The 57671-nt window shown below is 30.3% G+C and carries 47 protein-coding genes, 6 tRNA genes and 2 other annotated features (1 of these 55 running past the window's edge); of the genes, 12 read left to right on the top strand and 41 right to left on the bottom strand.

Translation table 11 applies throughout. The features are described from left to right. Positions 1-1342, bottom strand: partial view of an FGGY-family carbohydrate kinase gene (locus ACX6CF_RS14335; protein WP_458786025.1) — the 5' portion only. Its footprint begins 188 nt before the window's first position; 1342 of the gene's 1530 nt are visible here — the first part of the coding sequence; it begins with the start codon at positions 1340-1342; the stop codon falls past the left edge of the window. A gap of 390 nt (positions 1343-1732) precedes the next feature. Between ACX6CF_RS14335 and ACX6CF_RS14330 the strand changes: the two genes are divergently transcribed. The 5 genes from ACX6CF_RS14330 to ACX6CF_RS14310 all read left to right on the top strand — a co-directional run bounded on the left by ACX6CF_RS14330 (position 1733) and on the right by ACX6CF_RS14310 (position 2229). Further along, positions 1733-1804, top strand: a tRNA-Asn gene (locus tag ACX6CF_RS14330). Between the two features lie 43 nt (positions 1805-1847). Then, a tRNA-Pro gene (locus tag ACX6CF_RS14325) sits at positions 1848-1922 on the top strand. A gap of 6 nt (positions 1923-1928) precedes the next feature. Then, positions 1929-2002, top strand: a tRNA-Arg gene (locus ACX6CF_RS14320). A 49-nt stretch (positions 2003-2051) separates the two neighbouring features. Continuing rightward, positions 2052-2125: transfer RNA gene (locus ACX6CF_RS14315), tRNA-Lys, on the top strand. A gap of 19 nt (positions 2126-2144) precedes the next feature. Next, positions 2145-2229 (top strand) — tRNA-Leu (locus ACX6CF_RS14310). Between the two features lie 538 nt (positions 2230-2767). On the opposite strand, the gene ACX6CF_RS14305 is transcribed toward ACX6CF_RS14310, so the two are convergent. Together ACX6CF_RS14305 and ACX6CF_RS14300 are read right to left on the bottom strand one after the other, a co-directional pair. After that, a complete protein-coding gene (locus ACX6CF_RS14305) occupies positions 2768-3484 on the bottom strand; it encodes a hypothetical protein (protein ID WP_458786024.1) in 717 nt (238 codons plus the stop codon). 393 nt (positions 3485-3877) lie between these two features. After that, complete coding sequence (locus tag ACX6CF_RS14300) at positions 3878-4348, bottom strand: peptidoglycan-binding domain-containing protein (RefSeq protein WP_458786023.1); 471 nt, start codon at positions 4346-4348, stop codon at positions 3878-3880. A gap of 877 nt (positions 4349-5225) precedes the next feature. Between ACX6CF_RS14300 and ACX6CF_RS14295 the strand changes: the two genes are divergently transcribed. Together ACX6CF_RS14295 and ACX6CF_RS14290 are read left to right on the top strand one after the other, a co-directional pair. Next, positions 5226-5786 carry a DUF2726 domain-containing protein gene (locus ACX6CF_RS14295; protein WP_458786022.1) on the top strand — a complete coding sequence of 187 codons (561 nt, stop codon included), beginning with the start codon at positions 5226-5228 and terminating at the stop codon, positions 5784-5786. Positions 5787-5984: 198 nt separating this feature from the next. Next, positions 5985-7754 (top strand): hypothetical protein, encoded by a 1770-nt coding sequence (locus tag ACX6CF_RS14290; protein ID WP_458786021.1) that lies wholly within the window; start codon positions 5985-5987, stop codon positions 7752-7754. Between the two features lie 78 nt (positions 7755-7832). On the opposite strand, the gene ACX6CF_RS14285 is transcribed toward ACX6CF_RS14290, so the two are convergent. The 3 genes from ACX6CF_RS14285 to ACX6CF_RS14275 form a co-directional block, all read right to left on the bottom strand. Continuing rightward, a complete protein-coding gene (locus ACX6CF_RS14285) occupies positions 7833-8462 on the bottom strand; it encodes a hypothetical protein (RefSeq protein ID WP_458786020.1) in 630 nt (209 codons plus the stop codon). A 230-nt stretch (positions 8463-8692) separates the two neighbouring features. Then, positions 8693-9022, bottom strand: a complete 330-nt coding sequence (locus ACX6CF_RS14280) for an SH3 domain-containing protein (protein WP_458786019.1) — start codon at positions 9020-9022, stop codon at positions 8693-8695. Positions 9023-9111: 89 nt separating this feature from the next. Next, positions 9112-9606: a peptidoglycan-binding domain-containing protein gene (locus ACX6CF_RS14275; RefSeq protein WP_458786018.1), complete on the bottom strand. Its 495-nt coding sequence runs from the start codon at positions 9604-9606 to the stop codon at positions 9112-9114. A 300-nt stretch (positions 9607-9906) separates the two neighbouring features. On the opposite strand from ACX6CF_RS14275, the gene ACX6CF_RS14270 reads away from it, so the two are divergent. From ACX6CF_RS14270 to ACX6CF_RS14260, 3 genes are all read left to right on the top strand, one after another. Then, positions 9907-10464, top strand: a complete 558-nt coding sequence (locus ACX6CF_RS14270; RefSeq protein WP_458786017.1) for a NisI/SpaI family lantibiotic immunity lipoprotein — start codon at positions 9907-9909, stop codon at positions 10462-10464. A gap of 71 nt (positions 10465-10535) precedes the next feature. Continuing rightward, positions 10536-11195, top strand: coding sequence for a response regulator transcription factor (locus ACX6CF_RS14265; protein ID WP_458786016.1), 660 nt, complete (start codon positions 10536-10538; stop codon positions 11193-11195). Next, positions 11186-12553: a sensor histidine kinase gene (locus ACX6CF_RS14260; protein WP_458786015.1), complete on the top strand. Its 1368-nt coding sequence runs from the start codon at positions 11186-11188 to the stop codon at positions 12551-12553. The genes ACX6CF_RS14265 and ACX6CF_RS14260 overlap by 10 nt, the downstream gene beginning before the upstream one ends. Positions 12554-12630: 77 nt before the next feature. Here ACX6CF_RS14260 and ACX6CF_RS14255 read toward each other — a convergent pair whose 3' ends face one another. The 11 genes from ACX6CF_RS14255 to ACX6CF_RS14205 form a co-directional block, all read right to left on the bottom strand. Continuing rightward, entirely contained in the window at positions 12631-13320 is a 690-nt protein-coding gene (locus ACX6CF_RS14255) for a hypothetical protein (RefSeq protein ID WP_458786014.1), read from the bottom strand. 30 nt (positions 13321-13350) lie between these two features. After that, on the bottom strand, positions 13351-14103 hold the full coding sequence (locus tag ACX6CF_RS14250) for an AAA family ATPase (protein ID WP_458786013.1): 753 nt from the start codon (positions 14101-14103) through the stop codon (positions 13351-13353). A 51-nt stretch (positions 14104-14154) separates the two neighbouring features. Then, the gene (locus tag ACX6CF_RS14245; RefSeq protein ID WP_458786012.1) at positions 14155-15135 is read right to left on the bottom strand and encodes a ribose-phosphate diphosphokinase; all 981 of its coding nucleotides are present in this window, start codon (positions 15133-15135) and stop codon (positions 14155-14157) included. A 42-nt stretch (positions 15136-15177) separates the two neighbouring features. Next, positions 15178-16251 (bottom strand): threonine aldolase family protein, encoded by a 1074-nt coding sequence (locus ACX6CF_RS14240; protein WP_458786011.1) that lies wholly within the window; start codon positions 16249-16251, stop codon positions 15178-15180. Positions 16252-16254: 3 nt separating this feature from the next. Then, a complete protein-coding gene (locus ACX6CF_RS14235; protein ID WP_458786010.1) occupies positions 16255-16977 on the bottom strand; it encodes an N-acetylmuramoyl-L-alanine amidase family protein in 723 nt (240 codons plus the stop codon). Between the two features lie 286 nt (positions 16978-17263). Next, positions 17264-19138 (bottom strand): beta-N-acetylhexosaminidase, encoded by a 1875-nt coding sequence (locus tag ACX6CF_RS14230; RefSeq protein ID WP_458786009.1) that lies wholly within the window; start codon positions 19136-19138, stop codon positions 17264-17266. Between the two features lie 80 nt (positions 19139-19218). Beyond that, positions 19219-22209: a discoidin domain-containing protein gene (locus ACX6CF_RS14225; RefSeq protein WP_458786008.1), complete on the bottom strand. Its 2991-nt coding sequence runs from the start codon at positions 22207-22209 to the stop codon at positions 19219-19221. A 34-nt stretch (positions 22210-22243) separates the two neighbouring features. Then, complete coding sequence (locus ACX6CF_RS14220) at positions 22244-23800, bottom strand: ABC transporter substrate-binding protein (protein WP_458786007.1); 1557 nt, start codon at positions 23798-23800, stop codon at positions 22244-22246. A gap of 99 nt (positions 23801-23899) precedes the next feature. Then, the gene (locus tag ACX6CF_RS14215) at positions 23900-24781 is read right to left on the bottom strand and encodes a carbohydrate ABC transporter permease (protein WP_458786006.1); all 882 of its coding nucleotides are present in this window, start codon (positions 24779-24781) and stop codon (positions 23900-23902) included. Positions 24782-24793: 12 nt separating this feature from the next. Further along, positions 24794-25714, bottom strand: coding sequence for an ABC transporter permease subunit (locus ACX6CF_RS14210; RefSeq protein ID WP_458786005.1), 921 nt, complete (start codon positions 25712-25714; stop codon positions 24794-24796). A gap of 188 nt (positions 25715-25902) precedes the next feature. Beyond that, positions 25903-28233, bottom strand: coding sequence for an AraC family transcriptional regulator (locus ACX6CF_RS14205; RefSeq protein ID WP_458786004.1), 2331 nt, complete (start codon positions 28231-28233; stop codon positions 25903-25905). 291 nt (positions 28234-28524) lie between these two features. On the opposite strand from ACX6CF_RS14205, the gene ACX6CF_RS14200 reads away from it, so the two are divergent. Continuing rightward, a tRNA-Gly gene (locus ACX6CF_RS14200) sits at positions 28525-28596 on the top strand. Between the two features lie 123 nt (positions 28597-28719). On the opposite strand, the gene ACX6CF_RS14195 is transcribed toward ACX6CF_RS14200, so the two are convergent. From ACX6CF_RS14195 to ACX6CF_RS14140, 12 genes are all read right to left on the bottom strand, one after another. Then, the gene (locus tag ACX6CF_RS14195) at positions 28720-29913 is read right to left on the bottom strand and encodes a M15 family metallopeptidase (protein ID WP_458786003.1); all 1194 of its coding nucleotides are present in this window, start codon (positions 29911-29913) and stop codon (positions 28720-28722) included. 352 nt (positions 29914-30265) lie between these two features. Beyond that, positions 30266-30622, bottom strand: a complete 357-nt coding sequence (gene rplT, locus ACX6CF_RS14190) for a 50S ribosomal protein L20 (RefSeq protein ID WP_458786002.1) — start codon at positions 30620-30622, stop codon at positions 30266-30268. A 27-nt stretch (positions 30623-30649) separates the two neighbouring features. Then, complete coding sequence (gene rpmI / locus ACX6CF_RS14185; RefSeq protein ID WP_458786001.1) at positions 30650-30847, bottom strand: 50S ribosomal protein L35; 198 nt, start codon at positions 30845-30847, stop codon at positions 30650-30652. A gap of 27 nt (positions 30848-30874) precedes the next feature. Continuing rightward, a complete protein-coding gene (gene infC, locus ACX6CF_RS14180; protein WP_458786000.1) occupies positions 30875-31369 on the bottom strand; it encodes a translation initiation factor IF-3 in 495 nt (164 codons plus the stop codon). 58 nt (positions 31370-31427) lie between these two features. Then, positions 31428-31563: a sequence feature (ribosomal protein L20 leader region), on the bottom strand. A 111-nt stretch (positions 31564-31674) separates the two neighbouring features. After that, positions 31675-33597 (bottom strand): threonine--tRNA ligase, encoded by a 1923-nt coding sequence (gene thrS / locus ACX6CF_RS14175; protein ID WP_458785999.1) that lies wholly within the window; start codon positions 33595-33597, stop codon positions 31675-31677. 14 nt (positions 33598-33611) lie between these two features. Then, on the bottom strand, positions 33612-34016 hold the full coding sequence (locus ACX6CF_RS14170) for a bacteriohemerythrin (protein ID WP_458785998.1): 405 nt from the start codon (positions 34014-34016) through the stop codon (positions 33612-33614). A 94-nt stretch (positions 34017-34110) separates the two neighbouring features. Beyond that, positions 34111-34313, bottom strand: a binding site (T-box leader). A gap of 103 nt (positions 34314-34416) precedes the next feature. Next, on the bottom strand, positions 34417-35166 hold the full coding sequence (locus ACX6CF_RS14165; protein WP_458785997.1) for a YdcF family protein: 750 nt from the start codon (positions 35164-35166) through the stop codon (positions 34417-34419). 68 nt (positions 35167-35234) lie between these two features. Continuing rightward, positions 35235-36122 carry an Hsp33 family molecular chaperone HslO gene (gene hslO / locus ACX6CF_RS14160; RefSeq protein ID WP_458785996.1) on the bottom strand — a complete coding sequence of 296 codons (888 nt, stop codon included), beginning with the start codon at positions 36120-36122 and terminating at the stop codon, positions 35235-35237. A 13-nt stretch (positions 36123-36135) separates the two neighbouring features. Further along, positions 36136-36894 (bottom strand): class I SAM-dependent DNA methyltransferase, encoded by a 759-nt coding sequence (locus ACX6CF_RS14155; RefSeq protein WP_458786084.1) that lies wholly within the window; start codon positions 36892-36894, stop codon positions 36136-36138. Positions 36895-37148: 254 nt separating this feature from the next. Then, positions 37149-38021 carry a sugar phosphate isomerase/epimerase family protein gene (locus tag ACX6CF_RS14150; protein WP_458785995.1) on the bottom strand — a complete coding sequence of 291 codons (873 nt, stop codon included), beginning with the start codon at positions 38019-38021 and terminating at the stop codon, positions 37149-37151. A 10-nt stretch (positions 38022-38031) separates the two neighbouring features. Further along, a complete protein-coding gene (locus tag ACX6CF_RS14145; protein WP_458785994.1) occupies positions 38032-38892 on the bottom strand; it encodes a sugar phosphate isomerase/epimerase family protein in 861 nt (286 codons plus the stop codon). A gap of 21 nt (positions 38893-38913) precedes the next feature. Next, a complete protein-coding gene (locus ACX6CF_RS14140; RefSeq protein ID WP_458785993.1) occupies positions 38914-39978 on the bottom strand; it encodes a Gfo/Idh/MocA family protein in 1065 nt (354 codons plus the stop codon). Positions 39979-40156: 178 nt separating this feature from the next. On the opposite strand from ACX6CF_RS14140, the gene ACX6CF_RS14135 reads away from it, so the two are divergent. Next, a complete protein-coding gene (locus ACX6CF_RS14135) occupies positions 40157-41032 on the top strand; it encodes an AraC family transcriptional regulator (RefSeq protein ID WP_458785992.1) in 876 nt (291 codons plus the stop codon). A 77-nt stretch (positions 41033-41109) separates the two neighbouring features. On the opposite strand, the gene ACX6CF_RS14130 is transcribed toward ACX6CF_RS14135, so the two are convergent. From ACX6CF_RS14130 to addB, 12 genes are all read right to left on the bottom strand, one after another. Beyond that, a complete protein-coding gene (locus ACX6CF_RS14130) occupies positions 41110-41304 on the bottom strand; it encodes a small, acid-soluble spore protein, alpha/beta type (RefSeq protein WP_458785991.1) in 195 nt (64 codons plus the stop codon). A 151-nt stretch (positions 41305-41455) separates the two neighbouring features. Continuing rightward, positions 41456-45142: a helicase-exonuclease AddAB subunit AddA gene (gene addA / locus ACX6CF_RS14125; protein WP_458785990.1), complete on the bottom strand. Its 3687-nt coding sequence runs from the start codon at positions 45140-45142 to the stop codon at positions 41456-41458. A 139-nt stretch (positions 45143-45281) separates the two neighbouring features. Further along, positions 45282-45890 (bottom strand): V-type ATP synthase subunit D, encoded by a 609-nt coding sequence (locus tag ACX6CF_RS14120; protein ID WP_458785989.1) that lies wholly within the window; start codon positions 45888-45890, stop codon positions 45282-45284. Between the two features lie 56 nt (positions 45891-45946). Continuing rightward, on the bottom strand, positions 45947-47341 hold the full coding sequence (locus ACX6CF_RS14115) for a V-type ATP synthase subunit B (protein ID WP_458785988.1): 1395 nt from the start codon (positions 47339-47341) through the stop codon (positions 45947-45949). Then, positions 47338-49125 carry a V-type ATP synthase subunit A gene (locus ACX6CF_RS14110; RefSeq protein WP_458785987.1) on the bottom strand — a complete coding sequence of 596 codons (1788 nt, stop codon included), beginning with the start codon at positions 49123-49125 and terminating at the stop codon, positions 47338-47340. The genes ACX6CF_RS14115 and ACX6CF_RS14110 overlap by 4 nt, the downstream gene beginning before the upstream one ends. Before the next feature lie 14 nt (positions 49126-49139). After that, positions 49140-49736 (bottom strand): V-type ATP synthase subunit E, encoded by a 597-nt coding sequence (locus tag ACX6CF_RS14105; RefSeq protein WP_458785986.1) that lies wholly within the window; start codon positions 49734-49736, stop codon positions 49140-49142. 56 nt (positions 49737-49792) lie between these two features. Then, entirely contained in the window at positions 49793-50101 is a 309-nt protein-coding gene (locus tag ACX6CF_RS14100) for a V-type ATP synthase subunit F (RefSeq protein WP_458785985.1), read from the bottom strand. A gap of 104 nt (positions 50102-50205) precedes the next feature. Beyond that, entirely contained in the window at positions 50206-50631 is a 426-nt protein-coding gene (locus tag ACX6CF_RS14095; RefSeq protein ID WP_458785984.1) for an ATP synthase subunit C, read from the bottom strand. A gap of 131 nt (positions 50632-50762) precedes the next feature. Further along, the gene (locus ACX6CF_RS14090) at positions 50763-52691 is read right to left on the bottom strand and encodes a V-type ATP synthase subunit I (protein ID WP_458785983.1); all 1929 of its coding nucleotides are present in this window, start codon (positions 52689-52691) and stop codon (positions 50763-50765) included. Positions 52692-52706: 15 nt separating this feature from the next. After that, positions 52707-53747: a V-type ATPase subunit gene (locus ACX6CF_RS14085; protein ID WP_458785982.1), complete on the bottom strand. Its 1041-nt coding sequence runs from the start codon at positions 53745-53747 to the stop codon at positions 52707-52709. A gap of 4 nt (positions 53748-53751) precedes the next feature. Continuing rightward, on the bottom strand, positions 53752-54063 hold the full coding sequence (locus ACX6CF_RS14080; protein WP_458785981.1) for a hypothetical protein: 312 nt from the start codon (positions 54061-54063) through the stop codon (positions 53752-53754). A gap of 81 nt (positions 54064-54144) precedes the next feature. Then, the gene (gene addB, locus ACX6CF_RS14075; RefSeq protein ID WP_458785980.1) at positions 54145-57558 is read right to left on the bottom strand and encodes a helicase-exonuclease AddAB subunit AddB; all 3414 of its coding nucleotides are present in this window, start codon (positions 57556-57558) and stop codon (positions 54145-54147) included. Positions 57559-57671 lie beyond the last annotated feature (113 nt).

The raw sequence follows: 57671 nt of genomic DNA, 5'->3' as shown, positions 1-57671 counted from the left end.
CAGCTCCTAATCCTGATGTTTCATATGTCTGAACCCTATAAACAGGTTTATTAAATAAATCTGCTGTTATTTGACATATAGCATCACTCTGGGAACCACCGCCAGAAACCATAATCTTTTCTATGTTAATCTTAGATTTCTTCTGTATATATTGTAAACCTTCAAATAATCCGAAACCTATACCTTCTATGATTGCCCTATATATATGTATTCTTGTATGATAATCATCAAAACCTATGATTGATCCTTTACCTTCAGGTCTCTTAGCTCCTGCACCCCAATAAGGTTGGAATACTAAGCCATCACAACCTGGCGGTATATCATTCAATCTTTTGTTTAATAATTCTTCTGGAGCTATGTTCAATTCTTTTGCCTGTGTAACTTCTTTTTGAGCAAACTCTTTTTTAAACCAAGAAATCATCCAATATCCTCTATATATCTGAATTTCTGGGTTGTAGGCTTTTGGTATAACTGCTGGAAATGGACAAATAAATCTAAGAGCTTCGTAATATTTTCTAGAAGTGGTTTGTATAGATGCGTTAGAACCTAATGAAATGCTAGCAGTATAGTTATCAAAACACCCGACTCCTAATGTTTCACAACCTTTGTCGGAACCTCCTGCTATAACTGGAATACCTTCTTTTAATCCAGTTTCATTAGTAGCTTCATCTACTACATAACCTATAACACCTCCTGGTGCTACCAAGTCACACAATTTTTCTCTTTCAATATGAAATATTTGACTCTTCTGTCCCCGTTTACCTTCCCACCTAAAGTGTTTGTAATTAAAAGGAATATGTCCAATCTGAGAAGCAATGCTATCTTTGAATTCATGGGTCAATTTATAGTTTAAAAATCCTGATATTTGTAAATATTTATGAGTTTTCTTCCAATTCTCCGGTTCATAATCTTGTATCCAATGAGCATTACAGTTAAGGCTAAAATTCTTAGCTGTAGTCATCATGCCTACAGTTGCTATAGTTACCTTATGATAAAGAGTCATATTTCTTGGTTTTTCAATCTTTCTCTGGTCCATCCATAGAATAGCTGGTCTTATGATTTCACCATTCTTACCAAGTAAAACACATGAATCTCTTTGTGTAGTTATAACCACTCTGTCAATTTCCAAGAAGATTTCTTCCTTATCTTCTTTAATCTGTCTACAAACCTCACATAAACTATTCCAATATACATTTGGATCTTGTTCAGCCCAACCAGGCTCAACTGAGTAATAAGGGTTAAATTCTTTTTTTACTTTTACCAACAATTTTCCGTTCTTATCAAAGATCAATCCCCTTAAACTCTGTGTACCACAATCAATTGCAAGTACATATTTTCCCATCCATAATTCCTCCCGTATCAATTACTTATTTTTATTTTAACACAGGAATACCAGTAAAACCACTAATAACAATATATATTTTATATGTATCTATAAATGTGAATTTATATTACACCTCCTAATACGATAATAAATATTGACGATGTTCTAACGTCATGTCATATAGTTGTCCGTATGTCGTCCTATTAATTTTATCATTTTTTATAAAATTATTCAAGATTATTATATGTTTCTACTAATAACTTTTAATTCACACTAATAAATCATTTCAGAGTATTTAACCATTTACCTTGCAACACTGATTATTACTGGGTTTCTATAGCGCCTCAAATTTTTTTCTAAAAAAGTATTGACTTTTTGTCAAAATTACTATATAATTCATTTTGCTGTTCCTCGATAGCTCAATGGTAGAGCATTCGGCTGTTAACCGAAGGGTTGTAGGTTCGAGTCCCACTCGGGGAGTTGCTTTTGAAATAGTTTTAAATCGTTTTGTACTATTACAAAACGGGGTGTGGCTCAGCTTGGCTAGAGCGCTTGATTTGGGTTCAAGAGGCCGCAGGTTCGAATCCTGTCACCCCGATTGTATGTGCCTGTAGCTCAGTAGGATAGAGCAGTGGCCTTCTAAGCCACGTGTCCGGGGTTCGAATCCCTGCAGGCACGCTCATTAATTTTATTAATGAGTAATATACAACATATTTTTTTACACTATGGGCCACTAGCTCAGTCGGCTAGAGCACTGGACTTTTAATCCAGGTGTCCCGGGTTCGAGTCCCGGGTGGCTCATTTTTTTCATCTAAAATTAGCAGTTGTGGCGGAATTGGCATACGCGCTAGACTAAGGATCTAGTGTCCTTTTTGGACTTGGGGGTTCGAGTCCCCCCAACTGCATCAACGATTTTATCGCATTTATAAAGGCTATATCATTATGATAATAGCCTTTTTTTGATTACTTTTTACATGGTCTTATACGTTTAAGGCATAAATAAGCCTGTGAATATTTTACATTTTTATGGTTGATAATAGTTGGTCTATTGGCATTAGATGAACATAAAAGCGTCATTAGTTTCTAAACATTTTCTAGTTATAAATGTATGTCTGAATAAATGAGTTGTACCTCTTGTTATCTCAGCTTATCTCATACCAGTATTTAATAATAAGCAAAATTTAATACTAGACTTGGTGGATTTCCTCCCACAACTACACTGTATATGATAGTTTTAAAATATTAAAAATACGGTTTGACACCAAAATTGACACCAATTAAAAATTAAAGTACTATTATAATAATATTTCTGCATTTTATGCAAATTAAAAGAGCCTGTTTTAAGGCTCCTATGTACTAATTAGTGCTTTAGTTAAAGTTGGATAATTTTAGAAAGCCACTGTAGTAGTTTACAAAACATAAATATCCACCTTGATTTACTTATTATTGGACAGTGCCAGTAGCCCATACAGGATTATTATTTTCATCATAAATGACTAGATTGCCATCATTTTGCATTATTAATACATTTGAACCTGTATAGCCACTTTCAATATGAGAACTCCAAATAACTTCATTTTTAGGAACATCAATTATATCTTCAATAAAATTGATTTTTCCAAAAGGAGTTTCACTAACATATGTTATAATTCTAGCTTTTCTAGTATTAGCATTACTTGTTTTTGAAACTATAACCCATTCATATTTTTGTCCTATTATCATATTATCTACTATATGTATATCAGTCAAAACCCTTTCTTTAACAGTATTTGGATTTTCATTTTTATAAACACTGATATAGCTATGAGAAATGTAGTTATCGTATGGATCTATGTTACTTACAATTATTTTTTGACTTATTTCATGGTCACGTATAACTAAATTACCACTATCTTCAAAACTACAACGTACACCTGAACCCATTGTATTGGATGCCCAAAGCGGTTGCAAATCGCTATTATAAACAACAAAATTTCCATCTTGCTGCCAATGCGCTTTATATTGACCATTTTGTGACAAAAGATAATCATTTACTTGAAAGGTTGTATCCGTACCAACACTATCACCTAGATTAGCTGCAAAACTACTAATTTGACATACTAATGATAAAGTTAAAACGCATATTATAGTAGAAAATATTTTTAACTTCTTAATATTCATTTGTTTATCCTCCTTATATTTTATCCTTTTTATTGTAATTGTTAAGAAGATAAATTATTTTAATTTTTTGTTTTATTATTTATAGTATATATTTTTTTATCTCCTTAATTTAAATTATAATTCCGATCGAAATCAAGTAAATTATATCATGATTATTCAGAAATGTATGTCTAATTTTGCCACAAAACTTCTTCATTTTTCGACCACACTCTCAAACAGAGAAATATTATAAAGATAGTACCCAATATATTTGGAAAGTCTTATTGTATGGTATAACAACAGAAAAGGCTAGGGGCTTATCCCTAACCTAAATAATACCTTTACCTACTATATTTATTATTCTGATTAATATTATTACCTTTTGCCATCTTTTATGGGATTACCTTGTTCATCTTAGTTACTAAGAAGATATCTCCAAGTGTTTGGACCAACTATACCATCATTATCTAGCTCATCATATTTTTCTTGAAATTCTATGACTGCGCTTTCTGTTCCTGGACCGAAATCACCATCTTCACTTATACCTAATTGGCATTGAAGCGCTTTTACAGCATTGCTCTTTTCTCCACGTTTTAAGGTTACTATTAATTTTAACCAAGTTGCTGATCCTACTATTCCATCTCTTTTTAGTCCTCTGGCTGTTTGAAATCCTTTGACATTTCGATATGTCTCATCACCAAAATCACCATCAACTTCCATATTCTTGTAACCTTTAGAAACTAATAGGTATTGTAAGGTTTTAACATCCCCCCCTTTACTTCCTGTTTTAAGAACTGGCCATGAAGCGGCATTAATCAACACACTACTTGACAATACCGTGAATATTACTAAGAGTGTACAAATCATTGTTTTCCTTCTTTTCATATCAAATCCTCCTCTTGTATATTAAATAAGTATACTAATTATTTTAATCTTTACTTAATAAAAAGTCTGTCAATTATTAGTACTAAAATACGCAATAAAGGACAAGCTTTTCAACTTATCCTAAAAAATAATATTTTTGTTTATAGTTCAACATTAAGTATGTTCCAGTCAATCCTTACACCATTAAGAAAACAATCTTCAACTATTAAACTCATAGTATTTATATAATCAGTAATAATTAATTCCTCAGGATAGTTTAAAATTTCATAACAATCATTTTTATGTAAATGAAATAAAAAAGAACGCAAAATATCCATATGTTTTTATAACCATCTTCATAATTTTAGTATCTATTTCATTAACATTATTTTGTTCTGATATCTTTAATATGCATCTTAATTCTCCATTTACTATTATTTGACCCATTTATTCTTTATTATATCAATGTACAGTATACCTATCAACATGCACTTTATTACGTTTTGTAAAACAAAAACTTGAAAAAAAGTAGGAATTTGAAACCCTACTTTTTTTAATAGCCACTATTTCAAATTATTTTGATAAAACAATATATATGCTATAATAATAAATGAAATTTTAAACTCGTTTCTTAGAAATCCTAGAACGCTTAACTTGAATATCAAATCTATAGTTAAATTTGATATATAGCGTTTGATAGGGAAGGAGGACAAATTTGAACACTATTATAGAAACACCGAGACACTATAGAGATTTTAATAAACATACAACAAACATTATTTTAGATATCTCAACACTTTTATGTGACACGAAAGACTACGAGGTAAAGATTTTTTAATCTAATAAACGATTTAATATTTCAAATACTAATTACAGAGGGGATTCAGAAGGAGTAATTATGTACTTATTAATATTAATCGCAGTAATATTTGTTATAGTAATAATAGTCAAATCTTTATCAAATGATGAACCCAATAATAATGATACCAGTAACAATAAAGATAATAATACTGTAAATATTGAATCTGACAAAATTAATAAAATAGAATACAATTATAATAAAGCATATAATGGTGTTGATAGCTTACTATCAAAAGCAGAATTTAGCTTTTACAAAATACTTTATAACATATGTGCCGAGTTAGATATTGCTTTATTTACAAAAGTACGTGTTGCAGATATTATTAAAGTTGGAAAAATTGATAATAGGCAAACATATTTTAACAAGATTAAATCCAAACATGTAGACTTTGTATTATGTAATAATCAGGACTTAAAACCTTTAATATGTGTTGAGTTAGATGATAAATCCCATAATAATAAATCTAGATCTGATAGAGATAAATTTATGGATGAAATTATTGAAATCTCAGGTTATAAAAGTTTACATATTAAATGTTCCTATAATTACAATAGACAATTACTAAAAGAAAAGATACAAAATGAATTAACTAATTGATAAAAATAGGGTTAAAGGAATTATCCTTTACCCTATTTTTATTATTGAAGCATTGTAAAATAATGTCGAAAGTGATAAAATATAGATAAATATACTATTTTTCACAAAAAGAATTATCTTTTTTTGTAACTATTCAACATGGAATTTAGGTAAGCAATTTAGACAAAGGAATTATAAAAAAATAGGAAGTCCATCACCATGACTAGAAAACTTGTATCTAAGAAAATATTTATTTTTTTATTTCTTTTTATTAATGCACTAAATCTCATATTGACATTTCCTTCATTTGCAGTAGTAAACACTCAATATGAAAATCAAGCCCAGCTTCTTAAAAAAATCAATGTATTTGTAGGTACCAATCAAGGATTTGAACTTGATAGAACTCCCACCAGATTAGAAGGCGGAATTCTTTTCGTAAGACTATTAGGTGGAAATGATGAAGCTTTAACCCAAAAATATTCCCATCCATTTAAAGATGTTCCTACTTGGGGTGATCCTTATGTAGGATATCTATGGCATCATGGTTTAACTAGAGGGGTTTCATCAACAGAATATGGATCAACTCTACTTATGCAAGGAAAATCCTATCTAACTTTCACTTTAACTGCTTTGGGATATGTAATTAATAAGGATTTCACTTGGACTACAGCAGTAGATAAAAGTTTAGAAATTGGATTAATTGATAATAATCTTTATCAAGAATTATATAATTCTACTTTTTTAAGAGATCACGTGGCTAAACTATCTTATGATGCCCTAAAACAATCTATAAAAGATAATAGTAATACTTTAGCCGATCAATTAATTGATACAGGGGCTATAGATCTTACATTAGCAAATGAAATTGGAATAACTAAAGAAGATACTGATTCAACCACTAATATTCATGTTGTAAATAGCCCTGTTTCCAAATTAACTACTGAAGATATTAAGCTCTTAGGTGCTAATGGATTTACTGGTTCTGAGACTGAAATCGCTGATGCTATAAAGCAGTGGCAAATAAATAACATGATCTATGCTTCGAGTTCTGAAAATTATCCAGACGTTTCTTATTCTATGCGTTGGAATTATGCTTTTCCTAATACCTATACTGTAATGGATATGCTATCTAATATGAAAGATGGTAATAAATACTACGGTATATGCTATCACTACGCAATTATTTATGCTGCTATCGCTGATTATTATGGGTTAAACGTAAGAATTACCAATACCACTGTAAAACCAAGTGATGTATCTACTAATTCTTTTTATGAAGCTACCTCTAAAGGCCTATCATTAAAAGAATTTGAACACTACACTAACTGGATTACTAAAAAAGGCTTATCTATTATAGATTATCCATATGAAGCAGTACGACTAGTTATGGGAGAAACTGCTCTACATTACCGAGCTGAAGTCAATATAAATGAAAGTTGGATTCCTCAAGATGATTATAACCCCGTTACAAAAGGATCTTCTAACTATGACTATATAGTTACTAACTGGAATGAAGGGTATCAAAAAGAAGCTTTTGATGATTATGTAAATCGTTTAAACAATGGAGAAGATCTAAAAGGTGAAGGATTCTCTTCAGCTTATGAAGAATTTCTAGAAGGACGATTAATTAAAATTGAAACTGGCGAAGCAAAAAAATATATAGGAATAACTGATGATGCCAATCAAACTAAAAGAGCATCTAATATCGATGAATTGTTACAAGGCTTAGGTCTAGTTCCTTATTTTGATACTAAAGAAAAAATAATCGACTTTTTCCAACAAGCAGATTGGGTAAAAGAAGAAATTGATGAGGCTTTTGAAGTCAAAGAAAAAATTGAAACTGCTACAGGTCAGCGCTTTTACATAATTTGTGATTTAATGATCTATTCTGAAGTAGAAACTATAGAATATGCAACATACGCCGAACAATACTTAGCCTTCTCAGGTGAAGAAATAAACGAAGATACTTTTAACAACTATATAAAATAGAATAGTAAAATTCTCCCTTTTTGTTAGACAGTAAATAATAAAACTGTTTGTCATGAAGGGAGTCTTTTATTAAATGAATTATTCCCAATACTCTTCTGTATCCTCTAAAGATATATTTATTACTTTATCATTTTTATAATTTATTACTATCTCTACATCATCATTAACTTCAATACTGGTAGCAACGTAATTCAAAATTAAATTATTGAACTGTTTTATACTCATTGATTTTATATGCTTTGTCTTATTTAACAATTCCTTTAAGTCCTTGGTTGCTATCATCCAAGCATGCTGGTCAATATACAGAGTATAATAATCGATATCTAGTTCTTTACCTTCTTCCAAATCAACTTTCAATTTATCAATATGATCTGTCGTTAATTTAATATATGATTCATCATATAAACTTGGATGTAGTTGCTCAAACACAATATACTTATTCCCAAAAACTAATCTTATTAATAAATTAGTTTTCAATTTGATGATACCTTGTATATCGCTATATTGCTTTAATCCTCGTTTCCCATATGTGATTGAGCATTCATACAGTTCATATTCACGCTTTACATTCTGTATGATTTTTCTAATTAGTTTTACTGGCAATGTATAATTAAACTCCTGATATCTATCTCCCAATTGTTTATATAATTCTTTTGTTACGATTCTAAACTCATTATCTCTTTTTATTCCAATGCAGTTTTTATCCATTCTCTCATCAGATTCTTTCTTACTAACTTAATCATCTTTATAATTTCCTATCTATTTTAATTTTAAACTATCTAAGAAATACCATATCATCTGTGTTATTTAATAAGCTAAGTACTTCATGTGTCGTACTTGCTATAAAATAATATAAAATGTATATTAAGTTCTTCCAATCCTAAACTAAAAATAACCTATACTATTATGCATAGGTTACTTTTATAATTATACAGTTTTTAAACCGCTCCAAATGATATAAATCTTTTACTAACATATCCATATTGACCTGTCTCAATTCTGTATACACTAGCCCAATTTCCAGTGAAATAATTTACAACTACTTCTTCACCGAATTCAAAAACGCCTAATGTTGTAGAAGATGCATTTGCTGATGATTTAAACGGTACATTAAACCCTTTTATATACCCAGGTGCAGGAAGACCACTTTGTAGATTCACAATCTCGATTTGATTATCTGTATTAATAGTGGTTTTCGCATAAGTAGCAGTATTAAATGTTAATATCATTCCTATTACTAATGATAATATTAATAATTGTTTTTTCATTTTTAATTTTCTCCTTTTTTTATTAGTAATATAATATTCTTTCATTTTAAAACATTATATCCTTTTTAAAAGTTAATTAATTACTATCATTATCTTCCTAGAAGATGTAACCAAGTTTCTGTACCAATTATACCATCACAAGTGATCTTCTCATTTTCTTGAAATGTTTCAATAACATCTTTTGTCATTGTTCCAAAATCACCATCAACATCTAAGTAATAAAAACCATACTTATCCTTTAGTTGATATTGAACTGCTTTTACCGCATTACTTTTTGTTCCATATTGTAAAGTTACTATTAATTTTAACCAAGTTTGTTCCCCCACTATACCATCACTAACTAGTCCATTTGATGCCTGAAAGTTTTTGACAATTGATTTTGTACCTGAACCAAAAATGCCATCAGCAGATAAGTTATAGCCTTTAGATTTCAAAAGATATTGTAAAGAGGTCACATTAGACCCAGAATCTCCTTTTTTAACAACTGGCCATGTGACTGTTGTTGCATTGACTGTAACACTACTTAATGTCATTACAAAGACAACTAGTAGTAGTGTTAACACTCTTCCCTTCTTTCTTTTCATATACATTTCCTCCTTTTAATTATCAATACATTACATATACTATCACATACACTTAGAAAATATTGTAAATTTCTGTATTCAACCTTATAAAAATATCGCAAAAAAAGACAAGCTATTCTCTAAAAGCTTCTACTACTACTTTATATTTAAATGGTATATATTAAAACCATATTAATTACTCTACTTCACTAAATAAGTTCTTAGCAAATCAATTTGTAGAATCCTTATAAAATCCTTAAATTTATAGTTTATCATTAAAACAGAAACATCAAACAATCAATACAGAAAGGAGAACTTACTATGATTAGTTCAAATAAAAGCAACAAAATAAAATCAATTATTTCTATTACTATTATTACTATGATAACGTGTATATTTTTTACCGGGTGTTCTATTACTGATTATACTCTTAATAAAATCTGTGAGTATGGAAGCAAAGATAAGATTGTATGTACAGTAAATGAAGCTGATGCAACCCAGATTGTTTATGATGAAGTAACCTATCAAGTTTTAAGCGAAACTGTTGATAGATCAGAAATAGGTGGTTGGAGAGGTGTATTCAAAAAGATTACTGTACTAGATGAAAACTACAGCATCATAAACCAAGTTAAAATGAAAGCTACTCCTACCTCACAGATTAAAGATATATTAAAAGATTTGCCTCAAAAAGCAAAATATATAGTTCCCTTTTACAATGTTCTTTCAACTAAGGATACGGATGATGACGAAGCAATTGTTGTCCAACTCTTCAATGGTTTTTATAAGGCTGTGCCTGTAGAATTAAAAAACGAAGATGAAGAAAGAATAACATTCACTGAGGAAACTATTGAAGAAATCACAACTAAATTTGAATGGTAATTGTTTATAATAAAGGTTGATTTTAACATAGTATCAAGCTATACTAATCTTTATGTAAAGGAGTGGAAGAATTGGTAAAAATACTCGCTATTGATGATGAACTTGATATATTAGCACTTATAAAAAATTCCCTTATAAAAGATAATCATATAGTAGTTACTGAAAACTTGGTGGATAATATTGATCCTAATAATCTTTCTGATTACGATATGATATTGCTTGATATTATGATGCCAGGTACAGACGGGTTTACTTTTTGCCAGAATATCCGTAATATTGTTGATTGCCCAATAATCTTTTTAACCGCAAGAACTACGGAATCTGACATAATTAACGGACTTGCCCTTGGAGCAGATGATTATATTACCAAACCATTTGGTACAGGGGAACTAAGGGCTAGAGTTAATGCTCACCTGCGTAGAGAACAGCGTGAAAAACATAGCATACTCTGTGCGTCAGGAATAAGATTTGACCTGTCAGCCAAAGAAGCAACGATTGAAAACCAGAAGATACCGTTCACAAAATCTGAATACAATATTTGCGAATTTTTAGCTAGAAATCGTGGACAAGTATTTTCTAGAGATCAAATATATGAAGCGATTTATGGTTACGAAAGAGAAAGCGATGTTTCAACAATAGCAGAGCACATTAAAAATATACGTGGAAAGTTATCGGTTTATAATTTTGCTCCTATTTCAACTGTTTGGGGGATAGGTTACAAATGGAATTAAAAAAAAGACATCTTCCACTGAACTTTATTTTTTTTAAATATCTTTTTTCTATGGGAATGGTACTTGTTGCAGCTTTTATTATACCCTACATACTTTTTTCCATGGGTACAAAGATGGGATGGTATACTTACGCAAACTCAGCAGAAATTCAAGCTAAAAGTATAGCAAAAGAAATTACCGAGTCAAAAGATTTCAACAACTCTGTAATTCCAACTTCATGTACCTATTCTTATTTAAGCAATGATTTTTCAGTGAAAGAAACCAATATGGAAACAGAACAATTAAATAATTCTATTTTAACTGCAAAAGGAGAATATGTACCTGTATCCCAAGATAATTGTTATCTTGTAATTAAACGCGATGAAGGATATTGTGTTCTCCAATATTATTTACATTCAAGTTACAAAAATCATTGGATGGAACGAAATCTGCCAAACCCTGATAAAATACTAATTATTTTATGCATAACAAACTGCTTGATAGCTTGTTTTATAGTTACAACTCTTTTCGCAAAACGTATAAAAAAGCAGCTTATACCCTTGATGAACGCTACTGAAAAAATCAAGGAACAGGATCTTGATTTTGAACTTGGAGTATCAAATATTAAGGAGTTCAACAACATACTTTTATCATTTTCAGATATGAAAGAAGAACTAAAGAATTCTCTAGAAAATCAATGGAGAATAGAACAGACAAAAAAAGAGCAAACTTCTGCACTTGCTCATGATATAAAAACACCTCTCACAATAATTAGGGGCAATGCTGAATTACTTAATGATACTAATCAAACAAATATTCAAAAAGAATATACTCAGTATATTTTAAAAAATGCTCAACAAATGCACCAATATCTCCAAATGCTTATAGGTCTTACTCAAGCAGAATGTGGATATCAAATACACTTACATAATATCAATACAAAACAGTTTATAAAAGATTGTAAATATCAATCACAAGGACTTGCTTATGCAAAACAGCTAAATATTAATTTCAGTTGCATTGATATACCTGAAACCTTTACTGCTGATTCAGCGTTGCTTCATAGAGCAATTATGAATGTTATATCCAATGCCTCAGATTATTCCCCGAAACAAAGTGAAATTAAAATCTCTGTAGAATGTTTTGATGAATGTATTAGATTTCTCATAACAGATATGGGAAAAGGATTTTCTCCTTCTGATTTAAAACATGCAACAAATCAGTTTTATATGGGTGACACAAGTAGAAATAAAAAAACTCATTATGGTATTGGCTTATATATTACAGAATCAATAGTTAAACTACATAAAGGTACTCTACTAATTTCAAATTCTCCTATTACTTGTGGTGGTGAAGTTACAATTGAAATTCCAGTATAGGGAGTTTTCTTCCTTTAATAAGATTCAAAAATCGTGGCTGCTAATCCTCAATAGATTGCAGCCAAATTCACCCTATCTTAATGCAATTTTTCATATTTAACTATCTTACCATCTTTGTAATAAACTATGTAATAACCTTTTGTCGTCTCAATGGAAATATCAATCAATTCTCCTCGTAATCCTCCATCTCTCCCAATTCTCATAATATTAGTATCGTCTATTTCTAATACATCAACCATTTTATTAATGGTTTGAACTTGTGGTTTGTTATAGATTTCTTCCATATTATTCTGTTTCAATAATATAAAACAAGCAATGAAACTTAGTGCAAATATGGCAAATTCAATGAAATTACGTTTAATACTAGATCTTTGTTTACAATTTGCCATAATTGCAATCACCATAAAAACATTGAAAACATTATAGATTAATACCAATTGGCTGATGTTAATTAGTATAAAAAGATAAATCACAGGAATAACAATCATCATTATCAACCTAACAAATAATTTTGATATAAACCACTCTCTAGATATAGCTGTAAACATTATATGCATTAACAAAAACGAACCTGTAACTATTAAAAAATCTGTAACTGCATCTGTGATAAAATAACTTATTACTGTATACAAACTATATTCAATGAAATATCCACTGTAAAATAATACTTTATATAATTTTTTACCGTTAGTTTTATAACTCCATTCAATATAATATTGTACTAACGTTAAAATAACAATTATTAACAAAATTCCATATATCATCATAATCTTTTCTCCATTATATATTATCTCGTATTAGTCTTTCATAATATATCTTAGCATTCCAACAGGATTATTTATAAAATCCTTCATCACTCTATAATGCTCGGTCTCTTCATAATCTATTTTTTTATAATCATCATCTAGACTATAGATGATAGCATTGGGATAACTCATTATTATTGGTGAGTGGGTTGCTATAATAAATTGTGAATCATCCATAACTAATTCATGTAACTTTCTTAATAAAGCAAGTTGTCTTGTTGGTGAGAGAGCTGCTTCTGGTTCATCTAGTATATAAATTCCTTTACCTCCAAACCTATAAGTAAGTAGTGACATGAATGACTCACCATGAGATTGTTCATGTAGAGATATACCACCATAAGATTCTATTATAGGGGGTCCAAATCCTCCTTCATTATCTAACTGCTCAATATTAGAAGCTACATTATAAAAACTTTCTGCTCTTAGAAAATAACCATCACCAGGTTTTTTCACTCCTTTAGTAAGCCGTAAAGATTCTGACAAGATCGAATGTGTTTCTTGTGTGCTAAAATTAAAGTTTTTACTACCTCCCTCAGGATTAAACCCAAATGCTACAGCAATTGCTTCTAATAATGTTGATTTACCACTACCATTCTCACCAATAATATATGTAACATTGGGATGCAACTCTAATTCATTTAACTCACGCACAGCTTTTAAACAATATGGATATTCCTTGCAATTAATGCCATCTCGCTCTAGTTTAATCTTACGGATATATTGATAAAAACCCTTTTCCAGCATATTATTCACTTCCTATCTATAATAAATGTCTACTAGTAATCTATATTCATACTACTCTTCTATTTGTAAAACTTCTTTTGGCACTTTGTTGAACAGTGGACTAACTGATTCTCTCCTGTGTATCCTTCTTATAGTCTCAGCGAATAGTGGTGCAACTGAAATTATCTTAACTTTTTTACTTTCCATAACATATGGATTGTATACTGAATCAGTAGAAATAAGCTTCTCTATTGGACTATTCTCAAGCTTTGTAACTCCTTCTTCATTCAGAAGAATATGAGATAAGCAAGCAAATATTCTCTTTACTCCACGTTTTTTTAATTCATCAGCTAGGTCAATTAATGTTCCTCCAGAAATACTAAAATCATCAACAATCAATGCATTCTTATTTTTTACATTACCTACTATTTCAATTATCTTAGCATTTTCGTCATGTCCTTCTCGTTCTTTATCACCAATCGCTACTGGTAATTTCAGATACCTTGCAAATTTTCTAGCTTCTTTTGCAAAACCTGAATCTGGTGATACAACTACTAAATCTTCTATTTTTAAAGAATTGATGTATTCACATAATATTGGTAAAGCAAATAAATGATCCACTGGTTTCTTAAAAAATCCCTGTATCTGTGGACTATGCAGATCCATAGTAACAACTCTATCCGCTCCCGCTAATTCAATACATTCTGTACATACTCTACCACGTATTGATACTCTTGGTTCATCTTTCTTATCTCCTTTGGCATAAGAAAAATAAGGCATAATTACTGTCACTGAATTAGCACTTGCTCTTTTGAATGCATCTATCCAAAATAATATTTCAGTAAATTCATCATTAGGTCGCAATCCAATAGACTGTACAAGATATACATCTTTATCTCTAACTGTCTCCTCAACTTTTACATATATATTACCTTCGCTGAATGTAATAACTCGTGACTTTCCTAACTGCGAGTCTAGATAAATACAAATTTTCTCAGCAAACTCTTTACCTGTACTTCCTGCAAATACTTTTATTTCACTTTTTGTATCCAACCTAACCACTCCTTATCCTTATCATTATCATTATCAGCTACCTTACATATTTATATTTAACTCCTGAAAACATTTTTCTAACAAGTCATTTGATATTTCTTCATAAGAATCACCTATACATGTTTCAAACATCCAGGTATTTTCTTTTTCTATCAAATATGGTGTAATCCCTACACCTACCTTATTCATAACCCCTACTAATATTTCTTCAATATTATCAATCTCTTTACTGCAATGTACATGAAACATATTTGATACAGGCATTTTTGGCATGGTATAAACTCCATTAATACTATTAAAATATTTAGCTACTTCTTTGGCATGATTATAATAATCATCCATTTTACTAATTCGCTTATCCAACCAATACTCAGCACTAATAATATACGGATATAAACTTATTAAATCTCCACCATATCTTCTTTTCCATGTCTTCGACTCTTCCATAAATTCCTTAGGACCTGCTAATATAGCACCTGCTACACCGCCGATACTCTTGTAAAATGAAACATATACACTGTCAAAACCAGCACATATCTCTTTTAACTCTTTATGGTAATACGGAGTTATTTCCCATAACCTTGCACCATCCAGATGTGTCCTTATGTTATTTCTCTTACAATAATCCAAAATCTCATTTAGTTCTTCCCAATTTGGAAGTTGTCCACCTATACCTCTTTGAGGTAACTCCACAAGTAATGTTGAGATATCTGTTCCCACCTTCTTTAAATCTTCTATAGTGAACAACCGATTTTCCTTTCCTAATAGTACAGTCTCAATATTATGAAGTTTCTTCAAACCATCTTGCTCATAAATCTCCAAATGGCTTAGTGGATGATATGCTACCCTATATATTTTTTTCTCATCACACCACATGCGAAGTGCAATCTGTTGTGCCATTGTTCCGCTTGGAAAAAAAACAGCTTTCTCTTTACCCAACATTTTGGCTACTTTGTCTTCAAAGTCATTAATTATCGCTCCATTGCCATAAAAATCTATTGGCTTATCTTCATCTACATTTTCCATAGGAATCTGTAATTGCCCGATACTATATTTTCCATTACCATTCAACTTATATCTAGTATTTTTATAAGCTTCAATTAACATTTCACTCATCATTTATCCTCCTAGTTTATTGGCATTTCCTTTCAACTGATATAGAGACAACTCTTTTTGAAGCTTAACAATTCTATCTTCTAACTCTATAACCTGTTCTTTATAATAGTCTAATTCATCTATAGATAGATATGGGAATTCTGTTATCTTCATATTAAAATAATCACATATACCTTTTGTTATTGCTTTAGCATATTTATCATGCCATGGCCTGTCTTTCATTTGTTTAGCTTCTTCCAGATAATCCATGAATCCTAACTCTAATAATACGGTTGGAACTTTGGTCATTTGTATTATATCCCAATTACCTTCTTTAACACTTCTATTGTATAACTTGGTATCATTAATTAGGTTATTATGTATTCTTCTTGCTAATTTTTCCCCTTCAGTACCAAATTTAAAACAATATGTTTCTATTCCCTTGGCATAACTTTGCCACTTACGATTTATACCATTTTTACGTATAGATATCATTATATCCGCATTACTTTCATTACATACTTCTACCCTATCTTTTACACTTTTGTCCTTATAGATGTTATCATTGGTCATAATAACTTTTATTCTATTGAATTCTAGGTATTTAGCTACTCTATACATTATTGGATAATTCTGTTCTGCTTCATGTATAGTACTTCCATCTTCAAATTCAGGAGTTGTTTTATCACATGAATAGAATCCGTGACCTGCGTCAAGACATACAATTCCATTTTTATTGTTTTTCACTACTTACCCTCCCCTTATTAAATTTATCAAATTATTTTTACAAATAATTTGATAATACAAATAAATATATGATTATATAATATATTTTAACATATTATATAAATTAATCTACCTTAACCTAATCAGCATACTTATTTTTGTTACGAAGATTACAATTTCATTATTCATGTTAAATTCTATATCTAATATAAAAAAGGTTACTTTATACAACTATTGTTGTTAAAATAACCTTCCTGTATATACTATACTTTAACAATAAAATTCACATGAACTTCTAGTATAGTTGCTATAATAATGAATAATAGTGATCTTTTAACTTTGATAACTGATTAATGCTATCATTAAGACCTCCTAGCCGGTTTCTTCTAATCCATAATTTCTGATGCTCAACAATAATAACACCAATATCTTCAATCATCTCATTTAATAAACCCTCTTTATTCTCTATTTCCTTTTGACCCATCGCCAATTTGAATTTACCTAATTTACATCCATGTCTAATGAATCTTATAGTATTTTTAAACTCACTATAAATAAGATTAGAATCTTCACATCTCATATTAGTTTTATCAAGCTGCCTTTCTAATTGCTCTATATATTCTTCTATACTTTCAATGTCTTCCTCTTTCATATCATTAATATCTGCAGAAACATTTAAGAACTTGTTTATCTCTATATCAGTAACTAGTATTTTAGATATATAGGTACTGTTAAACATCTTTTTGGTCTCCTTGAGATAATAATTACCCAAATCCATTACAAATTGTCCCATTCTATTATTTTCATCTTCGAATACCATTTGATTCAAATAATCAGCAATATCAACGTCTTTATTTTTTTCAACATCCCAGCTTAACGCCGCTCCATACACAAATCCTGGATAGCTTACACATGGATATTGCCAATGTCCATTACCTCCCCAATCAGTGTTCAAATAACCTATAGCATTATTTTTCTTACCACTTATGGCTGCATTATAGAGATTTTTTTTCATATTATTCATCCTACCTGAAATTGATTCCCAACTACTTGTCCCAGGGCAGACATAATAAGGAATACCTGACTTTTTATATTGCTTGCATCTGATATCAAATGGATGCTCTTCTTCATATCCCCACTCTAAAGTAATAATATCTTTGGGAAGTTCATCTATTAGTTCAGGATACTCATTTATTATATCTCCCCAAAACATCATTTTCTTTCCATGTTTTTGAACTAACTCATTTAATTTCAACAGAAATTCAAGATAGATTTTTCCTCTTCCTTCTTCTTCACATACATTTTTACTGAATCCCCTACCTAACTCACAAGTTTCATCACATCCCACATTTATCCATGAAGATGTAAAATAAGGAAGAAAGTCATCATACATTTTCCCAATCAGCTTCAATGAATTATCATCATTTGGATTCAAGGTACCTGGATCCCTATGTACATTATCTATTGAATTTGTATAACCATCTGGACATTCAGCTAGATGATTAAATTCTTTCCTTTTCAACCAATCAGTCATATGTCCAAAACTATTATGATTTGATACTAATTCAATATGTCTTGCTCTACAATACTCATCAATCTCCATGATTTCTTGCCCTGTAATAGGAGTTTTATCTTTCCAAACCTCTGGAAATGAAGGATAAGCAAAAGAAAATCCTTCTACATATAATTGCAAATGATTAAGCTTTAATTCAGCCATGAAATTAATTAATTCCAACAATTCCTTAATGGTAGGAATTTTGTTCCTGCTAATATCTACCATAATACCTCTTACTTGATAATCGGGTCTATCTTGTATTATTAAACAAGGTAGTGCTCCTCCGTATTGAGATATGATTTGTTTTAGGGTCATTACACCATAAAATGCACCAGCTGGTTTTGAGTAGACTATTTCAATACTATTTGGATTGATTTTTAATATATACTCTTCGCATTTTAGTGATTCTTTTTGGATAAACATGATTCCTGTACTTCTCGTTTTCCTCTTTTCTATAATAATAGGAATATATTTTTTTACTTCTTCATTAACAATTTCTTGAAGTTGTTTAGCAATAAAAAACATTTCTTCTTTATTACTATTATTAATTATGATAAGACTTTCATTAATGTAATAAAACTTTTCCTCTAAAATTTGTAGCTCTTTTGGAACTGGTACCAATAACATAACAATCCTCCATACATTAAATTGAGAAGAAGATAAATAATAATTTATCTTCTCACTCTTACTCTTTTAGTTATATAAGTTTAATTTCCATATACTTGAAACTCAAATATTGAATAACCAAACTCTGTTCCTCTCTTCAAACCATACATTCTTACATATTTAGCATCTATAGGTGTAAAGAATACATCGTCTGTACCACCATCACCTATTGTATTAGAATATACATCTGTCCAGCTTACAGCATCATTAGATACCTGTATCTTATATTCTTTTCCAAAAGCATACTCCCATTTCAATTTGACTCTATCAATATTGTAAATATTTCCCAAGTCAACATTTATCCATTCAGAGTCGTTAAAATTACTAGACCATCTTGTTGTAAGAATGCCATCAACTGCATTACTCGCATGAAATTCTGTTCCTGTTTCAACTGATGAAGAAGTTATAGTTTTATTAAACGCAAGATTCTCTCCTGATGAGGGTATATTTTCATATACTTCAAATTCCCACAAGGAATATCCACAGGTATCAAAATACCTCTGTATACCGTACATCCTTACATATCTTGTATTGACGGAAGTAAAATTAATATCATCATGATCTCCATTACCTGCATTTTGTACATATATATCTGTCCAATTTACTGTATCATCTGATACTTGGATTTTGTATTTTACTCCATAAGCTGCTTCCCATTTTAATACTACGCTATCAATATTGAATTCCTGACCTAAATCTATATATATTGCCTCTGTATCACTATGATTACTTGACCATCTAGTTGACGAATTACCATCCACTGCTTGATTAGCTGTATAGCTTGTTCCTGCTTCAACCGAAGTGACTGCAACATTTTTATGTAATGCAAGATTCTGTCCTGCTATAGGAATATCTTTTACATCAACTTCACACTCTACGTAATAAGACGAATCTATAGTACTTGTTCCTCTTATTGTTGCTATTCCTTCAGATATTGCAGTAACTATTCCATCGGTATCGACTACAGCTACACTAGAATCACTGCTCTGCCAAGTAAATGTTGAATTTTTATTTAATAGACTGCTTATTGTGGTCATCAGTGACAACTGTTTCTTTGTACCTTTTCTTAGTACTAAATGAGAATCACTCAAACTCACTTGTGATGTAGCATTCAGCCATCCACCTTGTGTATCTGTAGTATTGACAATTTGGTTAAACAATGGATAAAATCCAGTAGGAGCACTTGGATAGCTGGTTTCGTTATTCAACCATTGATTATCACCTTTGTTCAGATTCTGCCCAGAACTCCAAACCATATTATTTGATATTGTCGTATTATCAACACCATCATCCATATAAAGAGGATACAACATATGTTTACCTGGATTTGATTTATATACTATATTTTTATTATAAATATTATTATTTCCACAGAACCAAGCATATAATGCTCCTCCATCATCCATTAACATCATATACTCATCCACAATGTTATACTCAATTACATTATTGTCTGAATGATAATACTGTCTAGCACTCTCACGTGTTAAGTCTTCATCTGGTAATTCATCGAATCTCAATTTATACTGGGCTTCACAGTTTCCATAAGTATCAAAACAAGAATAACTGTTTGTGTGGCGCTTATTTATTTCTTTATAATTAGCACCAGAAATATTGATTGCAATATAAGGTATGTTATAAATATAATTATACTTTATAGTATTGTTGTTGCTTCCGTATATAGATATTGAGGCTGAGTGGGAATATCCTCCTTCCCCTGTATCGTGTATATAATTTCTTTCTATTACATGATTTTTATTCAAATCAGTTGTTCCTGGACCATAACCGAATATTTGTATTCCTCCACAGCCAAGATTATTCAATTCATTACCAATAATAGATATTCTTTGGGCATAGTTATTCAAAGTAATAGCGTATGTTCCTGACTTAGATATTACATTTCCTTCAATTATACAGTCTCTTGCACCTTGAAGAACCAATGCAGCATCAGGATTTTCACAATTTCGTTTCAACCATTCATCTGGCCATTGATCTTCTGGCATACGATCCGTATACATCAATGTTAATCCTCTTAACTCAATATGATGAACTTGATTTTGCCACTGCTGCTGTTCTTCATCTCCTTGAAATCTTATTAATTCATAAAGAACGGGTGCAATAGCTTCTTTTCCATTCATCGTACCATCTTCAGGCCAATAATATATTTTACCGTCTTGACTGTTTATACACCATTCACCTGGCTCATCTAGAAATGGAATCGCATTTAATAGATTACAATAGCCTGCATCCTGATATGGATCCAAAGTATCTATCCAAGGTAAATAGGGATTTTTACTATGTGCACGAACTGTATTATTCACAGTATCAATATCTTTAATTACTGCAATTGTATTCCAATACCTTACAGGTAATAGGTTCATTTCTACATCCCCATTATTAGGTAGATTCTCAAGACTTACATCATCTCGAAACTTATACAATTGCCCTCCCGGTTCTGCTGGACCATATTCATTTTGGTTATTGTAAAACTTGTACCAATTTGACCAAATGTCAGTATTGTATTTTCTTGCAACTTGTTTGCTCTCCCCATTTACATATAAATAATGAGTTCTCCAATTTTGTTGAACATCCGCTACCCATAGATTACCTGCTGCTTCATTGGTTATACCTGGTACTTGAGTAGTTAATTTCGTCCATCCATTTATTTCTCTTCCACCAGTAATGACTGGTTTTTCTCCTGGGTAAGCCTCATAGATAATAGGCGATCCAGCTTCTCCTGAATCCTGTGGAGTCAATGTGAATGTATTTGTAAGATTATATTCTCCTTGTCTAAGATATACTTTGATTCCTCCAACTGGTAATCCACTGCTATTTTTCAATTCTCTGATAGCATCTCTAGCTTTTTCCAAAGAGGCAAAAGGCTGTGTTTCAGTTCCTGAATTCAAATCATTTCCATCTGGTGATACATAAAATATTTTTTGCACCTCTCCTTGTACATCTAAAAAATTGAAAAGACTGATAGAACAAATAAAAACACCCAATAATAAACCTAATATTTTCTTACTAAACATCATAAAACCTCCCTTTAGATTGAATTAAACCTATTTACTTAGTTTTCTTCCATTCATCAATTTGTCTTTGTAGTTCTATGACAATTATCTCACTACCTGCTTTTTCTAACTTATCAATAAATTCATTATAATATTTATCCAACTCTACAGAGCCTGTTGCAAGCAATGGAACATATTCATCAACTATTGCCTGACATTTAGCAATTTCTGATTTTACAGGTTCTGAATCAAATGAAAATCCTAATACTGGGGATGGTTTTGCTGCTTCATTAAGCTCTATTGTTTCTTCCCAAGTACCTTCTTTAACTCCCTTTTTATAATAAGCATTGAACTGATATCCAAATTCCCAGTCAATATTTGGATTATATGTTGAATTTTCAACAGGTTCTACATGATTTTCGTCTATTTTGTTATAGTGTTTTCCTTCTATACCATAGCAAAGCAGATTATACAGTTCTTTATCAGTATTGATGAGTTCTAATAACATCATGGCACGTTCAGGATTCTTTGATGTCTTACTTATAGCATGCATAGTACCTGCTCCTTGGTTTGAACCCAAATATGGTTCTCCGAAAGTTACAGTGATCCAATCAGAAGGCTTACTACCTGCTATTTGTGCTGCAAGATCACCTTCTACCCCTGGTTTATAGGTTCCACCAGTTTCTATTACATATTTTCCTGCTTTTCTTTCGGCAGCTGTATTTGTCACTGTCGCTAAATCTTTTCTCCAGAAATTCATATCATGCCATTTTTTAGCCAATTTGAAAATATTATAATATTCATCAATCTTATACTGATTAACTGCTGTTGCAGTAGAATCATCTATTTTAATAGCACCTGGTATACGTCTTCCTGTAAGTTCTTCTATTTTTATTTCAGAATCATAGAATAGAGTATCAAGACTGCTGTTTCCAGAATTCAAATTAATAGGTAATTTATCTGGTTCATTTTTAACAATTTCTTGTAGAAATGGTTCAATATCTGCAATTGTTTTCACACTGCTTGCATCAAATTTATACTTTTCTGCATATTCTTTATTAATAAATATTACAGGCTGGTGACAAGCAATTTGATAATTAATAAAACCATATATTTCTCCTTTTACTCTTACCGTATCCCATATTTTTTCTGGAATTTGTTTGTAAGCATTAGGCGAATATTTTTTCATGAGATCATCTATAGGTATAAATGCATTCTTACCAACATTCTGTAAATAGTTATTTAACCAATAAGATGTAAAACACAAATCAAATTCTTCCCCCGAAGCAATCATCAATTGAATTTTTTGCTGATAACTTCCCCAATCAGTTAATGTTATATCCACTGTTGCATTTATCTTTTCTTTAATCCTTTTATTGAATTCATCTACAACTTCAGATAATCCAGGTTGTTCTGACCCAGCTATATACCACTTTAATACTACTGGTTTAAGCTCCTCTACTGATTTTGTTGAATCAATGGAATCTATTTCAGTATTACTAGAATCAACTTTAGTTCCTTTAACTTTTGATTCTGATTTTTGACATCCTACCAATGTGCTTGTTAAAACAAAAACTAATACCAATACTAGAGATAAAAATTTACATTTCATTAAAAAGTCCCCCTTAAGATAAATTAATATTTTTATGTATCATTTCATAATCTATTTGCCACAGTCTTTTTCTGCTAGCAAGAAAAAGACTGTTGAAACCTAACCTTTTACTGACCCTACTGTTATCCCTTTTACAAAATATCTTTGAAAAAAAGGAAATAATATCAACATTGGACCTGCTGCAATAACACACATTGCCATTCTAAGTGATTCTGTAGGTATTTCTCTAACATTCACCCCAATAGAAGATGCTGCCTGCCGACTTAAGAAGTCTACGTTTGCCATAATTCTATATAATAAATACTGCAATGGCATTATATTAGTTTTATCAATATAGAGTAGACTCAGCCACCAATCATTCCAATAGGTAAAACAAATCAAAAGACCAACTGCCGCTAATGCTGGTTTAGAAAGTGGAATTACTATTTTGAAAAACGTACCCACTTCCGAAGCACCATCAATCCTTGCGGCTTCTACAAGAGCTAAAGGTATTGTAGAAAGGAAGCCTTTAAGAAGTATTACATACCAAGCATTAATTGTATAAGGTAATATTAATGCCCATATAGTATTTTTTAAATGTAGATAATTAACTATTAATATGTAAGTTGGAACAAGTCCTCCATTAAATAATAATGTGAAGAATACAATGAATGAAGTAATTCTACTATACCTATAATCTTTTCTTGACATAGTATAAGCAAGCATAGTACTTAAAAAAAGACTTAATAATGTTCCAAATACTGTTATAAAAATTGATACTCCATATGAATTAATTATCTGCCATGGATTATTAAAAACATATTTATATGCGTTAACTGTTACATTAGTAGGTAATAATTTATATCCATATTCCAAAATATCTCTTTCACTTGTTAATGATATGGATATAATATATAAAATTGGTATAACAAACAATATACTTATTACAATAAAAATAGCATTGATTATGTATTCATTTAAATTACTTTTTTTACTATTCATTTCTTTCACCTTCTAAAATAAAGATTTATCTTTATCAAATCTCTTAACTATAAAATTTGATATCATCACAAGGATAAAGCCCATAATGGATTGATAAAATCCAACAGCTGAAGCCATTCCTATATCACCAGTAGTTTTTAGTGACCTATAAACATAAGTATCAATAACATCAGTTACTTTAAAAAGAGCTCCAGAATTTTTGGGTAGAAAATAGAACATACCAAAATCTGCGTAAAATATTTTACCAATATTCAAGAGGACAAGCATAATTACTAGTGGAGATATAAGTGGCAGTGAAACATTCCATACTTGTTGCCATTTAGATGCACCATCAATTTTAGCAGCCTCAAAATAGACAGGGTCAATATCAAGTAATCCTGTATAATAAAGCAAGCAAAAATACCCCACATTTTTCCAAATATATGCTATGAATAATATCACTATCCAGTATTTATATTGTAAATACCATTCAATGGGCTGTGAACCTATGTTTGTTAAAAATGAATTAATACCTCCAAACTCATAATTCATGAGAGCATATGCAGCATAGCTGGCAACAACCCATGATATAAAAAATGGAAAGAATAAAATAGTTTGATATAACTTTACAGCTCTTCTATTTAACTCATATAACATAAGTGCACATATAATAGCAATAATAGTTCCAGCAATTATAAATAATAAGTTCAATAAAATAGTGTTTCTAGTAACTCTCAAGGCAGCATCTGAAGTAAAAAAGAATTTAAAATTTTCAAATCCAATCCACTTACTTAAGAATATGCCCTTATCATAGGTATAATCTTTAAAAGCTATTATTAATCCTACCATAGGAATATATGCAAAAATAATAATAAAAACCAATCCTGGTAAACTCATAAAGAATAACCCTTTATTCTTTTTAAATTCCTTTGATGCTTTTTTATAAGAAATCATAGAGCTATTCAACCTCTCTAATTAATATTACCAGCAATCAGGGCCCTAATTTGCTATAACCTTAGTATAGAGTTGGTTTGTAAAATTGTATATTATAAAAAATATAATTTATTATAATATCAATTATAATTTTTGATATTTATTATAAAAAGTAAAGATTGTAATAGAAAATCCCTTATTAAAAGGGATTATAGATAGGGAGAAACAGCAGCTTTTAATGAATATTGTTTTGGCGTAACACCATATTTCTTTTTGAATAAGGCATAAAAATATGTTTTATTTTCTATTCCTATATATTCAAGTATCTCATTAATAGACATCTTGCTATTTTTTAATAACTCTGCAGCTTTTTCAAGTCTTACATTATTTATATATGCACCTATAGATATTTTCATATATGATTTAAATACATTACCTAGATAACCTTGAGAGACTTTTAATATCTCTGCTATTTGAGATAGGCATAATCCTTTATCAGAATAATTTTGATGTATTATATCTTTTACTGTCTCTACAAGGATAACCTGTTTTTTTTCATTACCCTCGTTAGGTTTGATAGAAAATGATTCTATCAGTGACTGAATAAAAGTTTTATACTCATCAAGATATTCTATTTGACTTGCTCTTAATACTATATTTTCAATATCTATATCTACTGGTTCAAACCTCAAGAGATTTATTTGTGTATAAGTCTCCTTAATGGTAGTAGTCAATTTTAGTATAGAAACAGTAATATTATCATGATGAAGTCCAGAAATTTCTTTGTATATTTTGATTAAGACTTCATTTATATCTTTTTTAATGCCTGAATTTATTGCCTCCAATAATTTCTTTTCAAGGTCACTAGAATAACTATAATCAGGATTACTTCTATTTGCTTTAACCATTTCAGGTGTGATAATAGTTTTATTACAAAAAATATATTTATATTTCATGTTTTCTACAGCTTCTTTATAAAACTTTTCTAACATATGTATATCATTGCAAATAGTACTTATGGAAATTGAAAATGACATATTAAAATATTTCATAAACTTATTCTGTGCAATAGTTAGTTTACCAATTAAATCTTTGTCATCATCTTCCCCTTTAATATTACTGACAATTACAGCGATATTACCTTGTCTCATATCAATAGCTGTATTTTCATATGGATCCGATAGTATTTCTGTAGTTATATTCATTATAGCAAATAAATATAGTTCTTTATCCTCTTTAGATTTATGTTGAAGTTCTAATTGATTATCAATATTTAAAACGCAAAGTACGAATTTATTGTCAAAGTTCAGATTAATACTTTTTTCTTCTTTTGCTTCCTTCAATTCATTCTTAGATATAGATGAACTATTAATCAATAATTTTCTTAAAAAATAATTTTTATAAATTACATTTTTTTTATTTTTTTCTTTATTTAATCTTTTTAATTCCGTGTTATAGTATTGATATGTATTTTTAAGTAATGCTATTTCATCATTATTAGCAATTTGCTTATCTTCATTTTTTAATTGAGATATGAGACTTCCTACTGGTTTATATATTTTGCTTGTTATTATTATTGATAATATTATAGTTATAAATAAAAATAGAATTGTTATCAACAATATCCCTAATTTCATTTTAGTAATATATTCAAAAACTTGTTTATGGGGTTTAACATTTATGATAGTCCAATTGACCTCTTCTATCTTCATATATGATACTAAGAACTTTTCATTGGAAATTTTGCTTGTAAAATATCCTATATCACCATTCATATTATTTACTACATCTTTTTTAATATCTGATTCATATTCAGGTTTTAGACTAAAATTATTATCTAGATTAATTATTTCATTTTTATCATTTAGAATATATATACCTTCATCATTATAGTCATTTAATGAATTAATCATCTTGATATTATCAAAAAGCCATTCAGCTTTTATATTGAATATTATTGAGCCATCTATTCCTCTTTCTTCATCATAATTATCATATAAAATATATGTAAAGACATCGTCAACGTTAATTTCTTTATCATCTTCGTTAATTAAATTGATATTTCTATAAATAGGAGTTAATTTGGGTGGACATTGATTTTGATTATTCATCATATTTTTCAGATATTCATCTTTAAATTCTAATCCTTGAAATGTAGAAAAGAATTGATTATTAGTTTCATTATATATAAAAATAGAATGGATGAAATCATTCGTATTTTGTATTGTATCTCTTAGTCTATTGGTTAGTTTTAATAATTCACCATAATCTTGGTCTTTTTCATACATCATATATCGAATATACGGTGTAGAATATGTTGATAAACATAATTTTTTAATCATGTTATCCATATGCTCAACATTATATTTAATTTGATAGAGTACTTTTAAATTAGTTTTATATTCATTTTCAATAGCTTTACCTTGGAAAAAATTAATTATACTAAAAGAAAAAAGATTAATTATGATAATAAAACTACAAGTTATTGATAAAAATATATACCGAAAATATTTTCTTAGTCTAACATTTGAGATAAACATTAATAATAACCTCTCTCTTGTATATAGTTATTTTTTAGAATAAAATCATATTAAAATTCTACCAAAAAAAATATTTTTTTGCAATATAATACAAAAAAACTTAAATTTAAGCGTTTTTCTAAACAAACTAAGAATTCAATTTTTTATATTAATCTTTTTATTATGTATTAGCACATCAATATATTTTAAAGATTTCTAGATTTTTTCATTTATATATCATAAAACTATTGACATTTATTGAATTTCTGATATAATATATTTTGCGTAATCGTTAATTAAATACTAGTATTTGCGTGAGTGGCTCAGTGGTAGAGCATCGCCTTGCCAAGGCGAGGGTCGCGGGTCCGAATCCCGTCTCGCGCTTTTTATTTAAATAGAAAGTGATGCTTTCTATTTTTTTGTGTTGTTTACTTTCCTTTAATATAATTGTAAATACTAAAAATAACGTAAAGCCCCTATATCATTCTAGGAGCTTCACATTTACTTTTACTTCATATATTGTTCAAAATATTCTTCATAAGTAAGACCTTTTTCATAAACATCTGTCGCAAGGTCTTCACCTAAATAACGAATATGCCATGGTTCATATTGATATCCAGTTATATCTTCTTTTCCTAATTTATAACGAATAATAAAACCAAATCTATGAGCATTTTCTGATAACCATATTCCTTCTTCTAATTCACCAAGTCTTTCTTCTAGTTTATAGTTAACTCCTGCACATGATACATCAATAGCTAATCCTGTTTGATGTTCACTTTGACCAGGTTTTGCGCTCACTTTGTTAGCAGCTTCATATCCTCTTTTATTCACGTTATAATTAAAAATTGTTTCCTGTCTCTTATAAGAACGATATCCTGAAACTCCTACAATCTCAATACCTTCTTCTTTTGCTTGTGCTACAAGCCTTTCCAATGCATGTGCTGCTTCTGCTCTCATATATCTTTTTGGATCTTCGTGAGTAAATGAGAATTTTACGTCTGGTTTAATTAAATCATCGGGCACATAGTCACTTGGTAAGTTTCTTTGTTTATTAACTAATACATGAATATCTTTTGGATCAGTTAATACTTGTTTTCCCTCTTCATCAATCATCACTGTATCATCATCACTGATATCGCTATTATCGTTATTAGTTTCATCAGGGTTATTATTCTCTTGTTTTGGTTCTTGTTTTGGTTCTTCTTTTGGTTCTTCTTTTTTAGGTTCTTGTTTTACTTCTTCAGTTGATTTCTCAACTACTACACTAACTGTAGCTTCGATGTTTTCATATACATATGTTATTGTTGCTTGATCATCTACTTCTGCTTTATCAGAAACAACTATATCTCCATCAATAACAGATACTTTATCTTCGCTATCAGAATGGATAAGTAAATTAGCATCATTAGTTAAATCTACTACATCTCCATCTGATAATACCCCTTCAACTTTTACATTGTATTTATCACCAATTTCAAGTGATAAACTCTCCTCAGATAGTCGTAATTCTTTTACACTATTCTCTTTTTCATCAGAAGTATTTTCTTGTGTTTCGTTATTTTTTTCAGTTTCAACAGCATTTTCCTGTGCAGTTACTTTGTTTGTGTCTTTTCTATCTTTTATGAAACCTATTGTTAGAATAAACACCAAACACAGAGCCCCTACAATCAAAACTATTTTACCAACTTTTTTATACATCCTCTCACCTCTTATGTTTTAATCTAAACATTATTTTAACATAGAGGATATTTTATTACAACATATTGTGACAAAATAATAAGTATAGTTACTATATCCTTTATAAACTAAGATTTTTCCTTATTAAAATTAACTATAATTAGTTTATATGTTTGTTTTTATTACAAAATACTACTTTTTTTCCATTAATTTATTAGTCATTTAGTATTTATCCTTAATTATATTTAGTTAGAAACATTGAAGATGATAATCCTTCTATAATTAAGTATTTATAAGAACAACCATATATCTTTTAAATACAAAAAAACCCTCTATACCATAGAGAGTTTAATATAAAAATTATTAATTTTTATTATTGAATTTTTGATTTTGCTGTTTCTACTAGGCTTGCAAAACTTTCAGAATCATTAACTGCCATGTCAGCTAACATTTTTCTGTTAACATTAACATCTGCTAACTTAAGACCATACATGAATTTGCTATATGATAATCCATGAACTCTAGTTGCAGCATTAATTCTAGCAATCCAAAGTCTTCTAAAATCTCTTTTCTTAAGTCTTCTTCCTGTATATGAATAAACACCTGATTTCATTACTGCTTGTTTAGCAGTTCTGAATTGTTTAGATTTTGCTCCTCTATATCCTTTAGCTAACTTTAATACTCTTTTACGTCTCTTACGTGTGTGTAAAGCACCCTTGATTCTTGCCATGTTTTTTCCCTCCTGTTCGGTTTATATTTAAAGGTATGGTAATAACTTCTTCATTACTTTTTCGTTAGACTTATCCATCATTGTAGCATGTCTAAGAGTTCTTTTCTTTTTAGCTGATTTCTTAGTCAAGATATGTCTTTTAAATGCTTTGTTTCTTTTTAATTTACCTGTTCCAGTTTTCTTAAAACGCTTAGCAGCGCCACGATGTGTTTTCATTTTAGGCATAATAATTTCCTCCTTAGAATACCGTATTTATCTTTTCTTCGCCATAAACATTACCATGCTTCTACCTTCCATTTTGGGATACTTCTCAATATCCGCAATGTCTACTAGATTTTCTGCAAACTTAAGTAAGATTTCTCTACCTATTGCAGTATGAGCTAATTCTCTACCTCTAAAGCGTACGGAAACTTTTACTTTATCTCCATTATTTAAGAATTTCTTAGCATGTTTCATCTTAGTATCAATATCATGTTGCTCAATATTAGGAGATAAACGAACTTCTTTTACACTGATGATGTTCTGTTTCTTTTTAGCTTCCTTCTCACGTTTAGCTTGTTCATATCTAAACTTTCCATAATCAATTATTCTACATACTGGTGGCTTTGCCTTTGGGGAAATTTTAACTAAATCCAAATTTTTTTCTCTAGCAAGCCTTTGAGCATCTCTTGCAGACATTATACCCAGCTGGTTACCTTGATCATCGATTAAACGTACTTCTCTGTCTCGAATTTGCTCATTAATCATTAATTCGCTAATAGTAGGACACCTCCAAAAATTTTTAATTACATTTCGCCTTTAGCTTTATACAATAAAAAAGCGCGTATCTACATACCCACTCATATACATTACATAATCAATGAATTCATCCATCTTTTACGTATTTTACCCTAGTAGCTTTATTACCATAAGGTGAGAAGTGGATACTTCTACTTGTTTTACTTCTCACTAATTATACAGGTTAGATTACTATCTGTCAATAGTTTTTTAATATAAAAAGCACATTCCTTAAAATAAATAAGTCCTGTGCTTTTTATTTATCACATTACAGCTTATTTTTCTTCAGCTTCTATAATTTCTTTACTTTCGATTTCTTTTTCTATCCTTTCGATAAATTCATCAAGTGAAATCGCTCCTTCATCGCCTTTAGCTCTACTTCTAACAGCTACTTTGTTTTCATCCTGCTCTTTTTGACCAACTATAAGTAGATAAGGAACTCTTTCCATTCTTCCTTCTCTAATCTTATATCCTATTTTTTCGGCTCTGTTATCAAATTCTACTCTGATACCATTAGCCTTTAATCCATCTACCACTTTAGTGGCATATTCATTATATTTATCAGAGATTGGTAAAACCTTCACTTGAACCGGTGCAAGCCAAGCTGGGAAAGCTCCTGCAAATTGCTCGATTAAAATACCAATAAATCTTTCAATACTACCAAATACAACTCTATGAATCATTACAGGACGATGTTTTTCTCCATCTTTTCCAGTATATTCTAGTTCAAATCTCTCAGGTAATTGGAAATCAAGTTGAATTGTTCCACATTGCCATGTTCTTCCTAAACAGTCTTCAAGATGGAAATCTATCTTAGGACCATAAAATGCTCCATCACCTTCATTAACTACATAGTCTAGATCATTTTCATCAAGTGCCTGTCTTAATGCCTCTGTAGCCATTTCCCAATCTTCGTCACTACCCATACTATCATCTGGTCTTGTTGATAATTCCATATGATATTTGAATCCAAATACTTTGTATACTTCATCTATTAAGTTGATAACTCCAACGATTTCGTCTTTGATCTGTTCAGGTAACATGAATATATGAGCATCGTCTTGTGTAAAGTTTCTAACACGCATAAGTCCATGTAATGCACCTGACATTTCATGTCTATGGACAATACCTAATTCACCAACTCTTAGTGGTAAATCCCTGTAAGAGTGCATTTTGTTTTTGTATACTAACATACCACCCGGACAATTCATAGGTTTTACAGCATAATCTAGTTCATCAATAACAGTTGTATACATATTTTCTCTATAATGATCCCAATGTCCAGAACGTATCCATAATTCTTTATTTAGCATAATAGGTGTAGCTATTTCTTGATAATCAGCTCTGTTGTGAACTTCTCTCCAATAATCAATCAATGTATTTCTTAGTACCATTCCTTTTGGTAAGAAGAATGGGAAACCAGGTCCTTCGTCAAACATAGCAAATAGTTCTAATTCTTTTCCTAATTTTCTATGATCTCTTTTCTTGGCTTCTTCTAATTTTTGAATGTATGCATCAAGATCAGCTTTTTTAGTGAAAGAAGTACCATATATTCTTGATAACATCTTATTCTTTTCATCACCACGCCAGTAAGCTCCTGCTACAGATAATAATTTAAAAGCTTTTACTGGTTTAGTAGTCATAAGGTGAGGTCCTGCACATAGGTCTACAAATTCTCCTTGTTCATAGAATGAAATTACAGCATCCTTATCCAAGTCTTCAATAAGTTCAACTTTATAGTCTTCACCTTTTTCTTTCATGAATTCAATAGCTTCATTTCTAGGTAATTCAAATCTTTTTATACTTAGGTTTTCTTTTGCTATTTTCTTCATTTCTTTTTCAATCGCTTCTAATTCTTCATTAATAAAAGGTGTTTCCTTATCAAAATCATAATAGTATCCATTTTCGATTGATGGGCCTATTGCTAATTTCACTTCCGGGAAAAGTCTTTTAACCGCTTGTGAAAGTATATGAGCTGTTGTATGTCTGAAAGCATCTTTACCTGAATCATCGTTGAATGTAAGAATATTAAGTGTTACATCTTTATCAACTACATATCTAAGGTCGACAACCTCTCCATCCACTTCTCCAGCACAAGCCATTCTTGCAAGCCCTGCACTAATATCATTAGCTATATCAATAACTGACATGCTATTATCGTATTCTTTTTTTGAACCATCTTTTAAAGTAATAATCATACTATTTCTCCTCTCTAACTTACCTTAACATATTTTGAGTCTACATCTATAATATGGTGTACTATCCAATCAACTAAAAAAGCAAGCATATTATTAATGTTTTCATATTGATTTTCATCAAAATCGATTTCCTTGAACTTCTCTAATTTCTTAACAAACATTTTGTGTTCAACTTGGTGTACTAAGAATTCATCATTGTTATAATTGTTTTTCTGCATGTATATTTCTTCATAATCAAAGTGATAAATTGTATAGTCCACTAATTCCTTCAATATGTTCATAAAATCATCATAGCAATCTATACCCTCACGAATATCCTTCGTCAGTTCACCCACTTTTGCTGCAATCTCAAATAAATGCTTATGTTGATTATCAATTTCTTTAATTCCTAAATTATATTCTTTTTTCCATTCTAACATTAATAACACCTCCATTTTTTCATTATATCAAATAAATTTAGCTGTCTTTAACAATATAGCATAAAAAACTCGCCTCCTTACTACGCTTATCGTAGTAAGGGACGAGATTGTATACAATTCCCGCGGTTCCACCCTTGTTGTTTCTAGAAACCACTTTAATAAGATTATAACGTAATCAACGGACTTTATTAGAGCCACTCAGAGGTAGTTTTCAAATGCTTCTATATGAAAGTCTCTCAACAATCGACTTCCTCTCTGTATACTTTCACATTTTACTCGTCTCTTCAACATGTTTAACTTATCTAATGATATAATTATAACATTAGCTATTAGTTTGTCAATATAAAATAAAAATAATATAATATTTTACATGAATATCCATTTATAAGATTATCTAAGCTCAAAAAATAGTATCTTTCAATACTGCGAAGAACTCTCTAACATAATAATGTACAATTAATGGAGGATGTGTCCTTGAAGGAATTCCTTGAATCTCCTGACAATATTTTTCGGCAATCTTCTTAGCTCTGTACACATGAAAATCACTGGTTATTATTGTTACGGAAGAATTATCACCTGATCCACTTATTAAGTCAAAGCTGTTTTTTATGTTCTCTTGAGTATTAGTTGATTTATTCTCCAAAATCAATCTATCTTCATTTATACCTCTATTTAACAAATATCTCTTCATTGCTTCTGCTTCAGATATATCTTCACCTGGTCCCTTACCCCCAGCTAAGACCGCCTGACTTTTTGTATTATCCATAAGATATTTATATGCTATCTCAAGCCTATGTGATAATGTTAGTGAAATAGTTGTACCCTTAACTCTTGCACCTAGAACAATAACATAGTCTGTTGAATCATAATTATCATGTTTGATACTATCCTTTATTATAAAAGATTCAAAAATAATAAAAACTGTTATCACAATAATAATCAATAAAAATACTACATACCTGATTATTTTTGGTACATGCTCTTTAACACCATCATAGTTTCTAAATATAAAAAACATGCAAAACCCTATTATACTAAGAAAAATCCAAAAAAATGAAAATCCTGCACCTGCATTCAGGAATGTTAGAAACATAAAGTATAAAATACTTAAACATCCTATCACAAGTGATATAGCAGCTAATAATCCCATTATATTCTCCCATCTTAAATGTTAAGTTCAACATCTTCAATTAATTATTTATCCTCTATCACAATACTTTATTGCTCCCCTTGTGCATATGCGATGATTCCCTGTAACTCATCAATAGTAAAATGATATTTCTTATTACAAAAATGACAATTCAATTCTATGGTTTCTCCATCATCTATCATTTCCTTGATTTCTTTCTTTCCAACACTGATAAGAGCTTTTTCAACTCTATCTTTTGTACAATTACAATGGAATTTGGTTGGAACTTTTTCTAGAATCTGAGGCTCCATACCTTCTAATAATATATCAAGTACTTGTTCAGGACTTTTTCCTTCATTCATAAGATTGGTAATAGAAGGTAATACCTTCAATCTATCTTCCAGCTTTTTAATTACCTCTTCATCTGCATTTGGAAGTAATTGAATAATGAATCCGCCACTATGTTTAATAGTATAATCTTTATCTATCAAGACTCCAAGACCAACAGCTGAAGGGACTTGTTCAGAAGTTGCGAAGTAATAAGTCAAATCTTCAGCGATTTCTCCTGATACTAGATGTGTTTGTCCAACATATGGCTCTTTTAATCCAATATCTTTAATTATATTCATAATCCCGTTTCCAAGTCCTTTTGATACATCTAATTTACCATTTTCCTTAAGAGGTAAATCAACTATAGGTACATATGGATATCCTTTTACATTAGCTTTTGCATCAGCTGTTACAACAAGACCTTTTATTGGTCCGTCTCCACGTATTTGGAGAGTAATAAGGTCTTTTTCATTTTTCAACATACTTCCCATAATAGATGCCGCTGTCATCAGTCTCCCTAATGCAGCAGAAACTACTGGTGATGTATTATGTTTTTCTCTAGCCTCTCCAACCATATCTGTCGTCGTAGCGGCAAATGCTCTAATCTGATTATCAGCAGCTGTAGCTCTAACAATATAATCTTTCATAATAAGCTCCTTTTTATTGTTTTCCTTTTTCTCTAGCTATAAAATATACTCTTTCACTAGTCTCAGCAGGTGATTCAAAAGAAAATGCTTCAAAGCAATCTATATATTCTAGTCCTGCTTCTATTATTAGCTCTTTGATTCTATTTAAATCATACATTTTTTGATAGTGGGTTTCAGTGTATCTATGATAAAGCTCATTTTCTTCTTTAATAAATAAAGTCAAATCATATTCATTGATCTTTTCAGCTTCATAGTAATAGTTATCCCAGATGTAAGCACTATCTTCATTCGTTTCAGAAAAAGTGTTATCACTTAGAATATTATTGTACTTATAATGAGTGTTCAGATCAAAAACAAACAATCCTCGTGGATCCAAATAATTATTGACCAGCTTAAAAACTTGTAATAAATCATCTTCCTCCAAAATGTAATTAATACTATCGCAGATACTTACTATACAATCAACTGTACCATATAACTCAAATTCTCTCATATCTTGTAATAGAAATAATATATCTTTATTATTAATCCTTGCTTTCTCTTTAGCAACGAATAACATATCACTTGAATTATCAACACCTATCATATCTATACCCTTATCAGCTAATAACCCAGTTATATTACCTGTCCCACATCCTAAATCCAACATTAGTTTTGGCTTTTTATAATAGTATTTATCGATAATACGCAATATATATTCCACCCATTCTTCATAGGGTACATTACTCATAAATTTATCGTAAACCATTGCAAATGAATTGTAACTAGACATTTTCTCACCTTCCCATTGAAGATAATTTCTTTTCATGCTTTTTTCATTATAATTATTGTTTCTAAATAAGTCAAGAAGGTTTAATTTTGAGTTTTCCCTTCCATAATAATTAAAACTGAAATAGCCAATAATTATGCAATATAGAACAAAACTCTTTTTCTGACATACTTGCAACAATTCAATAAAAAAATCAGCAAGTATCATACCTCGCTGATTTTTATACACTAGATATCACTTTAGTTAATATCTATGAGTTAAGCCATTTCAATATAATTACGCAAATTCTCTAATCCTATTTCAATACCTGTTAAAGGATCTTCAAGTCCTTCAAATTCAATGGATAGAACACCCTCATAGTTATATTTTTTCATTATCCTAAGACACTGTAGTATTGGTACATCACCATGACCTATTATTGAACCTCTCAAGTAATTACCACCTCTTGATTGAAACCATCCCCTACCTGGGTCAGGTAACATACCTGATTTTATATGAAAATCTTTGGCATGTACATGGAAAGCATATGGCATAAGAACACCTAGCGCCTTCTCTGGTTGTTCATCAACACAAACAAAATTCCCCATATCAATAAGCACTCCAAAATTAGGGTGATTAACTCCATTTACTAATTTCTCTACACGAGAACTGTCTTGACAAAAGAATCCATGATTCTCAACCATTGTTTTTATACCGTATTTCATAGCATATTCAGTTACTTCTCTGTAACCTCTAATTAGTATTGGTAGGGCATGATCAAAGGATTTTTGCCCTATATGATCATCTGTAAACCCTATCGTAGCATCATGCCTCATTGATTTTGCGCCAAGTATATTTGCAATGTCAACTTCTCTCTTTACTCTCTCAATTTCAGCTTCCAAATCACCGTTACTACCATTAATAAAATCTGAACTTATGGTATAACTCTCAATATCTATACCTACTTTTTTACTTTCTTTAAAAGCACGTTTAGCGAATGATTCATCAGTTTCGCCTTCTTCAAGAATGAATTTAATGAATTCAACTGCATCAAAACCCATTTCTTTAGCTTTCTTGATTACATCAATCTGTTTTATCTTTCCTTCTTCTACTAACCTTAAAAAGCTATAAGAACTAACTCCAAGTCTCATATTAATCATCCTAACCTATAATTTTTTGTAAGAATTCTACAGCTTCACGTATATCTTTTTCTGGATTAGAACCTACTTCTCTTTCAATAGTCAAGAATCCATTATATCCTATATCCCATAAAGCTTTTATATAATTATCAAAATCTACATTTCCATTTCCTAATGGTTTCTCTAAGAAGTAATCATCGCAATGAAATCCTTCTGGAAGACCTTTAGCGAAACAATCATATATGTATTCTGGATTAGATTCTTTAATCATAATACCATCTTTTGCATGAGTATGAACAATATAATCCTTTAATGTATATACACCTTGTACAGGATCATCGCCTGTAACCATTACCAGATTAGCTGGATCATAATTAACTCTTACCCCTCTGCTATCCAAACTATCTAGAAAGTTTTTAAGAGTCATCGCTCTCTCTGGTCCAGTTTCTATTGCAAAATACGCTCCTACCTGATCTCCATAATTTCCTAACTCTTCACAGGCTTCCTGCATAATCTTAAATCTATCGTGATTTTTGTCCTCTGGTACTACTCCAATATGTGTTGTGACAATGTCTGTTTCCAAATCTTTTGCTAGATCCATTATTCTCTTGGACATTTCTATCTTTTTCTTATTATCTTCTTTTATAGTGAAACCATGTCCACCCAAGTCTCCGCATAGTGCAGATACAGTTAGTCCATTGGATTTTATATAATCAAGTAATTCTCTTCTTGCTTGTTTGCTAAGATTATCAGGAGACATTTCTCCTTTTACAGAATATATCTGTATTCCACTAGCTCCTACTTCTTTTGCTTTTATAATACCTTCTTTTACACCAACTCTAAATGAATCAACAATAACACCTATTTTGTTTTTCTCTGACATCCTTATAACCTCCTATTTATTTTATAATATTACCTCATGTCCTGACTGAGCAGATTCATATATAGCATCCAAGATTTTCATTATCGCTACTCCATCTTCCCCTGGATTTCTACATTCTGTATCATTAACTATACAATCAATAAAATGTGCTGTCTCTCTCTGGAATATTGCTGAGAACTTATCTTGTTCCTCTTTTATTACAGGTTTTTCTTCAACAAAATAATCGTTGTGCTCTTTATAGAATTCAAGTTCAGGCTCCATCTTGACTCCAGCCTTATCTCCGTATAACATCAAATAGTTATTATCCTCTTTAGTATGTAGTACCCAGCTAGTTTCAATGCTTAGTGTCATACCATTATCATATTTGATTAATGCAGTTGCTGAATCTTCTACATCACAGTAAGGATTATCTTTATCATAATCTTTTGCATTATATTTGCTTATACCTTTAATATATGGTTTAAGTCCTAGATGATTAAAAGTAGATGCCATCACTGATATAGCTTTTGGTTTTCCTGTCAAATAACTGATTAAATCAATAACGTGAACGCCAAGATCTATAACAGGACCTCCACCAGAACGTTTTTTATCACAGAACCAGCCTCCTGGATTTCCCCATTTTCTCATATATCCTGTTTTGGCATAATAGACGTTTCCTAATTCATCATTTTCTATTGTTTTTCTTATATAATTAGCATTTTTTTCAAATCTTCTAACAAAACCGACCATTAATAATTTATTAGTTTCCTTAGAAGTATTAACCATCTCTTGAGCTTCATCAGCATTCATGGCTAAAGGTTTTTCACATAAAACATTCTTTCCTGCTTTCATAGCTGCAATACTGATAGGTGCATGAGAATTATTCCAAGTAGTTACACTGACTGCATCCAGATCTTTCATCTTCAACATTTCATTATAATCTGTAAAGATATTTGGTATATCATGTTTAGCAGCATATTCCTCTGCTTTTTCTTTGTCCAAATCACATACAGCCACTAATTCTACATTTTCAAGTTTTTTGTAACCTTGTACGTGTAATTCACTAATATTCCCTGCTCCTATAATACCCACTTTCACTTTATCCATCTTTCAATCACCTCATAATTATTATTATTTAATTCAACTTATATAGTGTTTACATTTACTATTTTGTAGTTTATTATAGTACATATATGATAAATCCACATTAATTCTATTGCTCAAAACTATAACAATATTGCTCATATTTAAATAGAAAAGTAAATTCAGAAAGGTAGTTAAATTAATGGATAAATCTTTACTACGTGAAAAAATGACTATGCCTAATCCTGATTTTTGTATGAAATTGATGAAAAATCATTCCAAAGGTATTAATTCTACTGCTGTTTATACTCATTGGCATAGAGAGATGGAACTCCTATATATTATTGAAGGCTCTGCTTTAATTAAATGTAACGATAAGTCTTTTATAGTTAATGAAAAAGACCTTGTAGTAGTAAATTGCAATGAAATCCACTTTGGGCAGAATCTAACTGAAGATTTTCGGTATTATTGTATTATATTAGACCCTCATATCCTTAATAGCAGAATCATAGACCTTTGTGATTCTAAATATATCAATCCAATAATAGAAAACAGAATATTATTCAAGAATTTAATAGTAAATGATGAATCTGTACAGCAATGTATAGAATCAATCAATGATGAATATACCAACCGTCAAGTTGGATTTGAATTATGTATAAAAGCTTCCTTATACAAACTTATTGTTATATTGATGCGTCGTTATATCAACACCGTCCTTACAGATACTCAAGTGAAGTATCGTACTCAAAACATTGATAGATTCAATAGGATTTTAAAATATATTGAAAATAATTATACCAATGATTTAACCCTAGACCATATGAGTGAACAAGCACATACGAGTAAATATCATTTCTGCCGTATGTTCAAAAAAATGACTGGACATACTGTAACTCATTACATTAACTCTATACGAATACAAGAAGCTGATAATTTATTAATCAACTCTGATTTATCTATTAGTGAGATAGCCTATTGCGTTGGTTTTCACGATACCAGTTATTTTAGTCGTATCTATAAAAGTATAAAAGACACGTCTCCATCAAACAGGCGTAAAAATATTATTTTGGACTGACAAAAAAACTAATATATCAAATAAAAAAACCTTGCTCCCAGTACTGAGCAAGGTTTTTTTAACCTGATTAAGTTCATCTATTTTTTAACACTTCGCTTACGTTTAGTCATTAATCCTCCGATTCTACCTGTTTCTTTGGCAGTTAAGGATTTCCACCCACCAACACTAACTTTATCTAACAAACCTAATTCTTCAGCAATTTCATACTTAAGTTTTTCATTTTCAGTGAGTGTCTTTTTTTCTTTTTCATCTTTATTATTATTCTTTTCCATATATAACCACCCTTTCTATTTTAATTATTGGGTTATAATGGATATTTTATACATTATTAAAAAAATCTCTTGAAAATCATTAGTTTTTCATATTATCCCTTTATAATTACTATTTAATTATATCAGGAGGTGTCTGTACCAGTAAAACTTTTTATATACTTATCTCTTTACCAATACTAAAAGCATATAATATCTTTTCACTTACTTTCATACTCATTATTTTTTCAAGAGCTATGGTATATAGTTCCATCTGTTTCTTGTATCTTTTTATTAGAACCTCTTGTTCTTCTGCCTTTAGATAATCTGTTTTATAATCTACTAATATAATATTATCATCTTCAACGAAGTAACAATCAACAACGCCCTGTACCAATGCCTTTTCATCTATTTCACAGTCCTTATAGATATTCTTTAATGGTACTCCTAATACAAAAGGAACCTCTCTTTTTAATTTACCTTTTTCTTCTGCTATAATCATTCTCTGCAAAAGCCCACTATTACTAAAATTCAAAATAGACTTGATTGGTATACTTTTTCTTTCTTTTTCTGTAATTATTTCACCTTGATATAAGCTATCTAGATAATTAACAATATAATCATATTCGTGTAATTTATTAAAATCTATATGTTGCATTACTTTATGGAATGCTGTTCCTTTTTCACTTGATGTAAGATTTAACTTTTCTTCCATAAATCTTGGTTTATATGGCTCTAATTCATTAAACATTTCTTCATATTCTATTGATTCATCTGGTATACTCTGTTTTTTTATTTCTGAGACAGATATTTTTATTGGTTTCAATACAGCATCACCATGAGGATATATCCAGTTAAGATTACTATCGAAATACTCTTTTGGATAATCACTATATTTTTTTTCACAATCCCAATTTAGTAGACTTTCATATGTCTCATTCATTGCCTTTAGTGTACCTTCTTCTTTACTAAAAATATCATCTGTTGTCACTATCTTAATATCCCATGAAGATTCATGATTGAATAACTCTTCAGTTGAACATATGGATGGGTTATCTAATAGGTTTCTCATTATTTCTCCATCCCTATGTCTTAATAAGGTTGGTATAATGAAGTCCATATAAGAATGTCCACTGGATATAACTTTCGGTATTAACAATCTATCTGGGAAAAATAGGTATCTTGATGATTTTTCTGCTTTTTTACATAAATCCTTACAACTACCAACCAATATTAATTTTTCTCTTGCTCTAGTAAGAGCAACATATAATATCCTTAGTTCCTCAGATATATTTTCATTCTTAATTTTTCTACTTATCACTGCTTTCGGTAATGTTTTAACTTCGTAGCGCAACTCATAATTTACATATTTTGGTCCAAGACCAAAATCTTGATGTAGCAGTATAGGTTTATTAATATCTTGCATATTGAACTGTCTACCTATCCCAGCGATAAAGACTATAGGGAATTCAAGTCCTTTACTCTTATGTATGCTCATGATCCTAACTAGATTTTCACTCTCTCCAAATACAGTAGCTTCTCCCATATCAATTGAATACTTATGTATTTTTTCTAAATATCTAATAAAATTAAATAATCCTTTATAACTAGTAGATTCGTATTTTATAGCTTTATCAATAAGTAAATCTAAATTAGCCCTTCTCTGTCTTCCTCCTGTCATCACTGATACGTAATTATAATAATGTGACCTATCATAAATATCAATAATCAAGTCATTAAGAGGCATGTAAACAGCTTTTTTTCTCCAGTCATTTAATAGCTTATCAAAACGATTTAATTTTATACTTAGCTCGTCTTCATTGATTGTCCCAATAATATATTGCTCATATGCATCATAGTATTCACCGTCTGGTAAAGCTGCCTTTATACGTACTAATTCATCGGCCTTCAGTCCAACAATAGGTGATCTTAGTACAGAGATTAAAGGAATATCTTGTCTAGGATTATCAATTATCTTTAATAATGCAAGTACCGTTTTCACCTCAATTGTGTCAAAATAACCTGAAGTAGCATCTGTATAAGCTGGCACATCGCAATTTATTAATTCATTTACAAATACATCCGCTCTTGTGCTGGTACTTCTCATTAATATAACTATATCTTTATACATAGCTTGTCTATATTTACCCAACTTTTTATCATACACATGATAAGGATTACGTGGATTAATAAGTTGTTTTATTCTATCCGCAATAACTTTTGCCTCTAATTCCTCTCCTTCTGCCCCTTCTTCTTGAATCATCTCTTTTTTATCTATAAATATAACTTCTGAAGAACCTGCTGTTTCACCTTCTGTGAACTCTCCATAATCAGCTCCAAGATATAATGCTGCTGTATCATCATAAATTACATCACCAAATAGACTAGACATAATTTGGCTAAATAAATAGTTAGTACTATCAATCACGCTTTTCCTGCTACGGAAATTCTTATGGAGATCAATCTTTTGATATAAGCTTTCTTCTATAGAATATGTTTTGTATTTTTCCATAAACAACTCTGGCTTTGCCAATCGAAACTTATATATACTTTGTTTTACATCACCTACCATAAACATATTAGGCTCATTTCTTAATACTTTTGAAACGCTTGTAAGTATTGTTTCCTGTACTAAGTTACTGTCTTGATATTCATCAATAAGTATCTCATTAAATCTGTCTTGCAGTTCAAGCGCTGCATTTGATGGTGTTTTATTGCCTTCTTCATCTTCACTTATTAATATATTCAATGCCAAGTGTTCTATATCATTGAAATCAATTATGTTCTTTTCTGCTTTTGCATCTTGGTATTTTTTTATGAATTCTTTTACTAGATTGCACAAAGTTTTTATCACTGGATATGTATTATTTATATCATTAATAATACTATCTCCACTCTTGAAAAAGAACTCTGATTTTATCTTATTGAAATTCTCCTTAACATCATCTCTGATATCTTTTATTCTTTCTTGTAAAACCTTGTCCACACCTTTTTTACATCTTCCGATAGCCCCGAACCCAACCTTAATTATTTCTTGGGAAATATTTTCTAAAGATGTATCTATAATATTGTTAATCCCTTGCATGTTCTTGATATCCAATAAAATAGCATCCAAATATCCTACTGGTCCATTTTCCTCGTTACATATTCTTTTACATTCTTCTAGAATCTTTATGTACATTGGTATTTCATATCTTAATACTTCTTTAATCATTCCAGCCCAATGGGAATCTTCAATACTATCTATATCATTTAGATTAAGTTGTTCTACCTTTTCATCCAACCATATTTCAGGCCATGGATTACTCATTGCAAATCTATGTAATTCTAATATTAATTCTTCTATTTTATCATCTGATTTTCCAGAAGTATAACTTTCAATTAATGCTGTAAAATCACCATTATCTTCTAATTGATATTTTTCTTCCAGTAACTCTTTTATTGTATCACTTTTAAGAAGTGTCAATTCTGTTTCATCTGCTACTCTAAAAGAAGGGTCTAAGTTAATTATATGAAAATTGTTTTTTAAAACATTAAGACAGAAAGCATGTATAGTCATGATATTGGAACCTGGCAATAATGAAAGTTGCTTATGCAAATATCTGTTTTCAGGATTTTCATCTATCTTCTTTTCTAAAGCATCGGATATTCTGCCCCTCATTTCTGATGCAGCTGCATTAGTAAAAGTTACAACAAGGAGTTTATCAATATCCACTGGATTTTCCCTATCTATAACCATCTTAATAATTCGTTCAACAAGTACCGCTGTCTTACCGGAACCAGCTGCCGCAGATACCAATAAATTTCGATTTCTTGTATTAATGACACTTTGTTGTTCTAACGTCCATTTTACACCTGACATGACCATTCTCCTAAACTATAATCGTATTCTTTTTTATTATAATCTATATGTATACTAAGGGCAATAGCTAGCGGTTTAAGTTTTCCGAGTAAAAAAATCTCCTGCCCGGCTTGTTTCATCGCCAACAAGAGATTTATTATCAGTTTTTCTTTATCATCTTTAATCTAGTAAATTCTTCTCTTTCTTTTTCTTCCAAAGCATTTTGTATATGTTTTGTCAAATCTGTATACCTTGGAATCATTATATTCTTAAGGGCATTAGCCCTTTTTTGAGTTCTTTTAATATTGATTGCAAGTCTATAGATTGCATTTTCTACTTCAGCCATTACTACTGTTAGCTGTTTAACTTTATAGAATTTACTAAATGCTTCATCAAGGGATAGTGAAGTTCTAGCAAAACCATACTGGGGATGTATTTCTTCCTCTGGTATACTGATTATGGGTATCTCTACCCCCATGATACTTCGTGTTTTTATCTCAATATCTTTTTCTTCTTCAACAGCAGTCCCTATTTGCTCAACAGTACTTATCCCTATAGACATATTAGCATTTTGAAGCGCATCATATGCCTCTGTAAAAGTTGAATCAATATGAGATTGAATTTCCTCTGCCTTATCTATAAGAAGCATCATTTCTCTTACCAGTATGTTTCTTTTTTTATCTAACAGCTCATAACCTTGCTTAGATAATCTCAGTGTGTTTTTTGCTACAATCAAATTACCTTTAGTAGGAAATAATGTTGTATCCATATCAATCACTTTCCTTTACTAAGTTTAATTACTGAGGGGGGGCTAATATGAGTAATCTACTTTGCTTCCTCATAATAAGGTTTATAATATTTATCTAATACCTCATCATCAACTCTATCAAGCTCTTCTCGTGGTAATATTCCAAGAAGTCTCCAACCCAGATCAAGGGTTGCATCCATGTAACGATTCTCATCTCTAGCCTGTGATACGAATAATTCTTCAAAAACTTTACCGAAATGCATATATTTTTTATCTATATCAGATAATTCATCCTCTCCAATTACTGATGCTAACGCCTTAACCTCTTGCACATGGGCATAAGAAGCAAATAATTGATTAGCTATCTGTGGATGGTCTTCTCTAGTAAATCCGTCACCAATACCATCCTTCATAAGTCTAGATAATGAAGGTATTACTATTATTGGTGGATAAATCCCTTTTTGATGTAGTGACCTATCAAGAACAATCTGACCTTCTGTAATATATCCTGTCAAGTCAGGAATTGGATGAGTTATATCATCATTAGGCATAGTCAATATAGGAATCTGAGTGATAGAACCTGACCTATCTCTTAACATTCCAGCTCTTTCATACAAAGAAGCAAGATCACTGTACATATAACCTGGGAAACCTTTTCTACTAGGAATTTCTCCTTTTGATGAAGAGATTTCTCTAAGTGCTTCACAGTAAGAAGTCATATCAGTTAGTATAACTAACACATGCATATTATGTTCAAATGCCAAATACTCAGCAGTAGTCAACGCACATCTTGGAGTAACAATTCTTTCTACAACTGGATCATTAGCACGATTAAGGAACATTACAACTTTCTGTAATACACCGCTTTCTTCAAAACTTCTTCTAAAATATTCAGCAACATCATTTTTTACACCCATCGCTCCAAAAACAACAGCAAAATTATTTTCATCATCTTCACCTGTAAGTTTAGCTTGTTTTACAATCTGAACAGCTAGAGCATCATGAGGCAAACCATTTCCTGAGAATACAGGTAATTTCTGTCCTCTGATTAGAGTAGTAAGCCCATCTATTGCAGATATACCTGTCTGTATATAATTTCTTGGATATTCTCTAGAAATTGGATTTATTGGACTTCCATTAATATCTCTGCTGATTTCAGGTATTATATCACCTAGTCCATCAATTGGTCGTCCTAGCCCATCTAATGTTCTACCTAATATTTCTTTTGATAAAGGTATTTCAAGAGCTTTCCCCCTGAAACTTGTCCTTGTATTAGCGCTTGATATACCTGTAGTTCCTTCAAAAACTTGAATAACAGCTATATCGTCTTTTATTTCTATGACTCTACCTACTCTTTCTTCTCCATTTTCAAGTTTTATGTCAACCATTTCTTCGTATGATACATCTTTTACACCCCTAAGAACTACAAGGGAACCAGTTACTTGTTTTAATCCTAAATATTCTATACTCATAGCTTCTTCCTTTCGAAACTCTTATAACTTTCCTTTACTTCTTCATAGAAATTATCAATTCTCTCTTTCAGTAGGTCAAATTCTTTAAGATTATTATTACTTACATTATATTTCATCTTAATCATTTCATCATATATACCTGTTTTCCTAAGCTGTGACATTGGTATTCCGCCATTTACCAGCTCTTTAGATTTATCATGTAGGTATAGAATAATTTCCATCATTCTATATTGCTTCTTCATAGGTACATAAGTATCAATATCATTAAATGCATTTTGCTGTAAGAAACCTAATCTAATAACTTTTGATATTTCAAGAGTTAATTTTTGATCTTCGGGTAAAATATCAGCTCCAATTAATTTAACAATTTCCATTAATTTGCTTTCAGCTTGAAGTAAACTCACTATCCTAGTTCTTAATTCAAAGAAATCATCAGCTACTTTAGTTTCATACCAATTCTCTAAGTCATCTATATATTCGCTATAACTATTTAACCAGTGTATTGCTGGGTAATGCCTTGAATAAGCTAATTGCCTATCAAGAGCCCAGAAACATCTAACAAATCTTTTTGTATTCTGTGTTACAGGTTCTGAAAAGTCTCCACCTTGAGGTGAAACAGCACCAATTATACTTACTGAACCCTCACTATCGTTAAGATTATCAACGTATCCTGCTCTCTCATAGAACTGCGATAATCTTGATGGTAGGTAAGCTGGAAAACCTTCTTCAGCTGGCATTTCCTCAAGCCTTCCTGATATCTCTCTAAGTGCCTCAGCCCATCTAGAAGTAGAATCCGCCATTATCGCTACATGATATCCCATATCTCTATAGTATTCGGCTAGAGTTATTCCCGTATATATAGAGGCTTCTCTCGCAGCAACGGGCATGTTAGAAGTATTCGCTATCAATATGGTTCTATCCATCAATGACTTGCCTGATTTTGGATCTATTAACTTTGGAAAATCTTCTAACACTTCAGTTATCTCATTACCTCTTTCTCCACAACCAATATATACAATGATATCAGCATCACTCCATTTTGCAAGCTGATGTTGCGTCATTGTTTTTCCAGTACCGAAACCACCTGGAATAGAGGCTGTACCACCTTTTGCTATTGGAAATAATGTATCTATAACTCTTTGTCCTGTAACAAGAGGTATTGTAAGTCTTCTCCTACTTTTGAAAGGTCTTGCCATTCTAACTGGCCATTTTTGTATTAAATCAAGTTCTTTTATTTCATCTTGTTCTGTCTTTATTTTAATAATGGTATCGTGAACTTTGTATCTTCCATTAGGAGCTGCATATTCTACTACTCCCGACATATATGGGTGCATCATGACTTTATGTATAACTAAATCAGTTTCCTTAATTTCCGCTAATACATCTCCGCCTTTAATGCTATCACCTTTTTTTACAACAACTTCAACTACCCATTCTTTTTCAGTATTGAGAGATTCTATGTCTAATCCTCTGCTAATAAAAGAACCAGAAATCTCCTCCATCTTTCTTAAAGGACGTTGAATTCCATCAAAAACTCCACCTATAATACCAGGTCCTAATTGAAGTGATAAGGGTTCACCTGTTGATATTACAGGTTCTCCTACTTTTATTCCAGTAGTTGATTCATAGACCTGTACAATAATATCTTCATTTTCTATACTTATTACTTCACCTATTAATTTGGCATTCCCAACTAAAACCATTTCTAACATTTTAAACTTACTGCTACCTCTCACAGTTACAACCGGTCCATTTATCCCAACTATCATATCATCTTTGTTCAAATTTGCCACCTTCTTTACTCAATTTCAAGATTACAATTATGCAAAAATGTCTCTTTTTGCTTGTATAATTTACTATAAAATGAATCATCTAAGTATAAGTTTTTAGTCTTATTGAATATCTTACATCCACCAATCATTTTTTTATTCTTATCTTCCAGATTAACTTTATTATCAAATTCTTCATTAAGCCTACTAAGATATTTTTCATCAGTATGGTCAATATATATTAATATTTCCCCATCTCCCATTTTGGTTACGTCCTCTTTTATCATATTTTTCAGATATTGTTGGTACTCCTTTTTTTGTGTAAATTCTTCTAATTTTTTCTCTGCATCTTGGAAAGTACCTTTTATTATTTCTTCTCTAGCTTTCAATATCTTTCGTTTACTATCCATAATAGACCTAGATATTATTTCATTTTTTTCCTTTTGTATACTTTTTAATCCACTTTGAATTATTTCATAAGCTTTGGATAGATATGCAAGCTCTTTTTCTTCATATATTACATCAAGTTCTTTTTCCATTTGCTCCATTATTTCTTTTCTTTGATTACTTACATCTGTCATGATGTCATGAGCAAACTTATCTATCTTTTCTTCAACAATTCGCATAATTACCCTTCTTCCTTTTTAACAGTATTAAACGAAAACAAATCTCTTGATTATTATTATATTTTTAGCCCGATAGCTTCTCTGACATATTTTGTAATTGAATCAGGTGTTCTACCGGTACCATGTCTATCAGGAATCTCTACAATTAAAGGCGTATGATAATTGAGTTTTATATCCTTTATCTTATCTGCAATCAATTTACCCAGCTTTTCTGTTATTAATATTATACCTATATCCCTATCTTTTAGAGCTTCATCAAGAGCATTACCTATTTCTTCAATCTCATGTACAACTACACCTTCAACACCTGCTAAACGCATACCTGTTTTCGTATCAATATTATCACTTATAAGGTACATTTTCATGGTGGTCTACCTCCGTTTTATGCTATAGGAAATTTCTTAAATGAAAGTTTCCTGTTGCAGAAATATTCTCAATGAGAATAAGTCGATATAGCCTCTTTTGTTTATTAACCTAAAATCAATATAGATATGATAAGTCCATAGATAGCGATACCTTCAGCAAGACCAACGAAGATAACTGTTTTACCTAGCAATTTTGAATCTTCACTAATTGCACCTATAGCTGCTGAACCAGATACGGCAACTGCAATTCCTGAACCTATAGCAGCTAAACCAGTTGATAATGCTGCTGCTATATATCTCATACCTTCTGCACTAGCAGCCACTTTTTCAGTAGTTTCTGCAGCTAGGGCTGTAGTTCCTCCTGTTAACAAAACAACAGTAGCTACTATCAAAATCCCAAAGAAACTTAAAACATTGATTCCTAAAATCGTTTTGGCTTTGCTTCCATCAATACCTCTCTTAATTGCATATACTCCAGTTCCCACTGTAACAATCACTAATAAAAGTGCTAAACTCATTACTATATCCATTATATTTTCCTCCTTGATTTTCCCATAAGCCTCATTTATCTTAAAATGCAGCTTTATTTTATTTATTATCATAAATCAACTATTTAAGCTCTTCGCAACCAATATCTATGTAATACATTACATCTTATATTTTAAGTTGCTTGTTTATCTTTTATTTTGAATGGATTAAAGCTTATGCCCTCACCACTAAAAAATCTACTAAATAATTCGTAATATTCTAATCTTAAACCTTGAATACCTACTATTAACCCTTCCAAACAAATAATCAATATATTACCGAAAATCATTACAAATATGCTTCCTGTACCACCTACCATATCTGCCATCATGTGAAAAGCTAAGAAAAACCCAACATGATTAAGAGCAAAAGCACCAACCCTTATGAATGATATTGTATTACTTAATATGGCAAGTAAAGTTTCAATAAGTTCGAATATAGCTTCAATAAAATATCCTCCTTTATCTTCAGGTAATATATGTTTCTTTTTCTCAATTAAATTTCCCAAAGGGTGTGATAAGAATATTAATATTAATGGTAACACAATCAATAATATAATCTGCCATGCTGCAATTTTGAAGTCACTTCTTAATACTTTTGAAAGAGTTAAATAAATAAGTGCTAGATAGAAAATTAGCCCTGTTAATCCATTTCTATCAAAAAGTAATTGACCTATATTCTTCTTTTTGACAGCATTCCATATGTTTAGAACCATTGCCAGTATTAATAATAAAACACCAAATCCAATGGCAATAATTAATATTAATTGTTTGTTTTCCATAGGATTAATCATTGGTATAAATGAAAAGATTTCTCTTAAAAGCTCTTCATTTCCAAATATGGATCCATAAAACAAACCAAATATCCCTGATGCAATACCAGCATATATACCTATTTTCCCTAGGGTACTTCCTTTTTTCTTATAAATATAATAACCTAACAATGCTATTACTAACCCTTGTCCTACATCTCCAAACATCATACCAAACATTAGCAAGTATGTTATAGCCACAAAAGGTGTTGGATCAAGTTCATTATAAGATGGTGTACCATACATCTCAACTAATGACTCAAATGGTTTAAAGAATTTATTATTTCTCAATTTTGTAGGAGGTTTAGTCTTCTTAACCGCTTCATCCTCTTCTACTATACAGGTTATATCTTCATCTTCCTTAATCTTACCCATAAAGTCATCAAGTTGACTCTTAGGAACCCAGCCAGTAAGATAGAAAGCATCCTTTGAATGGACTACATGTCTCCTAACATCAAATACTTGATCTAATTGGTTAATGATATTATATATGTCCGCAATCTTGTCATAATTCTCTTTGTAGAAGTTATCTATCTTTTTATCACTTTCTTTTTCTTCATTGGATAACTTAGTCAAAGTATCATCTATACTTTCAATTACTTCTTTCGGATGTCCTTTTACTTCCCCAGAAATCCTGATTCTTTCAAAATATAATGATGCAAACAAACTATCAATACTTTCTTGTACTATTTTAGGCATAAAATATAATAAGAAAACATGATCGTCTTCTTCAAATACCTTGAAAGCTATTACCTCTAGGTCCTCTACATAATTATTAAGTTTCAAAAAACTATCCTTTGGCATTTTTCCAAATCTAAATTTCATAAACTCGAATTCAAATAGTTTATTGATCTCAATATCTACATTTTTGATTGGAATAATCTGTTTTCTTATTCTCTGATTAATTGTTATCTTATTCCTTAGTTCTTCTTTTTGTTTTATAAGTTTTGATAATTCATTGCTCAAATCTTCTACTACAGGTTCTACGTCAAGAGCACAATTGATTTGTTTGTCATCAATTTCAATCTGCTCTAATTTAATGTCAAGATTCTCGCATAATTTACCTAATTTCTTAATCACATTATCATAGGGATTTTGAATAGAAAATGGGTATAAACCTTTAACTGAATCTAGTATTGAAATTGCATTAACCAACTGTACATCATAAGGTAATACGTTCTTGATTACAAAATAATCCAGAGCTTTGATTGGTCCAGCTACATTTACAAAAAACATTTTTTCAATTGACATGAAATCGCCTCCTCCCTATTTTTCAAAACCTATTAAAAACTTTTTAATTTTGCTTGGATCAACGTCATATCTTATTCCTTCAATAATAGTTGTAATATTCATTATTTCTACCTCTTTAGCAAACATATAACCAAGTATAGGTGCTATAGAGAATGGATACATACTTATATTTTTATCATGAGTACTGAGTATGTACTCATAGAACTCCTTTTCCCAATAATGTTCATCTGTTGATAAAATGTCATTATATGGTGTTTTTTTCAATATTGGAGTTATTTCTTCAACACTGCTACAATTGATAAGTAATTTCAAATCTTTTCGACTTAACTTATAACGATAATGAATATGATACCTGTATAAAAGTTCCTTAGATATATTATAATATTTTTTCCCTCTGTATATCCACATAATGTTACGTAAGTCAGCTTCTAAACCTATAATATGGTCTGCTACTTTTTTATCTGTACCACTTACCAATTCAAGTTGTACAATAAGTTTTTTGTAATAATACATATCCAGTGCCATCTCTGCTGCAAATAAATCAATATTTTTATCATCTTTTATTAATGGATTCAAAATCATATAGAAATTAGTTCCCATTAATCCATCAACAAAAGTTCTAATATCTTTTGCCCCAAACAACTTATTGAAATCAATTACACTATATTTATTAATAAAAAACAATCTTCTATCAATTTGGTGTATATCTCCACCCATTTGTAATGTTCTAAGCATTTTCTTCAAGTCTTCTATCTCTTGTCTACGATAAATATATCTAAAAACAGATTTTTCATTTCCTTTGAGATACCTACCTATTTTAAGAGCTTCACTGATGATTGACTTATATAAAAGCATTTCTACCTGTCCTCTATGAACATTGCTTTCATTTAGTTCTTGTAAAAAGTCATTATAATAAGTATTATTTTTTAAATATATTGCAACTTCTAGTACACTGTTTCGTAGAAGTAGTTGCTCATAGTCATCTTTTGTTAGCATTTTGCCTTTCATTGCTCTAATCTTAGTAGAAAGATGACTGTACTTGAACGTTGCTAGCATATACTCACCTCTCTAGAACTGCTTTTACAAGCTCATCACTCCATATTTCTCTTTTTTCATCCCCATATAATTTCATTTTTTCAAGTCTTTCTTTTGCCATTTTTATATACTCATCTGCTTCACTCTGAGCTTCATCAAGTTCTCTTTGCCTTAGTTGTTTAACTTTTCTATTTGCATCATGCAATATCTTATCTTTTAATTCTTTGGTTCTGTTTAACATTTCTTTTTGTTTATTTTCTTTTTCTTCTTTTGTTGTGTCCAATACCTCCCTAGCTTTATTTTCAATAGAAATTATTTTATTGATAATAGCTTCCATCACTGCACCTCTTTTCTGTAACCTCTTTTACCTTTCCTTTTTTAAACCTAATTTATATGATATCAAAATTTTTTAAGAATCTCAACTTTTATCTATTTTTTCCCATACATCATTTTTGCTCATATTATTCAATATTCTATATTCATTATCGCCGACAGAGCAATCAAACTGGCAAATAGATGAATATTTGCAATATTCACAAGCGTTATCTTTACCATTTTTATATGGATAGATTAGTATATTACCATTCATGATTTCTCTACCTATCTCTTCTGTTTTGTCCTTAACGAAATCCATCAATTGTTCAAATTGTTCTCTAGAAGCAACTGATGACCTCTTGCCTATGGTTCCTTTTTTTGTTATCTGGACTGGCAGTATATCTGAGTAATTGTTGATTTCATTATCCATTTTACTAATGATATCAACATCTTCTAAGACTAACCCATTCATTTTCAGACTCTTAATTATTTGTTTCTCCAGTTCATCTTTATCTATATCTGACTCTGTCTTTATGATAGGATCATCAATATGATAGTAAAAAACTCCTGCTGGAACAATTTTTCTTGTCGTTTTCTTTTCCTCTAATTCAGTTACAGCATTTAGATATACTAATAATTGTAATTGTAATCCATAATAAAGAGCAGTAATATCAAATTGTTTATTACCTGACTTATAATCAATTACTTTTACATAAATAGTATCATCTGTGTCATATCTATCAACTCTATCAATTCTACCTCTTAATTTCATAGTTCTTTCATCATCAAAATCAATTTTTAGTGAATCAAGGTCTCCTTTATCAGGGTCAAATGCTACTTCATAATCAGTAGGCTTGAATTCTCCTTTTTTGATATGATATTGAAGTGCCCATATAGCTCTTTTAGTGATTCTTGTTAATCTATTAATTAGATAAGTGTTTCTTCCTGTACTGTAAAAGATATTATTACAGTATTTATCAGCTATTTGTATAACTGTTTCTTCTACCAATCTGTCCCTTACATCATCTTCAATATCGCCCCATTCCAATTCTCTTTTATTTAATTTTTTAGAGAATTCATCTATGGATCTATGAAATAATATACCTATATCAGGCATGGTTATCTCTCTTACCACTCTTTCTGAAACATGTAATCCATAGTCTAAAAAGTGAGCAAAAGGACACTTGGAAAATTCTTCCAACCTAGAAACACTATTGATAAGTGTATCTGTATAAATACTAGTAACTAATTCATCTGGTAAAAAATCTTCTTTATTCACATGATATAATCCATTAACAGCTGATCTAACTACATCATGCCACGTGTTATTACTATAATACCAGCTGTAAACATCTTTCCAATAATCAGTTAGACCGATATTATAATATTCTCGTAAGTTGCTTAGCATATTTCTAAACGTAGGTTTTTGAAGATATATATTATCTTCGTCATTTTGAGATTCTATATCAACAACTTCAAAATTTTTGAAGATTTTTTTAATTCTACTTATAAGTATTGACGGTCGCATTGCCTTCCCATCTATATCAGTTCTAGCATAACTGAGATACAATTTATTACTTGGTTTTGTTAATCCTGTATATATCAAGAATTGTTCCTCAAAAACTTTTTTCTTGTTACTTGGCGCAAGTTCAATACCTTTTTCCATTAATTTTTCTTTGTCAGAATCAGATAAAATGTTAGCTTTAACTGATATCTTAGGTATTTTCCCTTCATTGAGCCCTATTATAAATAATGCTTTTATTTCCCTTAATCTAGACCTTTCTAGATCACCCACTACTACTTGATCAAGTCCTGGCGGGACAAGTCCCATCTCGCACTGTTCTAGTCCTGATTCTAGTATAACACTGTATTCACTAAGAGCAATCTCTTCATCGCCTAATATATCTACTATATTGTCTAATAATTCCATTATTATTTTATAGATGGCCTTATACTCTTTTTCTAATAACAACTCATTGTTAAGCCTGAATATCTCACTTAAATCGTATATTTTCTCTTCTACACCTAGGTTCACTATAAGACTGTATAAAGCCTGAGTAATGTCCCTTACTTTTACTTTTTTACCACCTATTTTTTTACCAAATTCTAATAGTGGATTTACTATTTTTTCCCTAGTTACATTTATTCTTTGTAATTGTTCATTAGCATATTCATCATTGTTTTTATTATTTATGTAAGGATAATCAAATACTTGTTCCCATTGTTTTCTACCTTTTATCCCATAAGCCAATACATAATTTTCTATAATATCTATGTCCTTGATAGGTATTCCTGTCAAACTTGTTTTTAGATATCTGAATATAGTTTCATATGTATACCCTTTATCAATAATTGAAATAGCTGCTCTAATAAATTCTACAAATGGATGAGATAGAATATCTTTCTTTTTATCTATGAAAAATGGTATATCATAATCTTTGAAACACCTGGATATAATTTTTTCATATCCATCAAGATCACCCGTTACTACTGCTATCTCTCTATATCTATAATTATTCTCTTTTACTAGATTAATTATATTATTAGATAAATCAACTACTTCTTTTCTTATATTGGGAGATGTACGTATATGAATACCGTTTTTTTCTTCCTTGTATATTTTATATGGATACCTAAAAATATTTCTTTCCAAATGTTCTAATGCTTTATTTTTATATCTATTACATTCATTATCAAGAAGTATCTGATCTAAGACCTTAACTTTGCTCTCTTTCGCTAGATTATTCAATTTGTATATTGTTTTTTTTGTCTCATAAAATAACTCTGACTCATCTGATAAATCATCTATTTTATTTATGTTATCTATTGTAAGAGTAAGATATGTTTCATTACACTTCTTTAATATTTCATTCAATACTTTATATTGTATAGGTGTGAATCCATAAAATCCATCTATCCATATTGTAGATTCTTCTAATAGGTTAGATTTTTTAATTGATTCACTTAATATATCTAATGTATCTTCGTTAGTAATGTATTCATTCTTGATAAACTCTTTGAATCCATCATAAACAATCTGCAAATCATTTATTTTTGTTTTTAACAATGGTTTATTGCTCAATTCTTCTAATGATTTTGTAAGATCTTGTGTTGATATATCATATTGATATAACTCTGTTATAACACTTTTCAATTCCTTTATAAATCCTGGTTTCCCAGAATTTTTATAGAATAATTTAAGTTTATCCTTACCTTCTTCAATAACTTTTCTAATAACCATACCTTTACCGGTATTACCAAGTAAAGTCTTATTAGCACCACCAATTTCATCAAGTATACGATAAGCTAATCTTTGAAAACTTAAAACTTCTATTTGCATGATACCTGATGAAGGATGTAGTTTAACGATATCTTTTTGTGTCTCTAGTGTAAATTGTTCTGGAACTATCATGATAAGGGGTTTATCAATATTTTTCATGGATTCTTTTATAATCTTATCATAGCAATAATATGTTTTTCCTGATCCAGCACATCCTAGTATATATTGTAGCGACATATTAATCCCCCTAACTATCATCATCTATAAGTAAAAATAATTTTTTCATATTAAAAATTCCCAACATTATTATTTTAACAGATTAATTACTATATGTTAAGAAAAAAATGACC

It is taken from the genome of Vallitalea sediminicola, from assembly GCF_054408565.1.
This window is presented reverse-complemented; position numbering and strand designations above follow the sequence as displayed.

Bases quoted from the DNA above. Each gene is read 5' to 3' on its own strand.
- infC (WP_458786000.1), bottom strand. From the start codon at position 31,369: ATGATTAATGAGCAAATTCGAGACAGAGAAGTACGTTTAATCGATGAT.
- thrS (WP_458785999.1), bottom strand. From the start codon at position 33,597: ATGATTATTACTTTAAAAGATGGTTCAAAAAAAGAATACGATAATAGC.
- ACX6CF_RS14195 (WP_458786003.1), bottom strand. From the start codon at position 29,913: ATGTATAAAAAAGTTGGTAAAATAGTTTTGATTGTAGGGGCTCTGTGT.
- ACX6CF_RS14140 (WP_458785993.1), bottom strand. From the start codon at position 39,978: ATGGATAAAGTGAAAGTGGGTATTATAGGAGCAGGGAATATTAGTGAA.
- ACX6CF_RS14225 (WP_458786008.1), bottom strand. From the start codon at position 22,209: ATGTTTAGTAAGAAAATATTAGGTTTATTATTGGGTGTTTTTATTTGT.
- ACX6CF_RS14145 (WP_458785994.1), bottom strand. From the start codon at position 38,892: ATGTCAGAGAAAAACAAAATAGGTGTTATTGTTGATTCATTTAGAGTT.
- ACX6CF_RS14250 (WP_458786013.1), bottom strand. From the start codon at position 14,103: ATGCTGGAAAAGGGTTTTTATCAATATATCCGTAAGATTAAACTAGAG.
- addB (WP_458785980.1), bottom strand. From the start codon at position 57,558: ATGTCGCTACAATATATACTAGGATGTGCTGGATCAGGAAAAACATAT.
- ACX6CF_RS14255 (WP_458786014.1), bottom strand. From the start codon at position 13,320: ATGATGATATATGGAATTTTGTTAATAATTGTTATTTTAACGTTAGTA.
- ACX6CF_RS14105 (WP_458785986.1), bottom strand. From the start codon at position 49,736: ATGCGAATTGTTGAAGAAAAGATAGATAAGTTTGCTCATGACATCATG.
- ACX6CF_RS14300 (WP_458786023.1), bottom strand. From the start codon at position 4,348: ATGAAAAGAAGGAAAACAATGATTTGTACACTCTTAGTAATATTCACG.
- addA (WP_458785990.1), bottom strand. From the start codon at position 45,142: ATGTCAGGTGTAAAATGGACGTTAGAACAACAAAGTGTCATTAATACA.
- ACX6CF_RS14280 (WP_458786019.1), bottom strand. From the start codon at position 9,022: ATGAAAAAACAATTATTAATATTATCATTAGTAATAGGAATGATATTA.
- hslO (WP_458785996.1), bottom strand. From the start codon at position 36,122: ATGAAAGATTATATTGTTAGAGCTACAGCTGCTGATAATCAGATTAGA.
- ACX6CF_RS14210 (WP_458786005.1), bottom strand. From the start codon at position 25,714: ATGATTTCTTATAAAAAAGCATCAAAGGAATTTAAAAAGAATAAAGGG.
- ACX6CF_RS14290 (WP_458786021.1), top strand. From the start codon at position 5,985: ATGACTAGAAAACTTGTATCTAAGAAAATATTTATTTTTTTATTTCTT.
- ACX6CF_RS14165 (WP_458785997.1), bottom strand. From the start codon at position 35,166: ATGGGATTATTAGCTGCTATATCACTTGTGATAGGATGTTTAAGTATT.
- ACX6CF_RS14295 (WP_458786022.1), top strand. From the start codon at position 5,226: ATGTACTTATTAATATTAATCGCAGTAATATTTGTTATAGTAATAATA.
- ACX6CF_RS14095 (WP_458785984.1), bottom strand. From the start codon at position 50,631: ATGGATATAGTAATGAGTTTAGCACTTTTATTAGTGATTGTTACAGTG.
- ACX6CF_RS14170 (WP_458785998.1), bottom strand. From the start codon at position 34,016: ATGTTAGAATGGAAAAAAGAATATAATTTAGGAATTAAAGAAATTGAT.
- ACX6CF_RS14100 (WP_458785985.1), bottom strand. From the start codon at position 50,101: ATGAAAATGTACCTTATAAGTGATAATATTGATACGAAAACAGGTATG.
- ACX6CF_RS14305 (WP_458786024.1), bottom strand. From the start codon at position 3,484: ATGAATATTAAGAAGTTAAAAATATTTTCTACTATAATATGCGTTTTA.
- rpmI (WP_458786001.1), bottom strand. From the start codon at position 30,847: ATGCCTAAAATGAAAACACATCGTGGCGCTGCTAAGCGTTTTAAGAAA.
- ACX6CF_RS14090 (WP_458785983.1), bottom strand. From the start codon at position 52,691: ATGTCAATTGAAAAAATGTTTTTTGTAAATGTAGCTGGACCAATCAAA.
- ACX6CF_RS14220 (WP_458786007.1), bottom strand. From the start codon at position 23,800: ATGAAATGTAAATTTTTATCTCTAGTATTGGTATTAGTTTTTGTTTTA.
- ACX6CF_RS14270 (WP_458786017.1), top strand. From the start codon at position 9,907: ATGATTAGTTCAAATAAAAGCAACAAAATAAAATCAATTATTTCTATT.
- ACX6CF_RS14130 (WP_458785991.1), bottom strand. From the start codon at position 41,304: ATGGAAAAGAATAATAATAAAGATGAAAAAGAAAAAAAGACACTCACT.
- rplT (WP_458786002.1), bottom strand. From the start codon at position 30,622: ATGGCAAGAATCAAGGGTGCTTTACACACACGTAAGAGACGTAAAAGA.
- ACX6CF_RS14085 (WP_458785982.1), bottom strand. From the start codon at position 53,747: ATGCTAGCAACGTTCAAGTACAGTCATCTTTCTACTAAGATTAGAGCA.
- ACX6CF_RS14215 (WP_458786006.1), bottom strand. From the start codon at position 24,781: ATGAATAGTAAAAAAAGTAATTTAAATGAATACATAATCAATGCTATT.
- ACX6CF_RS14275 (WP_458786018.1), bottom strand. From the start codon at position 9,606: ATGAAAAGAAAGAAGGGAAGAGTGTTAACACTACTACTAGTTGTCTTT.
- ACX6CF_RS14080 (WP_458785981.1), bottom strand. From the start codon at position 54,063: ATGGAAGCTATTATCAATAAAATAATTTCTATTGAAAATAAAGCTAGG.
- ACX6CF_RS14135 (WP_458785992.1), top strand. From the start codon at position 40,157: ATGGATAAATCTTTACTACGTGAAAAAATGACTATGCCTAATCCTGAT.
- ACX6CF_RS14230 (WP_458786009.1), bottom strand. From the start codon at position 19,138: ATGTTATTGGTACCAGTTCCAAAAGAGCTACAAATTTTAGAGGAAAAG.
- ACX6CF_RS14155 (WP_458786084.1), bottom strand. From the start codon at position 36,894: ATGTCTAGTTACAATTCATTTGCAATGGTTTACGATAAATTTATGAGT.
- ACX6CF_RS14285 (WP_458786020.1), bottom strand. From the start codon at position 8,462: ATGGATAAAAACTGCATTGGAATAAAAAGAGATAATGAGTTTAGAATC.
- ACX6CF_RS14205 (WP_458786004.1), bottom strand. From the start codon at position 28,233: ATGTTTATCTCAAATGTTAGACTAAGAAAATATTTTCGGTATATATTT.
- ACX6CF_RS14240 (WP_458786011.1), bottom strand. From the start codon at position 16,251: ATGAGTGAAATGTTAATTGAAGCTTATAAAAATACTAGATATAAGTTG.
- ACX6CF_RS14115 (WP_458785988.1), bottom strand. From the start codon at position 47,341: ATGAGTATAGAATATTTAGGATTAAAACAAGTAACTGGTTCCCTTGTA.
- ACX6CF_RS14150 (WP_458785995.1), bottom strand. From the start codon at position 38,021: ATGAGACTTGGAGTTAGTTCTTATAGCTTTTTAAGGTTAGTAGAAGAA.
- ACX6CF_RS14120 (WP_458785989.1), bottom strand. From the start codon at position 45,890: ATGGATACAACATTATTTCCTACTAAAGGTAATTTGATTGTAGCAAAA.
- ACX6CF_RS14260 (WP_458786015.1), top strand. From the start codon at position 11,186: ATGGAATTAAAAAAAAGACATCTTCCACTGAACTTTATTTTTTTTAAA.